53 protein-coding genes and 1 riboswitch (1 of these 54 running past the window's edge) are annotated in these 57671 nt (G+C 32.0%); of the genes, 8 read left to right on the top strand and 45 right to left on the bottom strand.

What is annotated here, in order from left to right:
* The 23 genes from I6U51_RS18940 to I6U51_RS18830 form a co-directional block, all read right to left on the bottom strand.
* On the bottom strand, window positions 1-1097 hold the 5' portion of the coding sequence (locus I6U51_RS18940; RefSeq protein ID WP_211144130.1) for an MFS transporter. 76 nt of this gene lie to the left of the window's left edge; 1097 of the gene's 1173 nt are visible here — the first part of the coding sequence; its start codon is at window positions 1095-1097; its stop codon lies beyond the left edge, outside the window.
* On the bottom strand, window positions 1094-2791 hold the full coding sequence (locus I6U51_RS18935; protein WP_211144129.1) for a GH3 auxin-responsive promoter family protein: 1698 nt from the start codon (window positions 2789-2791) through the stop codon (window positions 1094-1096). Before I6U51_RS18935 ends, I6U51_RS18940 begins: the two co-directional genes overlap by 4 nt.
* A gap of 523 nt (window positions 2792-3314) precedes the next feature.
* Entirely contained in the window at window positions 3315-3620 is a 306-nt protein-coding gene (locus I6U51_RS18930) for a hypothetical protein (RefSeq protein ID WP_211144128.1), read from the bottom strand.
* A 24-nt stretch (window positions 3621-3644) separates the two neighbouring features.
* Window positions 3645-4892, bottom strand: coding sequence for an MFS transporter (locus I6U51_RS18925; protein ID WP_343069730.1), 1248 nt, complete (start codon window positions 4890-4892; stop codon window positions 3645-3647).
* 75 nt (window positions 4893-4967) lie between these two features.
* Window positions 4968-5225, bottom strand: coding sequence for a hypothetical protein (locus I6U51_RS18920; protein ID WP_211144127.1), 258 nt, complete (start codon window positions 5223-5225; stop codon window positions 4968-4970).
* Between the two features lie 57 nt (window positions 5226-5282).
* Window positions 5283-5657 (bottom strand): SHOCT-like domain-containing protein, encoded by a 375-nt coding sequence (locus I6U51_RS18915; RefSeq protein WP_211144126.1) that lies wholly within the window; start codon window positions 5655-5657, stop codon window positions 5283-5285.
* Between the two features lie 26 nt (window positions 5658-5683).
* Entirely contained in the window at window positions 5684-6049 is a 366-nt protein-coding gene (locus I6U51_RS18910) for a DUF2089 domain-containing protein (protein ID WP_211144125.1), read from the bottom strand.
* Window positions 6050-6481: 432 nt separating this feature from the next.
* A complete protein-coding gene (gene kamE, locus I6U51_RS18905) occupies window positions 6482-7270 on the bottom strand; it encodes a lysine 5,6-aminomutase subunit beta (RefSeq protein ID WP_211144124.1) in 789 nt (262 codons plus the stop codon).
* 23 nt (window positions 7271-7293) lie between these two features.
* Window positions 7294-8874: a lysine 5,6-aminomutase subunit alpha gene (kamD, locus tag I6U51_RS18900; RefSeq protein ID WP_211144123.1), complete on the bottom strand. Its 1581-nt coding sequence runs from the start codon at window positions 8872-8874 to the stop codon at window positions 7294-7296.
* 30 nt (window positions 8875-8904) lie between these two features.
* Window positions 8905-10374, bottom strand: coding sequence for a lysine 5,6-aminomutase reactivase ATPase KamC (gene kamC / locus I6U51_RS18895; RefSeq protein WP_246517501.1), 1470 nt, complete (start codon window positions 10372-10374; stop codon window positions 8905-8907).
* Window positions 10375-10384: 10 nt separating this feature from the next.
* Window positions 10385-11416, bottom strand: coding sequence for a lysine 5,6-aminomutase reactivase subunit KamB (gene kamB / locus I6U51_RS18890; RefSeq protein ID WP_211144122.1), 1032 nt, complete (start codon window positions 11414-11416; stop codon window positions 10385-10387).
* Between the two features lie 88 nt (window positions 11417-11504).
* Window positions 11505-12773, bottom strand: a complete 1269-nt coding sequence (kamA, locus tag I6U51_RS18885) for a lysine 2,3-aminomutase (protein WP_211144121.1) — start codon at window positions 12771-12773, stop codon at window positions 11505-11507.
* Window positions 12774-12804: 31 nt separating this feature from the next.
* A complete protein-coding gene (kdd, locus tag I6U51_RS18880; RefSeq protein WP_211144120.1) occupies window positions 12805-13839 on the bottom strand; it encodes an L-erythro-3,5-diaminohexanoate dehydrogenase in 1035 nt (344 codons plus the stop codon).
* 12 nt (window positions 13840-13851) lie between these two features.
* Window positions 13852-14517, bottom strand: a complete 666-nt coding sequence (locus tag I6U51_RS18875) for a CoA transferase subunit B (protein WP_211144119.1) — start codon at window positions 14515-14517, stop codon at window positions 13852-13854.
* Window position 14518: 1 nt separating this feature from the next.
* The gene (atoD, locus tag I6U51_RS18870) at window positions 14519-15172 is read right to left on the bottom strand and encodes an acetate CoA-transferase subunit alpha (RefSeq protein WP_211144118.1); all 654 of its coding nucleotides are present in this window, start codon (window positions 15170-15172) and stop codon (window positions 14519-14521) included.
* 35 nt (window positions 15173-15207) lie between these two features.
* Window positions 15208-16029, bottom strand: coding sequence for a 3-keto-5-aminohexanoate cleavage enzyme (kce, locus tag I6U51_RS18865; protein WP_211144117.1), 822 nt, complete (start codon window positions 16027-16029; stop codon window positions 15208-15210).
* 79 nt (window positions 16030-16108) lie between these two features.
* The gene (kal, locus tag I6U51_RS18860) at window positions 16109-16492 is read right to left on the bottom strand and encodes a 3-aminobutyryl-CoA ammonia lyase (RefSeq protein ID WP_211144116.1); all 384 of its coding nucleotides are present in this window, start codon (window positions 16490-16492) and stop codon (window positions 16109-16111) included.
* Between the two features lie 128 nt (window positions 16493-16620).
* Window positions 16621-16801: riboswitch (Lysine riboswitch) on the bottom strand.
* A gap of 421 nt (window positions 16802-17222) precedes the next feature.
* On the bottom strand, window positions 17223-18296 hold the full coding sequence (locus I6U51_RS18855) for a 2,3-butanediol dehydrogenase (protein WP_211144115.1): 1074 nt from the start codon (window positions 18294-18296) through the stop codon (window positions 17223-17225).
* 173 nt (window positions 18297-18469) lie between these two features.
* Window positions 18470-20425, bottom strand: coding sequence for a sigma-54-dependent Fis family transcriptional regulator (locus tag I6U51_RS18850; RefSeq protein WP_211144114.1), 1956 nt, complete (start codon window positions 20423-20425; stop codon window positions 18470-18472).
* Window positions 20426-20570: 145 nt separating this feature from the next.
* Window positions 20571-20753: a hypothetical protein gene (locus I6U51_RS18845; RefSeq protein ID WP_211144113.1), complete on the bottom strand. Its 183-nt coding sequence runs from the start codon at window positions 20751-20753 to the stop codon at window positions 20571-20573.
* Between the two features lie 36 nt (window positions 20754-20789).
* Window positions 20790-22424: an aspartate 4-decarboxylase gene (aspD, locus tag I6U51_RS18840; protein WP_211144112.1), complete on the bottom strand. Its 1635-nt coding sequence runs from the start codon at window positions 22422-22424 to the stop codon at window positions 20790-20792.
* A gap of 369 nt (window positions 22425-22793) precedes the next feature.
* The gene (locus tag I6U51_RS18835) at window positions 22794-24164 is read right to left on the bottom strand and encodes a sensor domain-containing diguanylate cyclase (protein WP_211144111.1); all 1371 of its coding nucleotides are present in this window, start codon (window positions 24162-24164) and stop codon (window positions 22794-22796) included.
* 385 nt (window positions 24165-24549) lie between these two features.
* The gene (locus tag I6U51_RS18830) at window positions 24550-26739 is read right to left on the bottom strand and encodes a DNA topoisomerase III (protein WP_211144110.1); all 2190 of its coding nucleotides are present in this window, start codon (window positions 26737-26739) and stop codon (window positions 24550-24552) included.
* 213 nt (window positions 26740-26952) lie between these two features.
* Here I6U51_RS18830 and I6U51_RS18825 point away from each other — a divergent pair, with 213 nt between their 5' ends.
* The 4 genes from I6U51_RS18825 to I6U51_RS18810 all read left to right on the top strand — a co-directional run bounded on the left by I6U51_RS18825 (window position 26953) and on the right by I6U51_RS18810 (window position 30237).
* Complete coding sequence (locus tag I6U51_RS18825; RefSeq protein WP_211144109.1) at window positions 26953-28542, top strand: ATP-binding cassette domain-containing protein; 1590 nt, start codon at window positions 26953-26955, stop codon at window positions 28540-28542.
* 109 nt (window positions 28543-28651) lie between these two features.
* Window positions 28652-28921, top strand: coding sequence for a DUF1294 domain-containing protein (locus I6U51_RS18820; protein WP_211144108.1), 270 nt, complete (start codon window positions 28652-28654; stop codon window positions 28919-28921).
* 465 nt (window positions 28922-29386) lie between these two features.
* Window positions 29387-29899 carry a MarR family winged helix-turn-helix transcriptional regulator gene (locus I6U51_RS18815; protein WP_211144107.1) on the top strand — a complete coding sequence of 171 codons (513 nt, stop codon included), beginning with the start codon at window positions 29387-29389 and terminating at the stop codon, window positions 29897-29899.
* A gap of 113 nt (window positions 29900-30012) precedes the next feature.
* Window positions 30013-30237, top strand: a complete 225-nt coding sequence (locus I6U51_RS18810) for a hypothetical protein (RefSeq protein ID WP_211144106.1) — start codon at window positions 30013-30015, stop codon at window positions 30235-30237.
* Window positions 30238-30597: 360 nt separating this feature from the next.
* On the opposite strand, the gene I6U51_RS25355 is transcribed toward I6U51_RS18810, so the two are convergent.
* The 11 genes from I6U51_RS25355 to I6U51_RS18755 all read right to left on the bottom strand — a co-directional run bounded on the left by I6U51_RS25355 (window position 30598) and on the right by I6U51_RS18755 (window position 41084).
* The gene (locus I6U51_RS25355; RefSeq protein ID WP_211144105.1) at window positions 30598-31338 is read right to left on the bottom strand and encodes an NAD(P)H-dependent oxidoreductase; all 741 of its coding nucleotides are present in this window, start codon (window positions 31336-31338) and stop codon (window positions 30598-30600) included.
* Between the two features lie 100 nt (window positions 31339-31438).
* On the bottom strand, window positions 31439-31756 hold the full coding sequence (locus I6U51_RS18800) for a hypothetical protein (RefSeq protein WP_211144104.1): 318 nt from the start codon (window positions 31754-31756) through the stop codon (window positions 31439-31441).
* Between the two features lie 378 nt (window positions 31757-32134).
* Complete coding sequence (locus tag I6U51_RS18795) at window positions 32135-32950, bottom strand: ABC transporter ATP-binding protein (protein ID WP_211144103.1); 816 nt, start codon at window positions 32948-32950, stop codon at window positions 32135-32137.
* Complete coding sequence (locus tag I6U51_RS18790) at window positions 32944-33747, bottom strand: ABC transporter ATP-binding protein (protein ID WP_211144102.1); 804 nt, start codon at window positions 33745-33747, stop codon at window positions 32944-32946. The genes I6U51_RS18795 and I6U51_RS18790 overlap by 7 nt, the downstream gene beginning before the upstream one ends.
* Window positions 33748-33763: 16 nt before the next feature.
* Window positions 33764-35344: an ABC transporter substrate-binding protein gene (locus I6U51_RS18785; RefSeq protein WP_211144101.1), complete on the bottom strand. Its 1581-nt coding sequence runs from the start codon at window positions 35342-35344 to the stop codon at window positions 33764-33766.
* A gap of 54 nt (window positions 35345-35398) precedes the next feature.
* On the bottom strand, window positions 35399-36199 hold the full coding sequence (locus I6U51_RS18780) for an ABC transporter permease (RefSeq protein ID WP_211144100.1): 801 nt from the start codon (window positions 36197-36199) through the stop codon (window positions 35399-35401).
* Window positions 36199-37164: an ABC transporter permease gene (locus tag I6U51_RS18775; RefSeq protein ID WP_211144099.1), complete on the bottom strand. Its 966-nt coding sequence runs from the start codon at window positions 37162-37164 to the stop codon at window positions 36199-36201. The genes I6U51_RS18780 and I6U51_RS18775 overlap by 1 nt, the downstream gene beginning before the upstream one ends.
* Entirely contained in the window at window positions 37161-38747 is a 1587-nt protein-coding gene (locus I6U51_RS18770) for an ABC transporter substrate-binding protein (protein WP_211144098.1), read from the bottom strand. Before I6U51_RS18770 ends, I6U51_RS18775 begins: the two co-directional genes overlap by 4 nt.
* Window positions 38748-39294: 547 nt before the next feature.
* Window positions 39295-39756, bottom strand: coding sequence for a hypothetical protein (locus I6U51_RS18765; RefSeq protein WP_211144097.1), 462 nt, complete (start codon window positions 39754-39756; stop codon window positions 39295-39297).
* 283 nt (window positions 39757-40039) lie between these two features.
* Window positions 40040-40186: a hypothetical protein gene (locus I6U51_RS18760; RefSeq protein WP_178908825.1), complete on the bottom strand. Its 147-nt coding sequence runs from the start codon at window positions 40184-40186 to the stop codon at window positions 40040-40042.
* A 268-nt stretch (window positions 40187-40454) separates the two neighbouring features.
* Window positions 40455-41084, bottom strand: coding sequence for a DUF3793 family protein (locus I6U51_RS18755; protein WP_211144096.1), 630 nt, complete (start codon window positions 41082-41084; stop codon window positions 40455-40457).
* A 391-nt stretch (window positions 41085-41475) separates the two neighbouring features.
* Between I6U51_RS18755 and I6U51_RS18750 the strand changes: the two genes are divergently transcribed.
* Both I6U51_RS18750 and I6U51_RS18745 read left to right on the top strand, forming a co-directional pair.
* Window positions 41476-42363 carry a DegV family protein gene (locus tag I6U51_RS18750; protein ID WP_211144095.1) on the top strand — a complete coding sequence of 296 codons (888 nt, stop codon included), beginning with the start codon at window positions 41476-41478 and terminating at the stop codon, window positions 42361-42363.
* A gap of 839 nt (window positions 42364-43202) precedes the next feature.
* Window positions 43203-43397 (top strand): alpha/beta-type small acid-soluble spore protein, encoded by a 195-nt coding sequence (locus I6U51_RS18745; RefSeq protein WP_211144094.1) that lies wholly within the window; start codon window positions 43203-43205, stop codon window positions 43395-43397.
* 91 nt (window positions 43398-43488) lie between these two features.
* Here I6U51_RS18745 and I6U51_RS18740 read toward each other — a convergent pair whose 3' ends face one another.
* Entirely contained in the window at window positions 43489-45549 is a 2061-nt protein-coding gene (locus I6U51_RS18740; protein WP_211144093.1) for a methyl-accepting chemotaxis protein, read from the bottom strand.
* 48 nt (window positions 45550-45597) lie between these two features.
* Window positions 45598-46170: a TetR/AcrR family transcriptional regulator gene (locus I6U51_RS18735; protein WP_211144092.1), complete on the bottom strand. Its 573-nt coding sequence runs from the start codon at window positions 46168-46170 to the stop codon at window positions 45598-45600.
* Between the two features lie 561 nt (window positions 46171-46731).
* Between I6U51_RS18735 and I6U51_RS18730 the strand changes: the two genes are divergently transcribed.
* Window positions 46732-47166 (top strand): hypothetical protein, encoded by a 435-nt coding sequence (locus tag I6U51_RS18730; RefSeq protein WP_211144091.1) that lies wholly within the window; start codon window positions 46732-46734, stop codon window positions 47164-47166.
* 63 nt (window positions 47167-47229) lie between these two features.
* Here the strand turns inward: I6U51_RS18730 and lpdA are convergent, their stop codons facing one another.
* The 9 genes from lpdA to pdxS form a co-directional block, all read right to left on the bottom strand.
* Window positions 47230-48618, bottom strand: coding sequence for a dihydrolipoyl dehydrogenase (gene lpdA, locus I6U51_RS18725; RefSeq protein WP_211144090.1), 1389 nt, complete (start codon window positions 48616-48618; stop codon window positions 47230-47232).
* Window positions 48619-48631: 13 nt separating this feature from the next.
* Complete coding sequence (locus I6U51_RS18720) at window positions 48632-49939, bottom strand: dihydrolipoamide acetyltransferase family protein (protein WP_211144089.1); 1308 nt, start codon at window positions 49937-49939, stop codon at window positions 48632-48634.
* A 31-nt stretch (window positions 49940-49970) separates the two neighbouring features.
* The gene (locus I6U51_RS18715; RefSeq protein ID WP_211144088.1) at window positions 49971-50180 is read right to left on the bottom strand and encodes a hypothetical protein; all 210 of its coding nucleotides are present in this window, start codon (window positions 50178-50180) and stop codon (window positions 49971-49973) included.
* Window positions 50181-50330: 150 nt separating this feature from the next.
* Window positions 50331-51302, bottom strand: coding sequence for an alpha-ketoacid dehydrogenase subunit beta (locus I6U51_RS18710; RefSeq protein WP_211144087.1), 972 nt, complete (start codon window positions 51300-51302; stop codon window positions 50331-50333).
* A gap of 1 nt (window position 51303) precedes the next feature.
* The gene (pdhA, locus tag I6U51_RS18705; protein ID WP_281396065.1) at window positions 51304-52284 is read right to left on the bottom strand and encodes a pyruvate dehydrogenase (acetyl-transferring) E1 component subunit alpha; all 981 of its coding nucleotides are present in this window, start codon (window positions 52282-52284) and stop codon (window positions 51304-51306) included.
* 15 nt (window positions 52285-52299) lie between these two features.
* Window positions 52300-52446 carry a hypothetical protein gene (locus tag I6U51_RS18700; RefSeq protein ID WP_246517499.1) on the bottom strand — a complete coding sequence of 49 codons (147 nt, stop codon included), beginning with the start codon at window positions 52444-52446 and terminating at the stop codon, window positions 52300-52302.
* A 196-nt stretch (window positions 52447-52642) separates the two neighbouring features.
* Window positions 52643-54598, bottom strand: coding sequence for a sigma-54-dependent Fis family transcriptional regulator (locus I6U51_RS18695; RefSeq protein WP_211144085.1), 1956 nt, complete (start codon window positions 54596-54598; stop codon window positions 52643-52645).
* Window positions 54599-54811: 213 nt separating this feature from the next.
* Entirely contained in the window at window positions 54812-55408 is a 597-nt protein-coding gene (pdxT, locus tag I6U51_RS18690; protein ID WP_211144084.1) for a pyridoxal 5'-phosphate synthase glutaminase subunit PdxT, read from the bottom strand.
* Between the two features lies 1 nt (window position 55409).
* Window positions 55410-56279, bottom strand: a complete 870-nt coding sequence (pdxS, locus tag I6U51_RS18685; protein ID WP_211144083.1) for a pyridoxal 5'-phosphate synthase lyase subunit PdxS — start codon at window positions 56277-56279, stop codon at window positions 55410-55412.
* 264 nt (window positions 56280-56543) lie between these two features.
* Here pdxS and I6U51_RS18680 point away from each other — a divergent pair, with 264 nt between their 5' ends.
* A complete protein-coding gene (locus I6U51_RS18680; protein WP_211144082.1) occupies window positions 56544-57275 on the top strand; it encodes a sulfite exporter TauE/SafE family protein in 732 nt (243 codons plus the stop codon).
* Window positions 57276-57671 lie beyond the last annotated feature (396 nt).

The following is a 57671-nucleotide window of genomic DNA, read 5'->3' as shown; positions in this document are numbered from 1 at the left end:
CCTACAATGTAAGGCAAATTCATGCTAAATCCATACAATACACCACCTGTAATAGGTCCCAATATTCTTCCTAAGCTTCCAAAGGACTGCATGAATCCAAGAGATACTCCTTGCCCTTTTGCTGCATTCTTAGTAGCCAAACTGTTGCTAGTAGGCCCCATCAAGGAATTACCAGCCATAAAAACAGAAGTTGCAAGGAACATAAAAAGTTTATTGTTTGAAAGTATAATCATTAAAAATCCAATGCCACACATCCATGCTCCAGTCTTCATTAATCTAGCATCTCCGAATCTTTTTACTAAACGACCAATTAAACCACCTTGAACTATTACTCCTACTATTCCTAATAATGCAAAGATAGTTCCCATTTGTTGAGGTCCAAAGCCAATTTTATTAGCTACTAATAAAGCAAAGGTACTTTCAAAGATTGCCATAGCAAAATTCATTATAAAAGCAAATACAAACAATATAAATAAAGGATTCTTGATTACATTTAGACTTAATTTCTCTCTCTCAGCTTTTTTATGAGAGTTTGTTTCCTTCAAGGTCTCCGGTAAAAACTTCCAAGCAAATGGGAAAATTAAGAAAGCTAAAATCCCTGAAACAAAGAATGGGAGGGAAAAGCTATAATGTCCTAACCATCCACCTATAGCTGGACCAAATACCATGCCTAGTCCCATGGAAGCACCGACCATACCCATGTTTTTTGAACGTTCGTCCCCTTCAGTTATATCAGCTAAATATGCCATTGCTGTTGGTAAGGTTGCAGAAGATACCATACCTGATAAAGCCCTTACTAATATCAGTATCCATAGGTGTTTAGCTAACCCGAAAAGTATGAAAGTTGCTCCATAACCACTTAAACCTATTAACAAAACTGGTCTTCTCCCAATTTTGTCTGACAGCCTTCCCCAAAAAGGTGCAAAGAAGAACTGCATCACTGAATAAGCAGACATAAAAATTCCTAGTGCAGCAGAACCGCCACCCATACTATTAACGTAAAAAGGTATAATAGGAATAATTATTCCGAATCCTACCATAACTAGAAAAAGAGTTATAAACAATATTATCTTTGACTTACCATAGTCTTTTTTCATATCAATCCCTCCAATATTTCAGTATTTTGATCTAGTAATAAAATCAATTTTTTATCATTAATCACTCTGGGAATCTTCACTTGATTTATTGAAGCTCCCTTTTTTAAAAGTTCTTTTCTAACATTTTCAAAGGTTCCACATTTTACAACCTGTAATTTCAAAGACGCAATTCTATTAGCCTCTAGACCTGCTAAATATCGTGGATTAGCTTCACCTAATGCTTTTTCTAAAATAACCCTATTTTTTTCAATATCATTTATCAATGCTTCAGGATTATTCACTTCCACATAAAATTTATAGTATCCCACAGTAGAACTTAAATCTTGAATAACAGTATAGTCTACAAGTTCAGTTCCCCACTTCTTTACAGCTGTCATTACAGCATGTTGTACTGCTGCTTCTTGTGTTTTTTCCGCAGCAATATTAAGCAGTTGACCTTTTCTATATAAAAATTCAATAACAGGACTTTCATTATAATAATTTACAACTTTAATTACATCTCCAAGTCGATATCGATAAAAACCAGAATAGTTAGTTATTATCACCTCATAGCTTTCTCCCATTTTCAGCTCGTCCAGATTTAAAGCTATTGGGTTTTCTGAATCTTGTTCACTTAAAGGTATAAATTCAAAATAGACGCTTCCAGGAACAACTACATAAGTTGTATCATTTGGTTTAACTGCCATTCCAATAGGAGCCTCTGTTGCTCCATACACTGATGAAAAAACAGGTAATTCACCAATAAAGTATCTAAGTTTATTAATGTAGATACTAAAACTTCCCCCTGCTACGCAACTTGCATAGTGCATATTTGGCCATATCCTTCTGCAAATCCCCGCCATGCCATTAGCAAACTCTTTCTTAAGCTCTTCTGCTCTTTTTGGATTAGGCTTTATTTTCTTCTCAAGTGTAATTTTAATTTTAGGATCAAGCCTCAACTGTTCACTAATAGTTCCCTCTGCTATATCTTTTATTAATTCTCTCCAATTTTCTTCCATAGCACCAAACACTTGAACTATATTTGATGGAAAAGGAGATGCAATATATGATAGATTTTTTTCCTTTAATGCAAAGAGTAAGTGTAAATAATTTGCAATCTGCTGCTCAGGAATTTCAAGCACTTCAATTGGCGAAGTCCAAATATAAGGCAATATACCCTTCATTGCTTTAATTCCTTCTGAGGTACCAGCTCCAGCTGGAATTCCTCCTTCTGTTACTATTGACGGCTTTACCATATTCATCAAAAACATTCCTCTACCGCCTTTTTTCGCTGCTGGAATAGAATTATGCAATAACCCCTGATTTAAAAAGTTCATGTAGCCATTATTTATTTTTCTAGATCTCGCAGTGACTGGAATATACTTTTGTTTACCTGTTGTACCTGAACTCAATCCAAAGTATTCTACCTCTTCACAAGTTAGTATATTTGATTCGCCCTTTGCAATTCTTTCAATAAAGTTTTCATAGTCGCTATAACTTGTTATTGGTACATTTCCCTTATAATCCTTAAGGTCTTTTATATCTTTAAAATTGTGCAAACGACCATATTCACTTTCTGTGTTCATTTCTAAAATTTCCATCAAGACGCTTTTGTTCACTTCAGCAGCTTTTTTTGTATCTCTGTTAAAGTTTTTATAATATCTATTAGCAATTAAGGAAAATGAAAAATTTAGTGCTGATTGAATAATATCCATTTTTCATCAAAACCTCCATATTATCATATGATCTATTCATATAAATGAACAATGTTCATTTACTTTCAAAAAAAATTTATGCTCAATAAAACATATTTTTAATGAACTATGTTCATATTATACTTCATACAAAATTGCTTGTCAATATTTATGAGTTTTATTTGCAGTTCTAAAACAAAAAAGCTTATCTCAAGCTACTCCAATTATATATGAGTGATCTGAGATAAAGTAAAACTTACTTCAGGTTGGGTTTTAGTTTACAACCCTGGGCGATTCCGCCCGTTAAATGCCATTTAGCCATTTAACCCCATCTGAAGTTTAGTTGAACGAATCCATGGACGTAGCCGCTCTTTACTCCCACCTTGGAGAAAAGTAGAGAACCAAAATCTACGATTTTGTGTGAATCACTTTCACAGAGTGTGATGGGAGTATTAGAGCGGGTAGTCATCGGATAAATTTTATATATCTAGCTATTGTAAACTAATAACACATCTTGCTTAAAATGCTAAGGATAAATTTCCTACTATAATCTAGATTTCTTAGCTATACCTTCATACAAATATTTAAGATATTCCGTTTCTACTCCTTCTTTCTCCAGCATCTCGATTCTAATCTTTGCCTTATTTAAAGCTTCCTTTGATTCATCAAAGTCCTTTTGTTTTACACAAGTACTTGCATATTCTAGCAAATAATCAACTCTTAATACTATTTCTGCCAAGTCTTCTCTACCATCATTAACTAGATTTACTAATAAAGAATATATCTTAGGAGAAGTTTTTGCCTTAGCATTATTTAATAACTCATTATTTCTAGCACTTTTTTTCGCCACTTTATAACACCTCTTTATACTGTCTTAATTAGACTCTGAAATCAATTTATCCTTCTCATTAAGAATGGGTATATTGAATAGTTGAGCCGTTAAAAGCACACCTAGAAAGAATAATCCCCCGGCCAACATATACATTGCTACTAAGGAAAATTGAATCTTTAACCAACCTGCCAAACTCATCGTTATTACCATAGCTCCCATGAAAAGCGGATTTAACACTCCATTTACTCTTCCCACAAATTCTTCTTCTGTAAGTTGAAGAATTAATGTATTTATACCAATTTGAATACAAGGCATAAACAATCCATTCAAGAATTGAAATGCAAGAGTAATTGCCCAATTTGTAGATAATCCAACCCCTACAATTGAGATTGCGTTAGCAAGCATTCCAATGGCAAGCAGTTTTTGAGGGCTTATCTTTTTCGAAAGACCGAGAAGCACACCACCACCTATAAGCATAGCCGCACCATTTGCTGCAAGCAACCATTGTAGGTTTTCCTTTGGTAATCCCAATCTTTCCATAATAATAAAAATTCCAAGAGGTTGAATAATACCAACTGCTAAACCAGCTATAGCAAAAACGCCACCAAGTATAGTAAGTACTTTTCTTTCCCAAACATAACGGAAGCCATCACTTAGCTCCTGCCAAAAATTTGCCTGCAACTCCTTATTTTCTTCTTTTTCGTCTGTTGGAAGAAATGTCAATACTGCAGCTGATAACAGAAATGCTACTCCCATTACCCCAATTGCAATATTAATACCAAATCTTTGATATACCAATGTGCCCATCATTGGTCCTATAATCATAAAAATTGCCATTAGTGTTTGAAACATAGCCATACCCATCTGGAGTTTTTCAATAGGAACATGAATTTTAAATAACTTCATTGCAGAAGGCTGAGAAAATTGTGAAAGTATAGATGAAATAAAAGTTACGAAAAATACAGCTTGCCAAGTACTAAAAATTATTGTAAATAATACTATTAATACAGAAATAGCACTTAATAAATCACACCATACCATTGTGCGTTTAGGACGCCAACGATCTGCATAGGTTCCACCTATAAAAGAAAAAATGAAAATTGGTGCAAATTCTGCAACAGAAATCATTGAAACAGCAAAAGGATTATTATGTGTTTTTTCCATTACAAACAAAAGTATTGCAAAATTACGAACCCATATTCCTATTTGCAATAAAATACCTGAAATCATAATAACTTGAACAAAACGATTGCGAAAGATACCCGTCGTATCGGGTGTATTACTTTTCACGCTACCACTCCTTTAACTTAATACAATATATAGTTCTAAATATAAAAAATAAATTTTTACTTATTTTATGGTATATCAAATTATAATAGTAAGCTCTGTACCATCACTACTGTGCACATCTACTAGTTTTAATCCCTTATATTCTTTTAAGATATCTAAACTTTCTATAAGCTTTTTAAAATCGATACAATCAATATATTGAATGGTGTCTTGTGGAATATTCTTTCTTACAATTGAAGTATTTACAAGCCTGCATCCTAATTTTGCAATCCCTATAGGTATAGGAAAGAATAGCCTAATACCTCCATTTATTCTTATATATAACCTCATCATACAATTTCTCCTACAAAAATATTAACCTTTTATAGCCTAGATAACTATTTATGATGTCTATTCTATAACAATTTCTACGATATCTCCCTGCGCACTTTTAACATCTACTAATCTACCTTCAATGTTTGAATTTACAGAATCAAGAATTATCTGTATGATATCTTGAATATCTATATCTAATCCTTCTATTTCTTTTATTGGTGGAAGCTTACTTATAGCCCCTCCTACTGCCTGAACTAATCTAACAGGAATAGTTACATTTACTGAATCATTGTCTTTTGAAAGTACTTTTATCTTAATCATTTTGTCATTTCTTTTAACCATTAGCTCTTCCTTGTTATTTCCCAATACTGCTATAAGTTCTGCTGCTTTTTCTGAACTTATTTTGCCTTCTTCTACCATCTTTAATATTCTTACTACTTCTTCTTTCATTTTAAATTTCCTCCTATATATTTATATTATTCTTCTTTCATCATTTTAATCGCTTCTTCAGGAGTTATATCTCCTTTTTCAAGCATATCTATTATTGTCTTACTTCCTATTGATGGTTTTTTGATTACTGTATAGCCTAGAGCCGATACTACATCATCTAACTTAGCTCTTACAGTGGGATACGAAATACCTAGTTCTTTTTCTACATCCTTTATGTTGCCTCTGCATTTTACAAATACCTCAATAAATTTTATATGTTCATCATCTAAATACTCTAGTTTGGAAAGTTCAAATTCATTTTCAATCACTGTAGAACACTTTTGGCATTTCAATTTTATTACATTTAATTTAGAGTTGCATACAGGACACTTGCTTATTAATTTATATGCCATTTTCTCCACCTCTTTCATTTAATTTCATTATAACATCTTTATTAATTATTTCAATATAAAAATTAATAAAATTAATAAAATTAATTTCATTATTAATTTTATTAATTTCTCATTCAACAAAAATCAAATCTTCCTTGGTAAATTAATTTTAATGAATGTTTTTATTTATTTTATCCGATGACTACCTGCTCTAATACTCCCTGTTCTCAAACAGGGAGTAAAGAGCAGCTATGTCCCTGGATTCGTTCAACTAAGAATCAGGTGGGGTTAAAACCCCATCTGATTCAAGTTTCACTTTATATGTAAGCCAAGTAGGAGCTGAATAAAATAATTATTCAGCTCCTACTTGATTTATAAAATATATCTAAGAATCCCTTTATCATTGATACCAATATTTTATAGATTTCTTAACCATAAAGTTGACTTATTCCTTCATTGTTTATTTCTTTTAACTATCTCAGTTATTGCAAAAGTAGCTACATCATCAGCGTATTTTCCAGGACCAAACCCTGCATCATAACCCAGTTCTTTTGCAAGTTCATGGGTTATTCTTGGTCCTCCACATATTAAAATCACCTTATCTCTTAAACCCTCTGCTTCTAAAAGTTCTACAAGCTCTGTTAAGTTTTGTATATGGATATTCTTTTGAGTAACTGTTTGAGACACTAAAAGTACATCCGCTTTAAATTCTATTGCCTTTTTAATAAACTCTTCATTTGGAACTTGACTGCCCAAATTATGAGCTTCTATCATTTCATATCTCTCTAATCCATAATGTCCAGCAAAGCCCTTCATATTCATAATAGCGTCTATTCCAACTGTATGAGCATCAGTGCCTGTACTTGCCCCTACAACAACGACCTTACGTTTTATATTGTCTTTAATATATTCATTTACTTCACTCATATCCATAGTATGAACATCAACGGTTTGAACCTGAATTGAAGTATAATCAACAGTATGCGTTAAGCTACCATATACTACGCAAAATGTAAATCCCTTGTCTAGAGCACAATGATACGCTACTGAAGGATCTTCTAGCCCCATCTTCTTAGCTAGTATCTTAGCTGCTTCCACTGCCTTATCTCCATCTTCTACCGGAAGGGTAAGGCTAACTTGAACCTTACCATCATTCATTGTATCTCCGTATGGTTTTAGCTTTGTTAAATCTAAATCTTTATCAAATTCCTTTTTATTAGTTGAATATAATCCCCCACCCATTAACATCTACCTCCTTACATTATCTATACTGTACCTGCACGCTGGTTATCTGTTTTATCTTTTAACATCATATCTATAAATGGATTGAAATAATCTTTTCCTTTTTCAACTACTCCATCCAATCCTTTTCCTCCATCTATTGGTCTTTTAACCCCTGCAAACACTCCTCTTTCAAGGGTCTTGAATAATCCTATAGATTCTATCTCTTGTAGAAGTTCACAGGCTTTGTTTAATACTTCTGATGCCCTTTTTTCCATTATGCCGCCTTTTTTAAAACTTATTTCTTCACCTAAATCCTCCATAGTATTAAAAATATATCTAGCATTTTCTATAGATAGTGCTCTATCAGACATAAATGGAGTATGAATAGCTTCTGTAAGCATTCCAAGTAGATGAAGTTTTTGCGAGGTTAATACGGTAATCATATTAAATAATGCATCTTGAACATGACCTTTAAATATGTTTCCTGTCATGAACTTAGTAGGAGGCATATATTTTAGTGGAGCTTTCGGGAATATTTCTCTAACCATTTGAGCCTGAGCTAGCTCATATACAAATCCATTCTTTAATTCAGGGTTAATTTCAAATGCATGTCCTAGTCCCATCTGTTCTTCTGGAAGTCCTGCAAAAAGAGCAAATTGTTCATTAATAAATTGAGAAGCAAGTACTGTATGAGCTTCCTCAACTGCATCTGAAGTAGTTAAGTAGTTATCCTCTCCAGTGTTTATAATTACTCCTGCAAAGCCATTAATTATCCTTGAAAAATATTGATCTACAATAGTTCTTTTCATATTTATATCTCTAAATAATATTCCATAAAGAGCATCATTAAGCATAACATCTAATCTTTCTAAAGCTCCCATAGCTGCAATTTCAGGCATACAAAGCCCTGAACAATAGTTACAAAGTCTTATATATCTTCCTAGTTCTTCTCCAACTTCATCTAGAGCTTTTCTCATAAGTTTAAAGTTCTCTTGAGTAGCAAAAGTTCCCCCAAAGCCTTCTGTTGTTGCACCATAAGGTACATAATCTAGTAAGCTTTGCCCTGTTGTTCTTATTACTGCAATAATATCTGCTCCTTGTTTTGCAGCAGCTTCAGCTTGAACTATATCTTCATATATATTTCCTGTTGCAACAATTACATAAAGATATGGCCCTTTTTTATCTCCAAACTTCTGAAGATATTCTTCTCTTTTATCTCTATTTTTTCTTATTCTTTCAACTGTTTCTTTTGCAATGCTATTAACAGCCATCTTTATTTCGAATAAATCTTTCATTTGAAGCTTAGTTAAATCTAGTTCTCTTTTTCCCACTTTTTCTGCTATCTCCTGTGGAGTTAGATTTGTATTGACTATTGCATTTCCTATAAACAAAGCCGCTCCCATTGAAAGCCCATTTCCCTTTTCTATGTTATCAACTACCACGTTAGGAAGAGGGACTCCATACTCATCTACTCCGTCAATTCCAAGAAGTCTACATATAGTTCTTTCTACAGATACAGTGGTATTTTTGTTAATGAATTCTTGAGTATATATTGCTATATTTTTAGCCGCTTCTCTGCTCTTATCCACTATAGTCCAGTCTAAATTTAATTTACTTTCCATAGCTTTTTCCCCTTCTTTCCCTCTGATATATCATTTAATTTTGTAATCATCGTTATAATATTTTTTTGCTATATTTATAACCTCGTCTTCCAATCCAAGCAGTACACATATATTTAAAGCATCCTTTGGAACTCCGCTTTCTTTTGATACCCTCTCCAAGCGATATTCCATATGATCTTGCATTATTTCTACTGAATATCTTTTATTTAAATCAATCTTGTATTTTAAAGAATTAAAGTCTATATTTTTAAGCCCTATTACTTGGTAGTGCTCCATATCATCGTCAGCTATTCCATCATAATGAGTTGAAATAAGACTTACAGAATCAAAATTTCTTAAATATTTGGATACAGACTTAACTAAATAATAACCTTCCTTGGGATTTGTTCCCCTAGCAAATTCATCTAAGGCAATAAATCCTTTTTTCTTTTTTGCATCCTCAATAACTTCTTTAAGCTTAAGTATTTCTGCTCCAAAGGTACTAAGTCCCTTAGATACTGACTGCATATCATCTGATATAAAATGTATAAAGTCCAATGTTGGCACTACTGCATGCTTTGCAAATACAAAAAATCCACACTGAGCAAGTAGAAGATTTAAAACTATAGTTTTTAAAGCAACGCTTTTTCCTCCCATATTTGCTCCAGTTACAATAGTAATACCTCTAGTAAGCTGTATATTTAAGGCTGTGAAGTTTTTTCCTTTATTCTCTAAAATCTCAGCAATCATAGGGTTAAATACATCTTCAAAAATAATCTCCATCTTGTCTGAAATCTCAGGCTTTACGCCTTTATATCTTAAAGTTGACTTTGCCTTTGCTAATAAAAAATCAAACTTACCAATACTTTCAATGTTCTCTTTTAATATATGACAATACTCCTTTATTTTCTTAGTTAACTTTGTTCTTATAACTAATTCTTCTTCCTCTTCTTCTAATACTGTATTTAATCGCTCTTCTTTAAGAGCTTTAAGCCTCAGCTCATCTTTTTCTATTATTATTTTTCCTTCAAGTCTTTCTTTCTTTGCTCTAATTTTCTTCAACTTTTCAGAATAGCTATTATATATATAAAAGGTAGGAATTCTTTTACCTTCTGGATCTAATATATTAACTAGATTTTCAAGGGGGTGAAATCTAAAATCTACAATATTTAAGTTTAGACTTTCAAAAGCTAATAAAAACTCATTCATCAATAACCCGAAGCACTTTATCTCATATAACTCTATATCATCTAAATTACCTAAGTTCTCGCATCTTTTTATAGAGCTTCTAATATCTTTAATCTTATAAAATATTCTTTCTATATCATTATAAATTGCTTTATTAACCTTTAAGTTTTCACACATAATCTCTAGAATGTTTAGTTCATTACACAACTTGTGAATTTCGTCTCTTTTAAAAGGCCTTATATTCTTCTTTTCTTGAACTCCATATGGCGTTATAACCTCTAGCTTATCTAATATAAATGAAAAACCTATTTGTTCCCTTTGCTCATTATCCAAAAACTTAATACTAATCACCTCCAACTACATCGAAAACTGGCAGGCTAATATTTTTTCTAAGTTCATCTAAAAACTTATGTCTATCAAATTCGTATCCATAAGGTGATTTAGGATTACATGTAATACATACTAAACTTATCTTATTAAGTACCTTTATTATTCCTCCCTGCTTTTGAAACTTATAAAAGGTTTCTCTTTCTGCAAAACATTTAGTTCCATCTTCTATTAAGAATGTGATTCCCTTATATTTTTCTGTAGATTTCATAATATCTCCCAAAAGTCTATCTGATGCTATACCTTTTATAACTACATGACTAACTTCTTCTTTTAAATTCTCACATATTTCTCTAGAAGCTTCTAATGAAGTCAATATATCTAAACACTTTATAGTCTTATCTTTATATATAAATCCAATTTTTGAACTCTTTATTATCTCTCTACATAGTTCTAAAATTTTCTTGTCATTCTCTCTTTCCAATGATAATAATTTGACTATATAACTAGTACTATCTACTACCTTATTAATACTCTTTCCAAGTGATGCTCCAGTGGATAATATTGCAGCTTCAGTTACTACTGGTGAAGCTAATGTCTTTCTGCTAAGAGCTCCATCTACTATAACTAATTCACTGCCACATTCTAAAAGATTATGACATATATTTTTCATAGCAGAATTTATTGAAGGCCCACCTAATTCCACGTATCCATCACTTAAAGCTCTAGTTATAATAACTTCTCCCATAGGAGTGTTAATTCCGGTGGTTTTTATAATTTCCTTAGTAATGTCACTATTAAACAAACTCTGCTTAGAAGTAGCTACATAGGTCCCCTTTTCTATATAAATTTTTGGTTTCTCTGTATAGGTAACTCTATCACTATCTTCTCCATCTCTACCTATGGAGGTAAGACCAAGGGACATTTTTCCCCTGGCCTCATTTAAAATATAGTTCAACACTGTGGTTTTACCTACATTTTTATCCATACCTATTATTGATATTGTTTTATACCCTTTTATTCTTTCTAATATATTTATTTTTCTCATATTTACTTATACCTCATGGGCTATGCTAAAAGTATATTATTACACCGAATAATCATCTAATAAATATCTATTCCTGTGTATTCATACACTAAATTAAATTTTCCTTCTTATGCTTTTCTCTTTGTTTTCTCTCTAAGCCTTCTGGCTCAAGAGCCATTTGTTGATGATTCAATAGTCCAGCAATTCCAACTCTCTTTTCTTTCTTTTCTCCGCGGCATTCCTCACAATGACAACCTGGAACATAGCCTGAAGGCTCTTCATAAGTTGTTATAACTCCTTCAAAGTTTCTAAGAATAACTTTGTTATATCCTTGAGAAACTACATAGTTTGGCATTACAGGAATCTTTCCTCCACCACCAGGGGCATCAACTACAAAGGTTGGAACACAGAAACCTGATGTATGTCCTCTTAGTCCTTCTATAATTTCAATTCCTTTTGATACAGTTGTTCTAAAGTGTTCAAGTCCAACGGAGAGATCACATTGATATATATAGTACGGCCTAACTCTTATTTTGACTAATTCATGTACAAGTTTCTTCATTACATTTACACAATCGTTAACTCCTCTAAGAAGAACTGATTGATTTCCAAGTGGTATACCAGCATTAGCTAAAAGTTCGCAAGCTCTTCTAGAGTCCTCAGTGATTTCATTAGGATGATTAAAATGAGTATTAAGCCATATTGGATGATATTTCTTAAGCATATTTACTAAATTTTCCGTGATTCTTTGAGGCATTACAACAGGAGTTCTTGAGCCTAATCTCACTATTTCAACATGGGGTATTTTTCTTAATCTTTGGATAATGTATTCAAGCCTTTCATCAGAAAGAAGAAGAGGGTCTCCACCTGATATAAGCACATCTCTAATAACAGGAGTCTTTGCTATATAATCTATTGCATTGTCAATTTGAGTTACTGGTAAGGCTGTATCGCTTTGACCAGCAAATCTTCTTCTAGTACAGTGCCTGCAGTACATTGAGCATTGATCTGTTACTAAAAGCAATGCTCTATCCGGATATCTATGAGTTAACCCTGGTACTGGTGAATCTCCATCTTCATGAAGGGGATCCGTTAAATCTGCGTCAGATTTAATTAATTCTGCTGCTGTTGTTATAGCCTGCTTTCTTATAACATCATTGGGATCATTGATATCAATTAGCGATAAATAATATGGAGTTATTGCCATTCTTAAAGATTTAAGGCACTGCTTTACTCCTTCTTCCTCTTCTTTCGTTAAGGGTATATATTTTTTCAACTCGTCTACAGTTTCTATTCTATTTCTTACTTGCCACTTCCAATCATTCCATTGTTCATCTGTAACATCTTTAAAGAGTTCATGTCTTTTATTTATTCCCATATATAGCCCCCCTATGAATTTGGCATCAATATTAAACATACAGTTCTTCAAATAATTTTCTTAATATTTCACTTTCTCTTAATTCAGCAAGCGTTATTTCAGCATGGTCTTTAGTATATCCATTACCTATTATCATAGTGACGTCTTTACCTACACCTTCAGCACCTAATGCAGCCTTTGTAAAGCTTGTTGCCATTGAGAAGAAGTATACTGTACCATTATCTTTAACTGGAAGTATGCAAGCCATTTCAGTATTAGCCACATTTACACAGCTAATTGAAATGTCAACTTCTTTTCCATCGTTAGCTTCTAATGTCTTATTTAATACATCTACAGGTTTTTGAGCATCACTAATTATAGCCTTATGACATAACCCAAGCTCTAATACTTTCTTAGCTTGAGCTTCCTTTCTTACCATTGCTATTACTCTTCCAGTTGGTCCCACTCTTTTCATAGCTTCATAACAGCAAAGTAATCCTGACTTGCCATTTGCACCTAAAATTAAAACACTTTGTCCTGGTTTTACAAGCTTGGCTGTCTGAGCTGGAGCACCTGCTACATCCAATGCTGCTAATGCCAATGTTTCTGACATGTCCTTTGGAAGTTTTGCGTATATAGCACTTTCAAATAATATTGCTTTTGCCTTAACCTCAACTCTATCTATTTCAGGTTTTATATCTATTATTTCTTCAATTTTTAATGGAGTTAGAGAAAGTGATACAAGGGAAGCTATCTTATCTCCAACTTTTAAATCTATACTAGCTAAGTCTTCACCTATTTTAGTTACAGTTCCTATTAACATTCCACCGGATCCGGTTACTGGATTTTGCATTTTCCCTCTTTCATTGACTATTTCAAGAATTCTAGCTTTTATTTTTTCTATATCTCCCTTTGCTTCCTGTTCTATTTGAGTAAAACTAGCTGAATCTATATTTAATGCCTGAACATCAATTAATATCTCATTACTGTAAATTTCCATATCATTATCAACTTTATATGCCGCTTGTGTTAAAACTCCCTTTGGTTCTATTACTCTATGTGTACCGTATTTACATCCTTTTTTCATAATGACTTCCTCCTATACATTCATAACTTTCAAGTTTTCATCTATAATTAAATCAGCCTCTGTCATAGCTCTAATTTCTTCAACGCTTGTATCTTTATGAATTTCTTTAAGTACAAGCCCTTCTTTTGTTACTTCTATAACGCATAGTTCTGTAACTATAAGGTCTACAACTCCTTTCGCCGTTAAAGGTAAACTACATTTTTTAAGTATTTTAGGCTTACCTTTCCCAGTATGCAGCATAGCCACTATTACTTTTTTTGCACCTACAACAAGGTCCATAGCTCCTCCCATTCCTGGAACCATCTTGCCCGGTATTATCCAGTTAGCTAAGTTTCCCTCTTGATCTACCTCTAAAGCACCAAGCACAGTAATATCAACATGACCTCCTCTTATTAGCGCGAAAGACATACTGCTGTCAAAGAAAGCTCCATGAGGAAGTATTGATACATATTGTCCCCCTGCATTAGTTATATCTAAATCTTCTTCTCCTTCTTTCTTTAAAGGTCCCATTCCAACCATGCCATTTTCTGATTGGAATGTAACATTAATTCCTTCTGGCACATAGTTTGCAACTAAGGTCGGAAGTCCTATTCCTAAATTTACGAGCTGTCCATCCTGTAATTCTTGTGCAATTCTTTTAGCTATAATTTGTTTTGCAAGCTTTCCATCTGCAATCATACTACTCAATCCCCTCTATAATATAATCTACTAACACCCCTGGAGTTGTAACATAATCAGGGTCTAATTGCCCTGTCTTAACAATTTTTTCTGCTTCAACTATTACTTTTTCTCCAGCCATAGCAATTATAGGGTTAAAGTTTCTAGTAGTTCCTCTATAGAATGTGTTTCCAGATTCATCTACTATAGTGCCTCTAATAATTGATAAATCCGCTTTTAGTGGTAATTCTAAAAGATAATCTTTATCTTGAATTCTTATCTTTTGTTTACCCTCTTCAATGGTTGTGCCTACACCTGTAGGTGTTAAAACTCCTCCAAGTCCTGATCCTCCAGCTCTGATTCTTTCAATTAGTGTGCCTTGTGGTACAAGTTCTACTTCCATTTCTCCTAAATTCATAAGCCTGCCAGTTTCAGAATTTGTTCCTATATGAGATGCTATAACCTTCTTAACTTGCTTGTTCACAATAAGTCTTCCTATTCCCTTATCTACATAACTGGTATCATTTGCAATTATGGTCAAATTCTTTATATTGAGTTGTATTAGAAGATCTATAATCTTATGCGGAGTTCCACAGCCTAAAAAACCACCAATCATAATAGACATACCTTCCTTAAAGAGAGGCTTTAAATCCTCTGGCTTAACAATCTTATTCATTTTGTCCCTCCCTTGATCTTAAATTATTTGCCAAACTATTTACTAATACCTAAAATTTCTCTTGCTTCCTTCGCACTAGCAATGTCTCTTCCAAGCTCCTTTGCCAGCCTCACTACCTTTTCAACTAATTCACCATTTGACTTAGCAAGTATACCTTTTGATAAATAAACATTATCTTCAAAACCAACTCTAACGTGTCCTCCAGAAATGATGCCCATAACAGCAACTGGGAACTCATTCCTACCTATCCCCGACACAGTAAAGGTGCTTCCTTGCGGTATACTTCCTCTTAGAAATTCAAAGTCTCTTATAGCAGCATCTATTCCTCCATTTACACCCATTACAAAGTTAAAATGCATTGGAGTTTTTATATATCCCTTTTTCTGAAGTCTTATTGCCATATCTATCATGCCTTTGTCAAAGACCTCAAGCTCTGGCTTTATATCTAAATCAATCATTTTTTCCCCAAACTCTTTTATTGTATTTTCAGTGTTAACAAATACTTCATCTCCACCAAAGTTACAAGTTCCACAATCTAGAGTAGCCATTTCTGGTTTAAGATATATGGGCTGGAGTCTTTCCTCATTAGTCATTCCTACCGCACCTCCAGTAGATGGCTGAATAATTACATCTGGGCACCTTCTCTTAATTTCTTCCATGCATAATCTAAATCTTTCCTTATCTTGAGTAGAAGTTCCATCATCATTTCTTACATGTAGGTGTATAATACTTGCACCTGCTTTATAAGCCGCTTCTGCCTCTCTTCCAATCTCCTCTATTGTATAAGGAACGCTAGGATTATGCTTTTTTGTGACTTCAGCACCACAAATTGCTGTTGTAATAATCAACTTATCCATGAAACAACCTCTCCATTTCCTCTTAATATTCGACTTAAAAATTACGTTATAAAAAATATTCGGACTTTTATTGTGGTACTTATTCTTTTCTTTGCTTGTTATTTGGCACAACACAAGTGCCACTTGCTTTACATACTACAATAGGTTCTTCTAATACGTCGCAAGCTGAATCATTGATATCTGGCCTTGGAATAATTACTTTTCTTGCTTCAAATACCATTTTTCTTGAAGAGTTTCCACAGCTTACAATTTCTCCTACTGCTTCAATGTAATCCCCAGCATATACAGGAGCTAGAAACTCTACGCTATCATACGCTCTGAATAATCCTTCATCTCCATCATTTCTAATTAAGAGTTCTGTAGCTACATCCCCAAAAAGGTTTAACATTTTTGCTCCATCTACTAAGTTTCCGCCATAGTGAGCATCATGCATACTCATTCTCATTCTAATCATTACCTTCATTATTCTTCCTCCCTTATACTGTGATATTTTTTTGGACATAAATAAACTTAAAAAAGCATTGAAAAATTTCAATGCTTTAGAGTTATAAGTTATTTACGCCACTCATGCAATGAAAATTTTCTTCTCATCACATAAATAGCGCTCCATGATTATTCACGGCAGTGATAGAACCATTATGCTCTACCCCCAAGGATATACCTAATATCAAATATACCCTTTCGGCAAATAAACCCTTTGCTTTTAATATCGGAGGATGTATTCTCCTTAGCACTTAAAAGCTACCTTTTTACTTGCACCTCTATTTATGTACTAACCTATTTTTTTGTCAAATTGATTTGTTTTTCTTATTGTACTTTTATTTATTCCTATGTTCATTTTTAAGCATCACTTATCTGTCAAAGCTGTTAATTATTTATTTAGCTATACTTAATATTTATAATAGTTTATTGTAAAATATAACTAAATTTTAAATAAATATTTTTATTTTTTTAAATTAGTTTTAATACTAATTAAGAAAATAACGAACCTTAAATGTACTCTCTTCCTTCAAATATATTTAAGGTTCTGTTTTGTAATCATATCATTTATATTTTACTAATTTTGTTTAAAAAGCTAGTATTTGCAATAAAAAACACTAGGTAAGTTACCTAGTGTTTTTATAGCTATTTTCTTATTTTGTTTATTTCATTTTTACAAGTTTTAGCAAATAGTGTTGCATCTACATTTATAACTATAAAAGTGATTTATCTGGAGTTACAAGTATTTTAACATGCTTTTTCTTTTCTGGGCCAGTTAAAGAACCAAATCCTTCTTCAACTATATCATCAAGGTCTATTTTCTTTGTTATATATCCTTCTGCTTTTATTCTTCCATCACTCATTTGTGCAATTGTTGCAGGAAACTCATGTCTATATGCCAATGTCCCAACAATTTTCTTTTCTGAGAATACTAAAATATTAGGGTTAAAGCTTGTCTCATTTTCCCAAATACTTGTTACTACCATAGTTCCTTCAAATTTCAAGCTGTTAAGTCCTGTATCAAATCCTATCTTAGCACCAGTGGTTTCAAATGCAGCATCTACACCTACTCCATCTGTAAGGTTTTTAACTTCCTCCACTATATCAACTTCATTTGGGTCTAATACTACATCTGCACCAGCTCTCTTTGCATATTCCTGCCTTATGGATTTTCTTTGTAAAACTATTACAAGCTTTGCGCCAGCCGCTTTTAAGCATTCTATAGTTGCAAGTCCAATTGGACCTGATCCTAATACTATTGCAGTATCTCCTGTTTTAAAATTAGCTATTCTTATTGAATGAAGTGCAACAGCCATTGGTTCTATTAATGCAGCTTGCTCGTAAGACATATTATCTGGAATTTTATGTACAAACTCTTCTGGAAATACAGTATATTCAGCGAGTCCGCCGCCACTTCCGCAAAGTCCATGGAAACCTAATGAAGAACAAAGATTGTACTTTCCTTCTCTACAGGCAGGGCATTTACCACATGCTACAATAGGCTCTACCGCTACTCTATCACCAACGTTAAACTTTGTTACACCTTCACCTATTTCTACTACTTCACCGGAAAATTCATGACCTAAAACCACTGGAGCTGTAGTACCACTTAATGGATGCGGCTGTCCAACTGGAATAAATATAGGTCCTCCTAAGTACTCATGTAAATCTGAGCCACAAATTCCACACCACTTAACCTTAATTTTTACTGAACCTTTCACTACCTTTGGTTCCTCAACTTTTTCAACTCTTACATCATTTTTTCCATACCATAATGCTGCTTTCATGATTATTCCTCCTAAAGTATATTTTAACTTATGTATGTTAATCAATTCACAGATATATAGAGCAAATATTGTGCCAAAATAAAAAAGGCCTCTTTACAAGCCTTTTCATCAAAATAAGTGTCAATATGACACATTATTATATGTGTCATATTGACACACCTACTTTTTTATTCTCATTTTGACACATTTTTATTCTCTTTATTGTTAATATTATATCTTTTAATTTTCCTATATAAAGTTGATCTGCTCATATTTAACAATCTTGAAGCCTTAATTTTACTTCCACCACAGCCTTTTAAAGCATTTATAATGTTTTCCTTTTCTAATATTTGAATAGGAATAATATTATCTCTATTTTGGTGACATTCAATCACAGTATTATCATCCTCATAGCTTTGAACACTAGCTGCTGATACTAATTCAATGTCACTTAAATAGTAGTCTCTTTCAACTACATTTCTAAGTTCTCTTACGTTGCCAGTCCAATGATGCTCTTTCAGTTTATCTATATAAGACTTATGTACTTTTTTACTTTGCCTGTTATTTTTAATATTTAATCTTTCTACAAAGTGACTGACAAGCACTTCTATGTCTTCTTTTCTTTCTCTTAGAGGTAAAATTTTAATATTCATTACACTTAGCCTATAATAAAGGTCTCCTCTAAAATTTTTCTTGCCTATTTCCTCCTGCAGTGTTCTATTTGTAGCACCAATAACTCTTACATTTAATTGCTTTTCATAAGTTCCACCTACTCTAGTGATCTTATTGTTATCCAATACTCTCAATAGTTTAGATTGTATGTCTAGTGGAAGTTCTCCAATTTCATCTAAGAAAATTGTTCCACCATCAGCAAGCTCAAACTTGCCCGGATGACCTTCCTTAGAAGCCCCAGTAAAAGCTCCTCTCTCATAGCCAAACAATTCGCTTTCTACTAGCTCTCTAGGTATAGAAGCGCAGTTTACTGCAACAAAAGGACCTCTTTCCCTATCACTAAAATTATGTATAGATTGTGCAATAAGCTCCTTACCAGTTCCGCTCTCTCCCTCAATGAGAATATTACAATCACTTTGCGCTGCCTTTTTAGCAAACTCTATAATATCATTCATTCTATTATTTCGAGTAATAATATCTTCAAACCTATAAGTAGCTTTGTATCCAACTACTTTATTTACTAAATTGTGCACATGTTGTACCTCTCTAAAGGTTATAACTACACCTATAGACTTGCTGTTAACTCTCATAGGTACAGCATTTATTGTGCATTTTATTCTTTTAGAATTTATATAAAAATCACATTCTACGTTATTATAGGATATATCTCCCTTACTTATTATTTCATTAAAGCTAACGCTTCTTAGTGAATCTCTTATATTTAATTTTACTGCTTCTTTATGGGTAATCCCTAAAATCTCCAAAGCTCTATCATTAATTCTTTTTATTTCTAATTTTTCATCTAAAACAATCATACCTTCACAAATTGAATCAAAGGTTATATTCATGAGTTTATTTGAAATTGTCAAAGCTAATTGTTTTTGTATAGACTGTGCTGCAGCAGTTACAATTCCTAGTGTATGAGAGTGTGCACTATAGTAATTGCCAGACATATTTATACATCCTATTATATATCCTTCTTCATTATGAATTGGAGCCGCGGAGCATGTCCATGAATGCTGGTTTATTCCAAAGTGTTCTGCCCCAATAGTTTGTATTGGCTTATCTAAATAAAGCGCTGTACCTATTGCATTAGTTCCCACCGCTTCTTCCGTCCACAGTTCGCCCTTTACAAAATTTAATTTATCTGCATTTTGCATAATATCACTATCACCAATTACGTCAATTACATAGCAATCCTTATCGACTAGCATTATAGCAAAGCCTGAACCTGCTACAATACTATAGATACTTTCCATCGTAGGACGGGCTACTGCTATTAACTCTGAATTTTGTTCAATTTTAAGGTCTACAGAGATATTTCGAGTGTTATTTCCTTTTCCGTTCATCGGATCTACACCATATGCCTTACACCTTCTCCATGACTCTGCAATTTCTGGTCTTACCGCATGACTTATATAACCCTTATCAATAAATTCTTTCCATGCATTAGATATAAATTTCATATAGTTCTCCAAAATCCTCACCTCATTTTACATATTAAAGCTTTTAGATTGCTAAGACAAGGAGTAAACTAAAAATTGTATCTCTTTATATCTATAGTAGCTTAGTGTATTACCCCTGTATAGGATTCAAAACTAGAAAATCGACTGACACAAAGGGCTATGTTTCCAAAGCTGAAGGTAGATTTAAAAACTTTGTGTCAGTCTTAGTGAAGGATTTTAAGACAACCTTAGCACCTTCGAGTTGTCTGAACATAGCGAGTTTCTCGAAGGTTCTTAGGTCGTCTAAAACACAAGCTTTAGACTGACTAAAAGTTTTTAACGGACTGAAGCTTGGAAACATAGCCCGGGGTGTGAGTCAATTTTCGGCCTTTGAGCTCTATACTTCCTTTGTCTTCTTCCATGATGAAACATATTCCTCTAATATTTTATGGAGTACTCCTCCAATTTTCGAATAAGATTCATCATTTAGATTAGCAAGAGATATTCTAATTGACCATTCTGGACCATGGAATCCACCACCACTTAGCAATACTATAGAAGATTCTTCAGCTAAGCGAAAAAGAATATCTACAGGTTTATGATTGTTTTGTAAGTAATCAGCAAATTCATTGCCATAATAATGATTTGCCCATTCCAACAAGTCAAACTCTGTATAATAAGCTGCATCATAAGGATCTTTTCTTAAACTTATTCCTAAGCTGTTGAATAGCAGCATCTGGCGGCGACGGCAAATATCCATTGTTAACTTTTTATAGTTATTTTCTTTATCAAGCAGCGCAAAAACTGAAAAGAAAGCCATTTGTACTTGCTGAGGTGTTGATAAGCCTGCTGTATGGTTAAGAGCTACCTGACGGCTATCTGCAACAATTCTATCAATAAAAGGTATTTGTTCCGGATTTGTAGAAAGATCTCCATAGCGTTGCTTCAATTCCTTCTTCTTGTCTTCTGGCAGCTCTTTTAACAATTTATCAAATACATTATGTTCATAGAGTGCAATAGTTCCCAAACGCCATCCTGTTACGCCAAAGTATTTTGAAAATGAGTATACTCCAATTGAATTAAATGGCAAATCTGCTACTATAGAACGAAAATTATTAACAAATGTTCCATATACGTCATCTGATATAATCATCAGGTTAGGATTATTCTTTTCAACTATATCTTTTAGCTGTTCTACTGATTCAGGCTTCATTGCCACTGAAGGTGGATTGCTTGGATTTACTATAAAAAGAGCCTTAATACTTGTATCCTGAAGCTTCTCCAGCTCTGATTTAGGATATTGCCACGTATGTGTGCCATCTTCAGTCATTTCTTTTGCAACAATTTCAACAACTTCTAAACTATACCGTGGTAAGTGAGGAACCTCTAAATATGGCGTAAATATTGGTGCTGCTATTGCAATTTTATCACCTTTAGATAGCAATTCATTAGCAATTAATGAATCAAATATATAACACATTGCTGCAGTGGCACCCTCAACAGCAAATAGATTGAATTTACCTACTGGCGGCTTATTATAACACATTTCCTGAACAAGGTAGTCATGAACGACTTTTTCTATATGTATTAGCATTCTATCTGGCACTGGATAGTTATCACCTATAATTGCATCCGCCAATTCGTATATCCAAGCATCTGGATCAAAACCTTTGTTACTTATTCCATAGTTAACTATACTTTTCAGAAGTTCTATTCCAGGCTCTCCTTGATGCTTATTAATATACACACTGAGACGTTCTGATATTCCTTCTTTTTTAGGCATTCCTGCTAAATCATGATTGTTCCATACTCTTCGAGTTTCTTCAACGGCAAATTGTCCAAAAGCAAAAAAAGCTTCACGAGGTGTTGCCGCAGTCCAGTTAGGATTACCTCTTCCCGCATCTAATAATGCATGGGCACTCTTTTCCTTCTGTCCTTCCGCTAAATTAATTAATCTATCTTTAAGTTCAAAAGGACTAATTTTGCCATAAATAGCTTCTACCTCTTTACGCTGAACATTGTGAGTATCCATATTTGCGCTATTCCTCCTTATAATAGTTATCTGCTATATAAATAGCCATCGTATTAAAAATACTAATGAGTATGATATTTAAACTAGCATACTGTTTTTCTTTTAATAATCAACATAACTTCAAGCCATGAATTTATATTCTCCATTTTTTTGAATATGTATTCTTTATTATTAAACCCTTAAATTACACTACTTAATAATAAGAAAATTAGAAAAATGGTGTATCATTAGGCCTAATAAGTTTAATTCCTATAACAAAAAAACTAAAGAGCACTAGGATACCTAATGCTCTGATGTGGACTTATAGTTGCTTGTACCAAATTCACTGATAAGTCCTCATGATATTTACATTTTTAGAAGGCATATATTTCAAATTACCCTTTTCATAATCCTACGCATTATATTTTCGGTATTATAGTCTTTTCTGCACACTTTATAAGCGTACATATTGTTGTCTGCTTTTTTAAAAAGCTCTGCCATTGATTTAAACTCTTTTCCTCTGTATGCTGTTCCAGTAGAAATACTTAAATATAGGTCTGAATTATCTAAGTTAAATTCATTTATAGCTTCCTGTAGGAGTTTGTTTACTCTCTCCAACTCCTCCTTCAGGCAGCCATTTAAGATTATTGTAAACTCATCTCCTCCAATTCTTGCTGCAATCCCATTGTTTTTTTCACAAATAGCATTAATTATTTTAGATGCTTGAATAATTAACTTGTCTCCAAAATCATGTCCTAAATTATCATTTACAAGCTTTAGTCCATCTACATCACAAACAATAATTCCTATATTATCGTGTTTTTCTTTATCATATTTGTTGAGTAGATTTTCAAAGTATATTCTGTTATACAAACCAGTAAGCCCATCATGGATGCTCATATAAGTTAGTTCTCTCTCTATTTTTTTCCTTTCAGTGATGTCCCTGTATATTCCAAATACACCTAACTGCTTATTTTCAAAGATAATTGGATAACCAAGTATACAAACCTCTATAAGACTTCCATCTTTTTTCATCCTCACTGCCTCATATTCAATTACATTACCACCCATAACTTCTTCAGAGATGTTAGTAGCCTCATGCATAGCTCCGTCTTGGACAATACGATCATTTATATAATGATTTATCAGTTCATCTTTAGAATATCCAAAAAGCTTTTCAAAAGCATAGTTTACATCAATAAATCTATCTTCAGTATCTATTATACATATTGCTTCAGGAGAGCTTTCAAAAAGCTTTCTAAAATAAGTCTTTTGCAATTCTAATGCCTGCTCTGATCTTTTCCTATCACTAATATCCTTATATACTGCATAGATTCCAATTTGATTTATGTTAAGTATAACTGGGAAAGCCAGTACACTTACATCTACTAATCCTCCATCTTTTCTTTTCCTTTTGGTTTCTGCAGTAACTGTCCCCCCTTGCATAACTGTCTCAGATATCTCAAAAGCATCTTTTGTTTCACAACTTGCAATAATATCATCCACAAACAATCCTTTTACTTCATGATCTTTATACTGAAAGAGTTCTTCGAAGGATTTATTAACATTTACTATTCTATTTTTATTATCTAATATAACAATTGCATCTTGGGAATTTTCAAATAGTTCTGTAAAATAAGTCCTCTGTAATTTCAATTCCTCATTTATTTTTTTTAATTTCTTGTTTTCTTTTATGTTGAAATAATTTATCAACAAGGATATGAGTATTATTGATATACCATATAAAATAAAATGTAACATTTTAACACCCCTTAAACTTACTGACAAAGGCATTAAATCTTCAATAAAATTTAACTCTATATTTAAATTTTACCATAAGGATCTTAAATTTTATAGTAAAAAGTAAACTATTCATTATGCTAGTTTAATAATCCTTTTAAAAATATCAATTTAATCACAAAAACTTTAAAAGCATATAGCAATTATAAAAAGCTATATGCTTTTCTATACTTTTATTTTCTACAAGCAAATCAATTCGTGATAAACAGAGCTCTTGGCGAAGCTGCTTTAGAACCCCAACAATCTTAAATAAAACAATTGGTTGGAATGCTGGTAAAACATGTTTATCAACAGACTAAAAAAATAGAAGTAATACCCCATTCATATTTTGAATAGGGTATTACTTCTATTTTAAGTTTAGTTTAGCCAAAGCGTCAGCCAATGCTGAATTCATTGGCGCTTCACTCTCTTTTTTCATCTTCTTCATATAATTTGCTACATCTCTTTTACTGTTCTTGCCTTCCTTATTATCAAATCTCTTATTAAAAGAGGCAGCTTTTTCTCTGAAGGTACAAGTTGTACATACATAGATTTGTCCTTCTCCCTGTCCTCTAAGCTCAAGCTTCTTATGACAGTTCGGGCATCTTGCATTAGTTAATCTAGCTAAATTTTCTCTGTGACCACACTCTCTATCTTGACATACTAACATTCTACCCTGTTTACCTTTAACCTCAAGCATATATTTTCCACACTCAGGACATTTTTTACCAGTAAGGTTATCATGTTTAAACTTATCGCTGCTTCCCTTAACATCCTCAACTAGCTCTGCTGCATAATTTCTCATTCTATCTATGAATGCTCTAGGATCTTTCTTTCCTTTACTAATAAGCTCTAATTCTAATTCCCATTCTGCTGTTAATAATGGAGATTTAAGCTCATCAGGAACTAATTCTATAAGCTGTTTTCCCTTTGATGTTGGGATAATTTCTTTACCGTTTTTTTCTATATAGAACATGTTAAATAACTTTTCTATAATATCAGCTCTTGTAGCTACTGTTCCTATTCCTCCAGTTTCCCCAAGGGTTTTAGCATGTATTTTATCTATAGTTATATACTTTTGTGGTTTTTCCATAGCAGATAACAAAGTACCTTCATTAAATCTTGCTGGTGGTTTAGTTTTTAGCTTTTTGCTTTCTACTGCTGTTATATTTAGTTTGTCACCTTTTTTAATTATAGGTAACTCTTGGCTTTCTTTTTCATCCTCATCTTCAGTTAGATCACTAGATCTGTCATATACCATTTTCCATCCCTTTGATTTTATAACATTTCCTTTTGCTACAAAGGTTTCTCCATTAATATCTGCAATTATAGTAGTTTGTAAATATTCAAAAGGTGGCAGCATAACAGCTAAAAATCTTTTAACTACTAAGTCATAAACATTTTTTTCTTCATTACTTAATAGTGATAACTTCACCATTTCCTCTGTTGGAATAATTGCATGGTGATCACTTACCTTACTGTTATCCACAAAACCTTTATGGGCATTTATTTTACCCCTTAATATTTCAGCCGCACAAGCTCTATAATTACCTATTGAAATTGCTTTTAAACGCTCTGGCAGCGTCGCTACTATATCCGTAGAAATATATCTTGAGTCTGTTCTAGGATAAGTTAAAATCTTATAATTTTCGTATAATCTTTGCATTATAGATAACGTCTGTTTAGCCGAATATCCAAAGATTCTATTAGCATCTCTTTGCAGCTCAGTTAAGTCATAAAGAGCAGGGGCATGTTGCTTCTTATAGCTTTCTGTAACATCAACTACATTACATTCCTTACCTTTAGTTGATGAAAGAATCTTATTTGCTTTTTCTTCATCAAAAACATTGCTATTATTATTATTTTTATCTCTCCATTGAAGAGTAAATCCTTTAGCCTTTGCACTTATTACAAAATAATCCTTTGGCTTAAAATTCTTTATTTCTTCTTCACGATTAACTATCATTGCCAAGGTCGCAGACTGTACGCGTCCTGCTGTAAGTTGTGCATTATGCTTACATGTTAAAGCTCTAGTGATATTTAGGCCAACAACCCAATCAGCCTCAGCCCTACATTGTGCTGCTTTATATAAATTGTCATATTGTGATGAAGGTTTTAAATTTCTGAAGCCTTCAATTATAGCTTTATCTGTTTGTGAAGATATCCAAAGCCTCTTTATCGGCTTATTTACTCTTACTTTTTCAATTATCCATCTTGCTACTAATTCTCCCTCACGACCAGCGTCAGTAGCAATAACAATTTCAGTTACATCTTTTCTATTTAATTGTTCCTTAACTGCATTGAACTGCTTACCACTTTGCTTTATAATTACAAGCTTTAAGTGCTTAGGAAGCATCGGTAAATCTTCTAACTTCCAACTTTTATATTTATCATCATAAGCTTCTGGATCAGCTAATGTAACTAAGTGTCCAAGTGCCCAAGTTACAATATACTTATCCCCTTCTATATATCCATTTCCTTTTTTACTGCATTTTAGAACTCTTGCAATTTCTCTAGCAACAGATGGCTTTTCTGCTAGTACTAATATTTTATTCATATTAACAATCCTTTCAATTAGCCATAAATAACAGCTATTTAGTAACCTTATTAATATTAACATAAACTTTCCTATTATTAAAACATATTGTTTTTATAATAGGAAAATTTTAATTAATATATGTGTTTTTTATTTTTAACGAGTGAAATTTTCGTAAATTTATGATATAATAGCGCGATGGGTGTCAAAATTTAAATAGAGGAAGGTATTAACGTGATTACAGTAACAAATATAAGTTTAAGATATGGCGAAAGAAAACTTTTTGAAGATGTAAATTTAAAATTTACTCCTGGTAACTGCTATGGTGTCATTGGAGCAAATGGTGCGGGAAAAAGTACATTTTTAAAAATTCTATCTGGAGAAATTGAACCTAATACAGGAGAAGTAAACATGGCTCCTGGTATAAGAATGTCAGTGTTAAAGCAGGACCATTACCAATATGATGAATATCAAGTGCTAGATACAGTTATTATGGGTAATGCTAGACTTTATGAAATAATAAAGGAAAAAGAAGCTCTTTATGCAAAACCAGATTTCACTGATGAAGATGGAATTAAAGCTTCTGAACTTGAATGTGAATTTGCTGAATTAGACGGTTGGGAAGCAGAAGCTGAAGCTTCTTCATTACTTCAAGGTCTTGGTATTTCAACAGATCTTCATTATAAAAATATGGCTGATTTATCCGGTTCTGAAAAAGTAAAAGTATTGATTGCACAAGCTTTATTCGGTAAACCAGGAGTTTTAATCCTAGACGAGCCAACCAACAATTTGGATCTAAAATCTATCAATTGGCTAGAAGAGTTTTTAATAAACTTTGAAGGTACGGTTATAGTAGTTTCCCATGACAGACACTTTTTAAATAAGGTTTGTACACATATGGCCGATGTAGATTTTGGGAAAATCAAGTTATATGTTGGAAACTATGACTTTTGGTATGAATCTAGCCAATTAGCTCTTCAACTTATGAAAGACCAGAACAAGAAAAAAGAAGAAAAAATTAAAGACTTACAGGAATTTATAGCTCGTTTTAGTGCTAATGCTTCCAAATCTAAACAAGCTACTTCTCGTAAAAAATTATTAGATAAAATCTCAGTAGATGATATTGAACCTTCTACAAGGAGATATCCTTTTGTAGGTTTTAAACCTGAAAGAGAAGTAGGAAATGACATATTAAGAGTAGATGGACTTACTAAAACTATAGATGGAGAAAAAGTTCTGAACAATGTCAGCTTCATAGTTTCTAAAGAAGATAAAATAGCTTTTGTTGGAGATAATGAAATTGCTAATACAACCTTATTTAAAATTCTAACTGGAGAGCTTGAACCAGACAGTGGAGAATATAGATGGGGTGTTACAATTACAACAGCATATTTCCCAAAAGATAACTCTGAATTCTTTAATGATGTTGACCTTAATTTAGTTGATTGGCTTCGTCAGTTCTCTGAAGAAAAATCCGAAAGCTACTTAAGAGGTTTCCTAGGAAGAATGCTATTCTCTGGTGAAGAAGCTCTAAAAGAAGCTAAGGTATTATCTGGTGGAGAAAAAGTAAGATGTATGCTGTCTAAAATGATGTTAAGTAGTGCAAATGTTCTAATTCTAGATCAACCTACTAACCATCTTGACCTTGAATCTATTACTGCTTTAAATAATGGTTTAAGAGATTACAGCAGCAACATTTTATTTACATCTCATGACCATCAATTTATACAAACTATTGCTAATAGAATTATTGAAATTACACCATCTGGATTAGTTGATAAAAAAGTCACTTATGATGAATATTTAGAAAGCACAAATTCATAAGACTATGAACTAAAACTTAACCCCTTAAAGTAGACATGCAGAGAAACTCTCTGTAAAATCTACTCTAAGGGGTAATTTTACATTTAACTAAATTTATGGAGGTTAACTTATGAAAATATTGTTTTATTATATTTTATTTATTAATTTATACGGAGTAATAGTTATGTATTACGACAAAAGCAAATCAATAAAGCATCAATGGCGCGTACCAGAATCAAGAATCTTTTTAATATCGCTTATTTTAGGCAGCCTAGGAATATTTTTGGGAATGCATCTATTCAGACATAAAACTAAGCATAAAAAGTTTACGATAGGCATACCTCTAATACTTATCATTCAACTATATTTATTAAGTAAATTTATATTTCATCTATTTTAACTTAATAAATATAGTATCCTACATCGAATAACTTATAAAAAGTCATGAACCCTCATGTTCTTTTATCCGATGACTACCCGCTCTAATACACCCATCGTACTCTGTGAAAGCGATTCGCACCAAATCAAAGATTTGGGCTCTCTGCTTTTCTGCAAGTGGGAGTAAAGAGCGGCTATGTCCCTGGATAACGACTTCTAAGCTTCAGATGGAGGTTAAATGCTTAAATGGCATTTAACGGGCAGAATTGCCCAGTGGTCGCAGACAAACTCCACCTGAAGCCAAAAATTCTGTTTATAATAAGAGAAAAATCATAGATGCTTACTTTTATTATTTCTATTAAAACTGAATTACAATATAATTATTATATTATTTATAATATTTTTATAAAACGAATGTATAAACTCTTAATATATTGTATAATTTTAATATGTATAAATAAATTAATAATAATTTAGGAGAATAAAGATGGATAGAACAATGCAGGATTATTATTTTAACATATTCTTAAATCTAATAAGAACTACATATATGAACTTAGAAAAGAATTGGGAAAATGTAGCCAAAGAATCCGGTCTTACTCATGCTCAACAACACGCTTTGTGGATTTTGAAATTTTTAGATGGACTTACTTTAGATCAACTGGGCAATATAGCCCTTTGGAATAAATCAACTACTTCAGCATTAATAAGCCGTTTAGAAAAGAAAGGATATATTAGAAAGGATAAGTATTTAAATAATAGCAGGGTTATTAAAATTTATATTACAGCAGAAGGAAAATCAGTGCTCGAAAATAGCGTTGCTACAAAAACTGCTTATGAATTCATGGGCCTTTTCGGACAGTTCGAGGATAACGAAATAGAATCATTCTTAAGAACATTGCATAAAATTACAGGTATGGTTGGAACATGGGATTTAACAGACTTTGAAAGGTTTTTGGATATATCTTCTGAAAAACTACTTATCAAAGAAACTGAATAATAATCTTAAATGCTCCTCTGTTTTGTTTTTAATTATAATAATTTATCATAATTTTTTATATATATTCATATACTCAATATGTATTTATTTATTGCATAGGAGGTACCGTGAATATGAACAATGAGCAACTATTAGAGATACACAGTAGACCTGTGGAATTTGAAAATATAAAATATATCTATGTTGAAGATGACCGTTCTATTCTAGTTAAATTAAATAACTCTATATTAAAAATATCAAATGTTGATTATCAATATAAAAACAGTGTATGCGAAATTATTGACCCTGACAATTGTGTATTTGTTGATAAGAGTTATTTGGACAACATGTTTAAATAATTATGCCAGAACTTATACTAAATACTGCAATACAATTTGAAGCAAAAAAAGATACTGGAATTTAACCAGTATCTTAATTAGGAGGCTATTATAGACTCATTTATTTAGAGTATTAAATCTTATCGTAATATATAATTATTTAATTTTCAGAAATATTTTGTCAATTTTAGTAGCACTGCAAAATTACAGTGCTACTAAAGGGGACTTTATGAATATTATTTGTATGTTTGGGTTTGTTATTTGGTGTACATCTTTATTATATGATTTAATTATGTAATAACTATTTCTTTTTTGGAAACATTTTGTTAACAACAAAAAGTGCTGATTTGTACTCAGCACCTTGATTTTAAACCCTATAGACTAGTTTAAAATTTTATCAAACATATCACATAATTCTTGCAAGTATTGTTCTCTTACTTTGTTCTCAACATTTGGAACACTGCCTAAAAACTTATGTTGAACTACTTTCATGCCGCAGAAACTAAATATTCCTATATCACAAGTCTGTTGCATTGAATTAGTCATTCCGTAGTTATCGTAAGTTTCACATGAAGTTCCCATAGGGGTTACAATGATTACCTTTTTGTCTTTTAATAAAGCTGATGAACCTTTTTGCTCATTTGTTGAATTATCTTTTCTTTGGTTAGAATTTTCAGATTCCTTGCTATTGCTATCTGGTTTTTCACTAGAATTCTGCCTTGAATTATTTGAACTTTCTTTTGACGTATCCTGTTGTTTCGAACCTCTGCTTTGCTGCTTTTGATCACTGCTTTCCTGCTTAGAAGCCAATCCGTAGGAAAATACTCTATCGATATATCCTTTAAGAATAGCCGGCATACCAGTCCACCATATCGGATATATAAAAGTAATTAAATCAGCCCATTCTATATAATTTTGTTCTCTTTTGATATCTTCTGGAGTATTACCTCCGCATAGCCCTTCAAAATCAGCTGCCCTTAAAATTGGATCAAACCCTATAGAATAAAGGTCTCTTACTTCTGTTTTACATCCCTTTTTCATAGAACATTCTTTAGCCTTTTCTAAAATGGCATTGGAAAAACTAGCTGAACTAGGGTGAGCATAAATAATTAAATGATTCATAAAGATGCCTCCGAATTATAATATTTCAATTTAAAACACCTCTATGTTTATTTTTACACTTATTGTTTTTACTTATCCAAATTAATTTAAATTTTCAAAATTAATTTTTAGGCCAATTGATAATTGATCTATTATTCTGTTTCTTATATGAATATTTGCTTTGATCTTTCTTGCAAAGACTTTTCTCAGTTAGTTTATTATTAAAATAATTCATATATTTACCCATCAAAAATGAATCATCCACAAAATATCTGTCCAGTTGTTTTTTATATGTCTTAGCATAGTTACTATTAACATTAGGAGGGGTATTAGGGGTTTTAGAGGCTTTAGTATCACGTCGCAGAACTGGTTGTTTTTCACTTAAAATTATGGAAATAGCTAACAACGCAAGTGTACTCAATACAAATATTAACATCATATTATTACATTCCTCCTTTTAGTCAGAACACTGGATAATTTTGCTTCTTTCCCTTCGGGTACTGGGTAACTTAAGATTTTCGATTCCGCTCACAAGTTACCTGCAAAAGTCCATTTAGGACTTTAACCTCCTATTATAAATATAATACTCAATAACATTCTGTTACTGTAAGTATATTATAAAACTTGAAAAAATTCACTACTTTTTTATTGAAAATTTCAAATATTCAAATATATTTTTATTTAATTATTATCTTATTTAAATTTCAATAGACAAGTGTTTTCATAATATAAACATAATATTATCCAAATTCTATACTTATATACCTTTATGATTAATATTTCAAAATATAAAAGTTCAGTGATGTGATCACTGAACTTAAATTACTATTTTTTCATTAATTCTTTTATTTGGATTATTAATAGGTACTGAAGATATTAATTGGCTAGTGTAAGGATGCTTTATCTTATATCCAGCATCTTCATTGTCTATAGTCTCTACTATACTGCCCTTATACATTACCATTATTTTAGAACATAAATATTTTACTGCACTTATATCATGAGATATAAATAATACGCCCATGTCATTAAAACTATTTAATTTTTTAATCATGTTCAAAATTGACGCTTGAGTACAAACATCCAAGCTCGATATAATTTCATCGCATATTAGAAATTTAGGCTCTAAAATTAGTGCTCTACATATGTTTATTCTCTGTCTTTCTCCACCACTTATATCTAATGGATATTTGTTTAATATCTCCTCCTTAAGATTAGCAAAACAAATTATATCCTCAATTTTCTTTATTTTTTCTTTTCGCAGTATTTTATAATGATTGTTTAGAGGTTCCATCAAAGAGTCTAATACTTTAATGTTGGGATTAAGTGAAGTCATAGTATCTTGAAATATTACCTGACAGCTTTTTCTAAATCCTTTTATTTCTTCTCTTTTTAACGCCCAAATATCTTTATCGTTATACTTTATATATCCATTTGTAGGCTTTTCTAATCTCATTATTAAGCGAGAAAGAGTACTTTTACCACAGCCACTCTCTCCTACCAGTCCTACTACATCTCCACTATCTATATTAAAGGAAATGTTATCTACAGCTCTTACACTTTCGCCTTGAGATTTAATTAAAGATAACTTTGTTTTATAAATTTTAGACAGATTATCTACTTCTATTAGCATACTTCCAATACCTCTCTATCAAAGGTTGCTTTAATTAATGAAATTGTATAGTTATGCTTTGGGCTATTAAAAATTTCAAATACATTTCCCTTTTCTACTACACAACCATCCTTCATAACAATTACATCATCAGCCATCTCCGCAACCACTCCAAAATCATGGGTTATTATTAGTATAGATGTATTGAATTTCTTTTGTATAGCTTTAAATTGTTTTAGTATCTCCTTTTGCGTAGTAACATCTAAAGCTGTAGTAGGCTCATCGGCAATTATTATTTCAGACTCCATAAATATTGCTGCAGCTATCATCATTCTTTGAAGCATGCCACCACTTAATTGAAAAGGATATTGCTTTAAGATTATTTGTGGATTTTGCAAATTCAAGCTTTCCATTATATCACAGAATTTGACTTCAAACTCTTTTCGATTTACTATCATATTGCTGGATATCAAATCGTAGATTTGTGATCCCAAAGTTAAAGATGGATTAAAACAATTTATAGGATTTTGAAATACAGAAAATATCTTCTTTCCTCTTATATCTCTCATTTCTTTATCAGACATTTTAACTAGGTCTTGGCCCTGAAAAAGTATGCTGCCTTGAGAAATAGATGCATTCTTAGGAAGCATATTTATAATAGACATAGCTGTCATACTTTTGCCACTTCCACTCTGCCCAACTATGCATGTTATCTTCCCCTTCTTAGCTTCAAAGCTTATTCCTTTAACTACTTCCTTAACTTCATTTTCAATTTTAAACTCTGTTTTTAAATTCTTTATTTCTAAAATGGTTTCCAATAGAACACCTCCATTTTTAGTTTATATTCCATTCTTCTACATTCCACAAGAACCCAGCACCATGATGTCCAAGTACCTTTTCCTTTATACCAGAAACTCTTTTATTTACCCCATATAAAGCCTTTAGATAAACTGCAAAATTAAATGCAGGATCTTCTGATAATTCTTTTTGGAATTCTGCATAGTATTTTTTTCTTTCATTCTCATCGGATGTAGTTCTTGCTTTTTGTAGTGCTTCATCTACTTTTGCATTTGAATACGCTCCATAGTTATCCCCACCTTTAATTTCACTTGAGTGGAATAGTTTAAAGGTATGATCGTCTGCATCAAATGGACTTCCCCATCCAAGTACAAAAGCATCACATTGATCTATTTTTATTACACTCCAGTCAAGCGCATCTACTTTTACATCTGCACCTATCTTCTTAAACTGAGAAGCAAAATATTCTGCTATTTTAACTCTAACCTCATCTGTTTTTGGAGCAGTTACAGTAAAGGCTAACTTCTTGCCATCCTTAACTCTTATGCCGTCCTCTCCTTTTTTCCAGCCAGCAGCATCTAAAAGAGAATTAGCTTTATCTAAGCTATAAGTGTATTTTTCCACATCAGCATTGTTAAATTTATTTATTTGTAGAGGTGAATATGCTTCTGAACCATAGCCTAACAATATTCCATCTACCATTCCTTTTCTATCTAAGGCATAGTTAAAGGCTTTTCTTACATTCGCATCTTTCCATATATCTTTTCTCATATTGTACATCAAGCATCTATAATCTGCTGTATCAGCTTTATATACCTTTATATTATCTAACTTTTCAATTTTGCTTACTTGACTTGGCTCAAGATATGCCAAATCTATTTCTCCAGTTTGAAGTTGCATTGCTCTAACATTGTAGTCAGCTATAAACTTAATTACCAGCTTTTCTATATTTCCTGTTTTTCCATAGTAATCTTTAAATTTAGTTAATGTAAGATTATTATCTTTCTCCAATTTTTCAAACTTAAAAGGACCTGCTCCTATTGGTTTTTGGTTAAACTCAGCATTATTTATGTCTTTTCCCTCTAATGCATGCTTTGGAACTATTCCTAAAGTAAGCTTGTCTAGTAGAGGTGGAAATGGTTTTTTCACAGTTATCTTAACTTCGTAATCATTTACAGCTTGTACATCTTTTATCTCATTAAATTCTGGTCTTATTTCTGAATTCACTTTTTCATCTAACACACTTTTTAAAGTGAAAACCACGTCTTCTGCTTTAACTTCTGTACCATCATGAAACTTGATTCCTTTTTTCATTTTAAAGTCATATGTTAGTTTATCATCAGATATAGTATAAGACTCTGCTATTTCAGGCTTTGCTACGTTATTCTCATCAAATCTCATTAAACCTCTAAAAATCAAATCATTTGTAAGTGCATGAGATGATAACAATATTGGGTTTAACTTTTCATCTTCAAACTCTGCACCATATACTAAGGTCTTACCATTCTTTGAAGCTTGTTTTGTAGATGTAGCTTCTGACTTACCACATCCTGTAAACACCGCTGAAACTACTAGCATACAACTTAATACAATACTTGTTACTTTTTTCTTATTCATATGTATCCTCCTTATTGTAACTGTTTAAAATTAAATTTGTTTTTTATTTTTAAGCTATGCATAGGTAACCTTCTTTTTTAGATATTCACCAATAAAGTTAATGCAAAGCATAGAAATTACTATAGTAGAACCTGGAAATACAGCTACCCACCAAGCTCCTGATAAAATATCGTTTTGTGCATTATTAAGCATATTTCCCCAAGATGGTGTACCCTGCGGTACTCCTATTCCAAGGAAGCTCATAGATACCTCCATAAATATAGACTGAGCACAGTTTAATGTGGATATTACCACAATAGCTGGCATACTATTTTTAAGTAAATGATTGATTAATATTTTCCACGTCGGTGTTCCCATTACAATGGCTGCCTTAACAAAGTTCTTATCTCTTAGTTCTGAAAACTGTGATCTTACTATTCTGGCTGTAGAAAGCCATGATGTACAACCAATTACTAATATAATACTTGTAAGCCCCCCTCTAATAATAGCTTGAAGTGCAAGCATTATTATAAGTGTAGGTATAGCGAGAAATGTATCTAAAAGCCTCATCATATAGTTATCTACCCTTCCTCCAAAATATCCGCTTATTCCACCATATATTATTCCTATAGCAGTCGATATCATTACTGAAAAAATTCCAACGCTAAGAGAAACTCTGCCTCCATATAGAATTCTCGCAAATATATCCCTTCCCATTGAATCAGTCCCCATTATGTTAAAACTATTTGGCCTTTGAAGCACCTTTGATAACTCTACATCATAAGGGTTGCTTTGAACTATGATTGGCGCGAAAATCGTTGCTAGAATTATAACTGAAAGTATAGTTATCCATATAACATGTGTTTTCTTTTCCATTATGTCACCTGCTTTCTTAATGAAGGATTTATAGAAAGCTCTAATATATCTGTTATAATTATGCTTATAACTACCAAAACTCCTGTTATAAAAATAGTTCCCATAAGCAAAGGATAGTCTTTAGAGTTTGCCGCTTTAACACTTATCATACCTAAACCTGGCCAGGAAAAAACTGTTTCAATCATAACAGAGCCTCCAAAAAATCCAGGTATAGTTATGCCTAAGTAATTTATAAAAGGTACTAATGCATTTTTTATAATTCCCTTCATGATCTTTTTTTCTTCCATCCCATTTGCTCTACATGCTGTTACATAATGGCTATTACTCTCATCTTTAACTTTTTCCTGAATAAATCTTGCATAAGCGCCAACATGGGAGATAACCATTACAGAAACAGGCATTATAAGATGCTTTATAACGTCAATCATACTTCCATCTCCACTTATGCTTTTGTTTCCCGATGAAGGCAGCAGCCCAAGTTGAACTGAAAAAACTATTATAAATAAAAGAGCTAACCAAAAAGAAGGAATAGAATAAAATATAACACTTAATCCACTTATAAATTTATCCCAAAAGGAACCTTCATTAAAACCTGCTTTTAAACCTAATGTAAGTGAAAGAATAAGTATTAAAGTTATTGAATTTAAAAACAACATTAGAGTATTTGGTATTCTCTCTTTTAGTATGTCTGCAACCTTTCTTCCCTCCAAATAAGATACTCCAAGGTCTCCTTTTAACATATTGGTTGTCCATTTTATATATCTTTCAGCTACAGGCCTATCAACTCCATAATTTTTATTTATTCTTGCTCGCTCTTCTGTAGTAAGTCTATCAGCTAATGGACCATATAAAGCTGTAGCCGGATCGCCAGGGGCAGCATTAATAATAGCAAAACTTAGTATGCTGAGAAAAAATATTACAAACAGCCCTTGAAATATTCTTTTTACTATAAATCTTGAAATCATTGCATATTCCACTCCTCAGCATTCCATAGGAAACCTTCTCCATGATGACCTAAGACTCTTTTAGTACTATATCCTGAAATTTTTTTGTTTACCCCATAAATTGCTGTTAAATATACATCCATACTAAATGATGGGTCACCTGCTAACTCTTTTTGAAATTCTGCATAATACCTTTTTCTTTCATTCTCATCCGTCGTAGTTCTTGCTTTTTCTAAAAGTTCATCCACTTTAGGATTTGCATAGTGCCCAAAGTTATATCCACTTCCATGTTCTGCTTGACTGGAGTGAAATATCTTGTAGGTATTGTCATCTGCATCAAAAGGACTTCCCCATCCAACTACAAAAGCTTCTGTATCTTTGATTTTCATTGCTTTAGGGTCTCTCGCATCTACTTTTATATCAAAGCCAACTTTTTTACCTTGAGCTGCCACATATTCTGCAATTTTAACTCTAACTTCATCATTATTTCTTGCAAATAGTGAAAATTGAAGCTTTTTACCATCTTTTTCTCTTATTCCATCTGCACCTTTTTTCCATCCTGATTGTTCTAATAGTGCATTAGCTTTGTCAATATTATATTCATATTTTTCTACATCCGGATTGTTAAACTTATTAAGCTGAATTGGAGAATAAGCTACTTCACCATATCCAAGTAGTATTCCATTTACAATTCCCTTCTTATCTGTAGCATAATTCAAAGCTTTTCTAACATTCACATCTTTAAATAATTCTTTTGTTTTAAAGTTAAACATTATACCTCTATAATCAGCTGTAGGTATTTTATTTAGAACAATTTTGCTTTCTTTTTCTAAGTTAGCAACCTGATTTGGTTCAATTAAAGTTGCATCAATTTCTCCTGTTTTTAATTGCATAGCTCTAACATTAAAATCTGGTATAAATTTAAATATAAATTTATCTATATTACCTGTTTTTCCGTAATAATCCTTAGATTTTATTAATGTTAAACTATTACCCTTATCCCATTTTTCAACTTTAAATGGACCTGCTCCTATAGGTTTTTGATTAAACTCCGCCGTATTTATATCTTTTCCTTCAAGTGCATGCTTTGGAACTATTCCAATAGTAAGCTTATCTAGCAGCGGTGGAAAAGTTTTTTTCAAAGTAATCTTAACTTCGTAATCGTTAACAGCCTGTACATCTTTCACTTCCTCAAACTCTGGCTTAACTTCTGAGTTTATCTTGTCATCTAATACGCTTTTTATAGTAAATACTACATCTTCTGCTTTAACTTCTGTACCATCATGGAATTTTACACCTTTTTTTATTTTAAAATCATATGTGAGCTTATCTTCTGATATAGTATAAGATTCCGCTATTTCTGGCTTTGGAACATTATTTTCATCAAACTTCATAAGCCCTCTAAAGATTAAATCACTAGCAAAAGCATGAGATTGTATTAATATAGGATTTAGTTTTTCATCTTCAAGCTCTGCTCCATAAACTAAAGTTTTTCCCTTATTTGCATCAGCGTTAGTTGCTACATCTTGTTGTTTGCCGCATCCAGTAAATATTGCTGAAATTACAAACAAAAGACTTAGTAAAATGCTGGTGACCTTTTTCATTGTAGTACCTCCTTAGATTTTGCCATTTAATTTTGTTAATTATATACTTAATTATTTAGCAATTTTTATGCCAACATGACAAACCTAGTGGAACTAATATTTCATCAAGTAATTTTATCTAAATGATACAATTTTAGTTTCAAAATGATAATAAAGGTTTAATTTTATCATTTTGAAACCAAATGCACGTGATTCAAAATTGTTCATTTAAAACAAAAGTACTTAAGTGCAGGAGGGCTGCTCTTAAGTACTTTTGTTTTAGGGTTTTAGGCTTTTAGGGTTAAAAATTTATTTCAAACTACACTTATTATATAAGCAATTTTGATGCCAATAAGAAATTCTCTAATTTACATGACATATAGTTTATATTTTATCATTTTGAAAATATTCTTTGTTTCAAAACGATAAAATCTTTGAAATGAGTTTCATTTCGAAACAATGTTTGTAAATCTAATTTATTAAATACTAACTTAGTTTTATATATGAATTTTCTAAACTCAGCAAAAAAGCTTTCCAATTCTATAGTTTGAAAAGCTTTTCATTTAATCTATTTTGCTATTGTTAATTTTTTATCTCCAGAGCGTATTTCTACATTGTTTAATCCATTTTCCTCTAATTCTCTTTCATATTTTTCTTCTAATTTACAAACTAACTTTAAAAAATCATTAAAATTTTCCTCATTTATATCTTCTTTAAGCTTTTTAGCAGCATCTCTTCTAGCCAGTTCAATTGGGAGCTTGGACCAAAATACATAGTCATCATATTCATAAATTTTTTCTCTCATATGCTCATCAAACTTTTTAGTTGGAAAGTATTCCTTAAATTCTTCATCATATTCTACATAATCTTGCCATCCATATTCTTTCGCAAGAGAATATATATAGTACTCAAGTCCTTCATACTCCTTATTTATCTCCTCTTGATCCCTAAAACCATTGATTAAGATATTTCCAGCATAAACTAAATCCATTAAGAGCTTATACTGCTTTTTAGTAAATTCTATTTTCATAACACATATCCCCTTTATATTATATTATGTAAATATGCAGAATATTTATAAATTTAACTTATTTCTATAATACTATACTAACTTATTTCTATTAATTTTTCCATAAATTTCACAGTTTATTAACCTATTATTTAAAATTTTTATTAAATTAATTTACTTATAAACCTTATAATTTATTATGATTATGATGTAAACCTTATTTTTCATTAAATTAAAACGGTAAATAGAGCTATTTGGTTAAATTATGATTTATTTACACATTGTAACCAAACAGCTCAATGTTTTACCTAAATATTCTAAATTTAGCTCTTGTCCCATCTTTTTGGTTGTTAAACATAGCCATTATATCTTCTTTATCTATAATACGTATATCGTCATTTATATTTCCAATTATCATATCTTTAGATGGATTGCTGCGCCTTCTTATCATTTTACAACACTCCTTTCTAAAAATATAATATCCTTCTAGAAAGCTTTTATCCTAGTATTTAATATCCTAATTAGCTGTTATTCTGCTATTTTTGGAAACAAAAATAAATTATTAAATTAATTTTATATAACTTAAAATTTATACATATTATAAATTCTTTTACCTCTTGTAGCATCTCTTAAAACTTTAATTATTTCTTTTATCAAGGAGTTTAATGGTGCACAATCACTTCTTAGGTCTCCATAAATATCTATGTTATTTCTTTAAACTATCCTGCTAATATTTTATACGAACTTATAATTTCTATAGGTTTTACGCCTTGAGCAATAAGCTTTATAATATCTGACTTTATGCTATCATACCTTTTGAAAATGTTTTTAGCTTTTTCAACATTGTCATTATGATAAACTTTCCAATAACCTACAAGTAAACATTCTCTATTAGGACAGCTTGAAAATATAGCTACATCTTCTACAGGGTATCCTAAAAAAATTCCTATTTCATGAGGACAAATTTTTTTGAACCGCTGGCTTAAAAGAGTTAAATATTCCTGTAAACTCATATTTTCTCTATATCCAAATTTCTTTAGAAAATATATATTTCTTTTCTTCTTTAATATCTCTAATAACATATTTTCATCGTAAAATAGTACAACTGAGCTTTCCTCACTAGTGTTTAATTCAAAAAATTTTATTTTTAATTTACCTTTTAATTCATGTTTAACTTCTCCCCATACTTTCTTTTGATTTCGATTGTATTTATTAAATATTAACAAAGAAGAAGGTTTTTCACCTACTAACGTCGGTCCAATACTATGGGCTATTGTTGAAAATAAATAATCCTTTTCATTGAAGTTTTTTACAATATTTATATAATCATTTAATTTCTCTTTCACCATAATCCTATTCTCCTTTAAGTTACTTTAAAATATCTTGCTACTACTACGCTATTACTAATTTATTTCTTTCTAATTATCATTTGTAAATTCATAATATATTTTATATAATTTATCCTTAGAAATATTTAACAATGCTTTTATATAATTGATAACGATTCTCATTATCATATTAATTTTAATATCTTCTCTGATTTCTGTCAATAAACACTATGCACTTTTAACCAAAACTTTTAACTGATATATAAAATGATTTTCCCAAACAATACAGGATTAACCATTAAAGACTCTGTGTACATTTTAGAATTTTTGATTGTGTTTTGTAGAATTTCATTATAAAATAAAGTAAAAGCAATAAATTTGTCAAAATATCAATATAATTAAGAGGTAAAAAATGAAAAAATTTAAAATAATTACTGATAGTTGTTGTGATTTACCCACGGCATATATTAAAGAGCTCAATATCCCTTTTGTTAGCTTAACCTATCATTATAATAATATTGAAAGACTTGATGATTTTGGTACAAGCTATTCATTAGAAAACTTTTATGGGGATATAAGAAATGGCGAAATGCCAAAAACCTCACAACCTAGTACTCAATCATTTTATGACCAGTTTAAAAAAGTACTTGATGAAGGAAATGATATATTATATATAGGTGCTTCCAGTGGTTTAAGTGGTACTGTAAATAGTGCAAATATAGCAAAAAACATGCTGCAAGAAGAGTATCCTAACTTAAAAATTTGTATAATTGATATTTTAACAGCATCTTTAGGGCAAGGTTTAATGGTTTTAAAGTCGCTGGAAATGCAGAAACAAGGAGCTTCTATTGATGATATAATGAACTACTTAGAGGGAATTAGACAAAATCTAAATACTTTTATGATAGTAAATGATATCAATTATTTAAGAAAAGGCGGAAGAATATCTGCAACTGCTGCATTTGCTGGCATGCTATTAAATATAAAACCTTTCTTAACAATAAGTAATATTGGCAAAGTGCTTCCTTTGAACAAACTTAGAGGAAGAAAAAAAGCTTTAAATGCCCTTTTTGAAAAGGTTTTAGAAAAAATAGAAAACCCCGAAGAACAGACAATAGGTATATCTCATGGAGATTGTATAGAAGATGCCTTAACATTAAAAAATCTTATATCAAGTAAAATAAAGGTTAAGGATATTATAATGAGCTACGTTGGACCTGTTGTAGGTGCTTATGGTGGACCAGGTTCACTTGCTGTATTCTTTTTAGGTAAAGAACGAGAGATTCATATTGAGGCTTAAATATAACTAATGACATTTAAAGTAAGAAAATCAGCTCAAAATTCACGTGTAAATTTTGAGCTGATTTATTATTTTTTATTTAACATTTTTTTATAATTCCAAGCAAATTAGTATTGCTTCCCTCTAACTAGCTTGATTTATTATCTAGAACTCTATAAACAGAATTCTAAGCTTCAGATGGAGTTTTGACTCCATCTGAAGCTTAGAATTCGTTATCCAGGGACATAGCCACTCTTTACTCCCACTTGCAGAAAAGCAGAGAGCCCAAATCTTTGATTTGGTGCGAATCGCTTTCACAGAGTGCAAGCAGAGAGCCCAAATCTTTGATTTGGTGCGAATCGCTTTCACAGAGTTCGATGGTAGTATTAGAGCGGGTAGTCATCGGATAAATAAATTGTCCAGTTTCTGGTGACTGTATAACATTATTTAAATTTTAATTTTTTATATAATTTTACACCACTTTATATCATAATTTTTATTACTTTTCATTCTAAGTATTACATCTTATGGATAGCTTTCCTTTAATTTTATAGTTTAATAATTTTAAAACTGTACAAACTGTAATTATAAAACATATAAAAATTTTATAAATTTAAGGAGGTTAAAGTCCTAAATGGACTTTAACGGGTAATTTTGCTAGGTAAAAGTTCTAAATAAACTTTTATGGGTAACTTGTGAGGTCAAAGTTCTAAATGAACTTTGACGGATAACTTGTGAGCTGGGGCGAACGTGTTAAGTTATCCAGTGCCCGAAGGGAAGCGAAAATCTTAAGTTACCCAGTGCCCAAAGGGAAATAAGTAAAATTACCCCGTGTTCCGACTAAAAGGAGGAAGTAACTTATGGCAAGCAGAAATAGAGTATTAGTTCCACAAGCAAAAGAAGGTCTAAACAGATTTAAAATGGAATCCGCTAGAGAAGTAGGCGTAGATTTAAAAGAAGGCTATAATGGAGATCTTACTTCCAGAGAAGCAGGTTCAGTAGGCGGAAACATGGTTAAGAAAATGGTAGAAGCTTACGAACAAGGTTTAAAATAATATAGGCAAAATAATAACTCTATATGTTTATAAAAGCATATAGAGTTACCCTGAATTTGAGTTAGGTAATTTTTAAATTACCTAACTTTATTTATATTTTAAATTGTTGTATTAAATCATTTAATCGCTCAGCAAGTTCCGTTTGGCTCTGCGATGCTTTTGCTACTTCTTCAATTGCAAAAGTATTTTCGTCCACACTTCCCATTATTTCCTGAGAACTTGCAGCAGATTCTTCTGCAATTGCTGATACATTTTCAATAGAACTACTTATATTACTTATAGATTCTGCTACTAAACCAACAGCATTATTTATTTCTCCTGCTATATTATTAATAAATTCAGCGTCTTTTTCATATTGTAATCCTGTATCAACTAACAACTGATAATCTGACTTTACATTGTTTTCAACAAAATTTAAAATTTCTTCAGCATTCTGTGAAAGGTTATTAAATACTTCTCTTACTTCAACAACCATGCTTTGTATACTCATAACAGTTTGAGCTGATTGTTCAGCAAGTTTTCTAACTTCTTCAGCAACTACAGCGAATCCTTTTCCATGTTCTCCAGATCTAGCAGCTTCTATTGCAGCATTTAATGCTAGTAAATTGGTCTGCTCTGCTATACTTGCGATAGACTCAGCCATAATCTTTACATCATCAACTATTTTACCACTTTCAATAGCTTTGGCTATTTTTAAATGTTTTTCTTCATAAATTCCTATTGCTACTTTCATGGAATTTTGTCCTCTATCTTTTATTTGTGATGCACGACTTTGAATTTCCTGCGAAGAATTATTTACTTCTGCCGATTTATTTGTAAGATTACTTACAATAGAATTTATATCATCAACTGAAGTATTAACCTCCTCTGTGGATGAGCTCAGCTCCTCGGTGCCTTTTGATACATTCTTTGTAGCTTCATTGATAGAATCCATCTTTGATGATATTTCCTCTATGGTAGCTGATAATTCTTCACTGGAAGAACTGATTTCCCCAGAACTGTCAGCTATTTGTGTTATTAATTTACTCATATTTTCATTAGCTTTTGAAAGTTCCTTGGAAAGGGATCCGAATTCATCTTCTGAATTGACTTCTATGGTTTTAGTTAAATCTCCATTTCCAAGAGCTGTACCAAAATCAAGAATTTTCTTTATTGATGATGCAATATAATTGCTAAACAATAATATTGCTAATATTATAACTGCTATTGTAGCTAAAATTACAGGAATAAGCTTATATATAAGAACATTAAGTGGTGAATACAATTCTTTATCTGGCATTGTAAGCACAAGAACCCATCCAGTTTCAGCTATTGGAGCAGAATAAATTATATTTTTCCCATTGTTATCAGTAAAACTTCCTGTAGATTTCTTCCCTGACATTATGTTTTTTGATAGATCGGCAAGACTTTTATTATTATCGTCCTGTAATTTCGTCTTCATAATTTTTGAAGAATCACTCCCTGCTATATAAGTTCCATCCTTATCCACAAGAAATGCTTTACCAGTTTGTCCAATTTTTATTTCCTTAATCATCTTTTGAATTCTAGTTAAGTCTATATCTGCAGTTGTTACACCTAAAAGTTTTTTATCCTTATCATAAAATGGTACTGCTAAAGTTACCATTGATATCTTCGTCACATTATCTAAATATGGAGGTGTCCAAACTGCTTTTCCCCCAGAATTTGCTCCTGCCTTATACCAACTCTGCTCTGTATAGTTGTAGCTTTCTGCATTATAGTCATCTGTATAAACTAAATCTCCATCACTTTTATATGCATATGGCCCAAAGTGTTTAATATCAGATTTATATTTATATGGCTCAAACCATACCCCTGCACCAAGAGTTTCATCGTTAGAATTTACATAAGATTTTAGCATTGATACATACTGCTCTTTATCCATAGTGTTCCCTACTACTTCTACTGTTCTTGCTAAAGTTACAGGAATTTTGCTATGATTAGTAAGAGACTTTTCTATCGAAGAAACAGTACTATCTAACTTTTCATTCATTTGTTTATCAATTTCATTATTTATAAGGTTTTTTGAGGTTTGATAACTTATTGCAGATAAACTTAACATAGATAGTATAATTAATGGTAAGAGTAATGTTAATATTCTTGTTTTTATTCTTTTAAATTTAATTACTTTCATTAAAATCACCTCAGATAAAAAATTTTGTCTTATCTTATTAGTATATTTTTATGCTTTTATGTACTGCCAATAGCATTGCCAATGTTTATTTAACTCTTCATCTGTAATAGCTTTATTAAGTGCAGTTATTTCGAATATAAAACTATCGATAAGTCTATAAAACGTGTACACATAATTTTCAATTGGTATATTCCTTACTATACCTTTAGCAACCATATCTTTAAAAATATTTCCTATAAACTCATGAGTATCATTTAATTCCCTATAAAAAATTTTAATTACTTTTTCTTTTAATTCACTTGCTGGAAACATAGTACTCCTAAAAAGAAAAATAGTTTTTTCTTTTTCCTTCAAATAATAGTTAACATGATATTTATATATCTTAAAAAGAAGTTCAGAAGTTAAATCCTTTTCTTTATTTTTAATGATATTTACCTCTTCTGCCACTGCTCTCCATCCCTCAGCAAACACCTCGAGAAAAAGTTCTTCTTTTGATTTAAAATGTGAATATACAGCTGCTGCAGTTATTCCAACAGAATCAGAAATGTTTCTTATTGATGTACCTGAAAATCCCCTTTCACAAAATAGCCGTACCGCATTTTCTTTAATTTTCTTCTTCATGAAATCCCCCCTTAATTAACGTTCGTTAACTAAATAATAATATGAAATTATTTCTAATGCAACAGTTACTTTATAGGTTTAATAAAAATTTATCCGATCGCTACCATTGCTAACACCACCATCTTTGTATGAAACTCCTTCTCCTATTGTCGAAGGAGTAAGCGATTCGCACTAAATCAGCACTCTGTGTAAGTGACTATCACCAAATCACAGATTTGGGATATCTACTTAAGATTTAGGCTCTCTGCTTAACTGGGGGATAAGCACTGCTACGCGCCTGGATAAGTTCTTCTAAGGTTCAGATGGAGAAAGTCATACTTATAAGCAAACTCCATCTGAACCTAAGAATCACTTGATAAGACACAGGCATATTAAAAGAACTACTTTTAATATGCCTGTGTCTTATTATTAAATTCATTTCTACCCCCTTATATTTATATACACCTTCGTATATTTCTCATGAAAGGTTAATATTTAATTATTTTACATAAGTTAAAGTTAATACATAAAACTGTATTAACTTTAGAATTAATATAAAATTTAAAAAGGAGCATAGACCTTATGAAAAAAGATCAATTGTTTATGGTATCATCTACAGATATTGATATGACTTTAGAGATAGACTCTGTGTGTTTGCAGCAGATAATTGCAAAAAGCAAATTAACTCAATTTATATATAGCTACAGTGAAATTTCCTCTGAACTTATTAACTTAAATAATAGAAAAGATATTATTGAATACATTGAAACTGTACTAAATAATAACCTAAAGAGGAAAATTATTAACACCTCTCTTTCTAAAACAAGATTAGGAGAAAAAGCGCCTAAAAAAACTTTAGACTTCGAGACTTCTAAAAATTTTTCTAGCTTTGATACAATGTTAGCGGTAAGAAATTTCCAAAAGAAAAATCACATGTCTTCATGTGGCAAAATGGACATGCAAATATTTAACAAACTAAATTCATCTGAATTGAATCATGTAGAAGAAACTAGATAGGTTTAGAATAAGTTATATATAGGGGTACTAGACGGTCAGTTAGTGCCCCTATATGTTGAATAATTACTCATTTAATATGTGAATAGCCTCTTTGTTAACTGCAAGTACAGCTTCTTTCATTGCTTCTCCAACAGTTGGATGGGCATGTACCGTAGTTATTATTTCTTCTGTAGTAGCTTCTAGCCTCAGCGCTAATGCAGCTTCAGCTATTAAATCTGTTGCTCTTGGTCCAAGTATATGGACTCCAAGTATTTCATCATACTTTTTATCTGAAATAACTTTTATTATACCTGTAGTTTCATTCATTATAAGGGATTTTCCATTGGCTATTAGCGGAAACTTACCTACTTTGTAATCTATACCTTTCTCCTTTGCCTGCTCTTCAGTTAATCCAACGGTCGCTAATTCAGGTTTGGTGTATACGCAAGCGGGTACAGTTTTATAATCCATTTCTTTGTTTTTCCCCATTATATTTTCTACAGCTACTATACCTTGATCTGAAGCCACATGTGCCAGCATATTTTTGCCTGTACAATCACCAATTGCATATATGTTTTTAATATTTGTTTCCATTTTGTCATTAACTACAATGTAATTTCTTTCTGTCTTTATGCCTACAGCTTCTAAATTTAAATCCTTAATATTTGCTGCTCTTCCTACAGCAATTAAAACTTTTTCTGCGTTAACGACTAAATCTTTTTCACCAGAAAAGCTAACTTGAAGGTCTTCAGCACACTCTTCAATTTTTGTGACCCTGTGGTTTGTGTGTATTTCAATGCCATCTTTTATCAATTTATTTTTAAGCATTTCTGAAATTTCTCTATCTATTGGCGGCAAAATGTGCTGCATCATTTCAATAACAGTTACTTTACAGCCCATACTATTGAAAATATTAGCCAATTCTATACCTATTACTCCTCCACCAATAACAACAAGACTACTAGGTACTTTCTCCAAATTTAATGCACCTGTGCTATCAATTACTCCTGTAAGCTCTTTTCCCTCTATAGCTGGTATAAATGCCCTAGATCCGGATGCTATTACTAATTTATCGTATTTAATTTCTTCTACAGTTCCATCCTCTTTTGCAACAAAAACCACATTGCCTGCTTGAAGTTTTCCAGTTCCGTTAATTACCTTTACTTTATTAGCAGTGAGTAAACCTGAAACTCCTGATACAAGTCTTTTTATTATATATTTTTTTCTATTTTGAAGCTTACTCCAATTAACTTTTGCGCTACCTTCAATATCTATTCCTATCTTTTTAGCTTCTTTAAGCTCTTCTAATAAATCAGATGTATGTGCTAATACCTTGGTAGGTATGCATCCAACATTCAAACAAGTTCCCCCAAGCTTTTCTTTTTCAATTAATGTTACTTCAGCACCTAATTGCGCTGCTCGAATTGCAGCTACATATCCACCTGGTCCTCCACCTACAATAACTAACTTCATACTCATCATCTCCCTACAATATTAACATCTCTGGTTTCTCAATAAAGCCTTTAAGCTTTGACAAGAATTGAGCTGCTACTGACCCATCTACTGCTCTATGATCAGCAGTAAGGGATAAATTCATAAGAGGTTTTATAACTATTTCACCATTTTTAGCTATTGGAGTTTCCGTAATTTTATTTACTCCTAGTATAGCAACTTCCGGTTGATTTATAATTGGAGAGAAATATTCTATGCCATACATTCCAAGATTAGTTATTGTAAATGTTCCACCAGTAATTTCATCAGGTTTAAGTGCATTCTTCTTTGCCTTATCAGCTAATTCTTTTATTGTTGTTGAAATTTCTTCTAATCCTTTTTGATCCGCACATTTGATTACTGGCACTACAAGTCCCTCATCTAAAGCCACTGCTATACCCATGTTTACAAAGTTTCTTAAGATTAATTCATTTCCATCAACAGAACAATTAAGTAAAGGATACTGCAATAATACCTTTGAAACTATTTTTACTAACAAATCTGTATAAGTTACTTTACATACATCTTTAAGAGCATCCTTAAATCTCTTTAAGTTAGTCATATCAACTTTTATGTCATATGTTACTGTTGGAGAAGTAACCCAGCTTTCATGCATTCTCGAAGCAATTACCTTCCTCATTTGAGACATTGGAACTCTCTTTTCAACATAGGTATCCTCCGAAGTCTTATTACACTTACATAAGGATACAATATCCTCTTTCATTATCCTTCCATCTTTTTCTATTTCTGATAAATCAACATTTAATTCCTTTGCTATTTTACTTGCCATTGGGGATGCTTTTACTTTGTTTTTACTACTTTCAATATACTTTTCTACATCTTCAATTGTTATTCTCCCCTGTGGGCCTGTACCTTCAACTAATGTGATATCTATATTATTTTCTAAAGCCACCTTCTTAGCCGCTGGAGAGGCTTTTATTCTTCCTTGTTTTCTCCCTTCACCATTCACTTCTTCTAATTCTTTTTCTGGTAATTTACTACCGCTTTGCTCCACTGATTCACTATTTGATAAGGAATCATTTAATAAAGAAGATATATCTTCATCAGCACTACCAATAATTGCAACTGGCTTTAAGCATTCAACTACATCTCCTTCATTTACGAGTAATTTTCTCACTATTCCTTCATCACTTGATTCAAAATCATTGCTCAACTTATCTGTCGATATCTCAAATAAAACCTCTCCTACTTTGATTTCATCCCCCTCTTTTTTATTCCAAGTTACTAACGTGCCTTCTTTCATTGTAAGTCCTAGTTTTGGCATAACTACAACCTTTGCCATAAATATTCCCCCTTTTCTAATATCTTCAAAACTAATCTATTTTAAAAAAACCACTTTTTTGAGCTAGTTCTAATGTATTTATAATATCAACTCGCAGTGGGCCATTCCTCGTTATTTTAAAAGTAAATCTTTCTCCAGACTTAAAGGTAATTTCCCGTTCTCCGTCTAAAGCAATGGTTCCGGCTTCTTTGCTAGTAAATTCATACTGACTATTAAGATTGATTATATCAACATCTCCCATATAAATAGTGCTTATTCGTTATTATCAACTGTTGTAACGTGGGATACAAGTCGCCTAATATCTTTACCAGAGGATGGATTGGCTATAATTCCAATTTTATTCATACATAACCTCACCTAATTGTGTGGGGGGAAGCCCCCCCAATTAAAATTAAAATAATTTTTTAACGCCATTAACTATATCATTGGAATCAGGAAGTACAAAGTTTTCAAGGACTGGTGAAAATGGTATTGGAGTGTTAAGTGCTCCAATTCTAACTACAGGTGCATCAAGATAATCAAAAATTTCTTCACATATGATAGCAGAAATTTCACCACCATATCCCCCTCTTTTATTTTCTTCTGTAACAACTAAGGCTTTATTAGTCTTCTTTACAGAATTAAATATAGTTTCTTTATCTAATGGGAATAATGTTCTTGGATCTACTACCTCTGCTTCAACACCTTCCTTAGAAAGCTTTTCTGCAGCTTTTAAGGCTTCATGAACCATTTTACCTGTAGCTATAATAGTAATATCTTTTCCCTCTTTCTTTATATCAGCTACTCCAAATGGTATTGGTTTGATATCATCTGGAACTTCACCTTTTAAACTATATATTCCTTTATGTTCTATAAATGCAACAGGATTGTCATCATCTATAGCTGTAAGCAGTAATCCTGCTGCATCAGCTGGGGTTGACGGATAAACAACCTTAAGTCCTGGTACATGTGTAAGCCAAGCTTCTAAGGATTGTGAGTGTTGAGCTGCAGCTGATAGCCCGCCGCCACCTGGCAGTCTAACAACCATTGGAAGACTTATTTTTCCTCCAAACATATATCTAAGCTTTGCAGCTTGATTAACTAACATATCCATTGCAACTGTAACAAAATCTGCCATCATTATTTCTGCAATTGGCTTTAATCCTGTAGCAGCCGCTCCAATAGCACATCCAACTATTGCTCCTTCAGATATTGGAGTATCTCTTACTCTTTTATCACCAAACTCTGAATGAAGTGTTCCTGTTAACCCGAAACAGCCTCCAAATGCTCCTACATCTTCTCCAAGTATTAAAACCTTTTCATCTTCTTTCATTTTAATTCTCATCGCTTCTCTTATAGCTTCCATATAAGTCATAGTTTTCATATTATCTTACCTCCTCTTTTATGTCACTATAGACATCTTCTAGTGCTACCTTTAATTCTGGCTGAGGACTGTTATCTGCAAATTCTACAGCTTCTTTAATTTGGTTATCAATATCAGCTTGTACTTCCTTTATTCCTTCTTCACTTAATACTCCATTTTCAAGTATATATTTTTCAAACCTTGGTATAGGATCTTTTTTTACCCATTCTTCCTGTTCTTCCTTTGGTTTATATGTGCAAGGATCTCCTTCAAAGTGCCCTCTTTGTCTATAAGTCTTACACTCTACTATTGTTGGTCCCTTACCTTCTCTTGCTCTTTTTATAGCCTCATCTGCTGCCTCATAAACTGCAAAAACATCGTTTCCATCAACTACAACTCCAGGAACATTATAGGCTGCCCCTCTATCTGCTACATCCTTGATTGCCTGATGTCTCTTCTGACTTGTGGATATTCCATATCCATTATTTTCACATACAAATACAATTGGTAGCTTCCATACGCTTGCCATGTTCAATGCTTCATGGAATGTGCCTTGATTTGTTGATGCATCTCCAAAGAAACATATACAAACTTGATCAGTTCCTCTGTATTGTGCACTTAAACCTGCTCCTAGGGCTAAATCATGGCCAGCACCTACTATACCATTTGCTCCTAGAATACCTTTTGTGGCATCTGCTATATGCATTGAGCCACCTCTTCCTTTACAATAGCCTGTTGCTTTTCCAAAAAGCTCTGCCATCATAAATTTTAAGTTTCCACCCTTTGCCACTATGTGACCATGACCTCTATGAGTACTTGTTATATAATCGTTATCATTTAAATTAGCGCAAACACCTGTTGCCACCGCTTCTTCCCCTATATAAAGATGAATAAATCCAGGTATTCTTCCTTCTGCGGAAGCATTCACAGCAACTTCCTCAAATTTTCTTATTTTTAACATAGTTTTGTACATATCAATTACTTTACTATTTGATATATTCAATGTTATTCCCCCCATTCAATTTTTTTCAATACCTACTTCAATACAGGCTATTGCAACTTCTATGCTGTCATCAATGTCTCCAAAATCCGGATAATTTTGAGCCGCAAAGACAGCTTCTTGATACAGCATCTGTAACAGCTTTTTCTGCTGCCCTTTTGACATCCTATCCGTGAAAATCAGCTCCTAACCCAAATTCTATTACAAATCTCTTAATAGAACACACCCCCTCTTCTGCTATTATTTAAAAAGCAAAAGACATGCCAATACTCAATTCACTGAAAATTCTTATATTGCTAAATAGAGCTTTTACTTAAGATTCATTTTGGGAAAAACACAGTGCCAAAGTGGGAATTTTCAGTTATTTTTCCCACTTTGGCACTGTGCTTAATTCATACTTTTTTATTTTCCTGTAAAGTGTAGACTTTCCAATACCGATTAGTTTACTTGCCTTAACAACATTTCCATCACAATATTCTAATGCTTTAACAATTGAACTTTTTTCTATTTCTTCTAGCTTGTCAGGTCTAAATTCATTATTATTAGAAAAACCTATAACTTCCTTGTTATTTTCATTAATATATTCAGGTATAACTAAATGAGATATAGTATCGCTTTTCGATAGATAGTATGCCCTTTGAATAACATTTTCTAATTCTCTAACGTTTCCTGGCCAATTGTGTTTTTTAATGGAATCAATAAAATCTTTATCAAACAACTTCTTTGTCCCAGAATTTTTATCATTTAGTCTCTGCAAAAAAAATTCTGTACAAAGTTCAACATCTTCTGGCCGTTCTCTAAGCGGAATCAATTTTATATTAAACACATTTATTCTATAATACAGATCCCCTCTGAAATTATTTGCCTGAATTTCATTATATAAATTTCTATTTGTTGCAGCTATAACTCTTACATCTAATTTTCTTTCATACTTTCCGCCAATCCTTGTTATAGTGTGATTATCTAAAACTCTAAGAAGCTTAGATTGAATTTCTAGTGGCAGCTCTCCAATTTCATCCAAAAAAATTGTTCCTGTATTCGCTAGTTCGAACTTTCCAGGGCAGCCTTCCTTAGAAGCCCCAGTGAATGATCCTTTTTCATATCCAAAAAGCTCGCTTTCCACTAAATCCTTTGGTAATGCAGCACAATTTATTGCTACAAATGGTCCATTACGTCTATTACTTGCATTATGAATAGAGTGTGCAAACAATTCTTTACCAGTTCCACTTTCTCCGTTAATTAATACAGTGCAATCATTAGCTGCAATACTTTTAGCTTCTTGAACAACAGATATCATTTTAGAATTATTAGTTATTATGTTATCAAAGGAATATTTTGAGGAAAACCCTGCTATTTTGCTAACTACATGCCGCAAACTATCAACTTTCTTAGCAAGAATTACAAAGCCTATATGTTTTTCCTCTTTTTGTACTAGTGTAACACTTATATTACATTCTACTCTACGATTATCTATGTATAAGCTGACTTCTCTATAATTTATTTTATTGCTTTGATTAAAGTTATTCATATCTTTAATTATATCTTTTAATAACATTTTTATATCAATTTTATAGAATTCTTGCTGAGGTATATTTAATAATTCACACATCTTTAAATTAAAATCTCTTACCGTAAAATCAGTATCTATAACTAAAATTCCATCATCAATAGAGTTAAACGCTGTTTCTGCCCACTTTCTATGCTCAATTATTGAAAACTGTTTTTGTATAGCATTTGCAGCTTCAACGACTATTCCAAGAGTATGTGAGTGAAAATCATAAAAGTTACCGGATAAATCAATAATGCCTATAATCTTTCCTTTATTATCATGTATTGGCGCAGCAGAACATGTCCATCCATGCTGATTTTTGCAATAGTGCTCTGCACCTAAAGTTTGAATTGGTTTGTTCAGATGAAGGCATGTACCAATGGCATTTGTACCTACATTTTCTTCAGTCCATTTACATCCTTTCAAAAAATTCAGCCTTGTATTCTTGTCCATTATTTTTTCATTTCCAATGACTTCAAGAACTACCGCATTCTCATCCGTTAAAATAATGGAATAATTTGACTCCTTCAAAAGATTAAATATATCCAGCATAACAGGTATTGCTATTTCAATAAGTTCTTTATGCTTATCTAATATTTTATTAAATTCACTTTTAGATAACTCCTTACCTCTTCCGTCACTTGGATCAACCTTGTATTTTTTACACCTAATCCAAGAATTTAAAATATCTTGCCTTATATCCTTAGGTATCTCATTATGCTCTACAAATCTCCTCCACTGACTTTCAACTTTCAAGACATCAATCATAATTATCACCTTCTCCAGTTATAATTAAGTACCAATAATTTTTATTATTGGTAGTCATGGTAATTTATACTATAATCACTTTAATTATAGTACTTTAGAGAAAGAAGAATCAATGCTTTATTGCATATGGATCGATAAAGGCTATATCTTCTTTGGCATTATAAGTAAAAAAGCAGGAAAGACTCTTATCTTCCCTGCTCTTCTATTCTTTTTCTAACAAATATTTGTACAACTTATATTTGGCTTATTACACAATTCTAAAAAATATTTGTGAAATTTAAGGTCTTTAGTTAATTCTGGGTGAAATGATGTTACTAATATGTTATCTTGTACTGCTGCCACAATATTTCCATTTAGCTTATGTAAAATCTTCACCTTATCTCCTACACCTACTATATAAGGCGCGCGTATGAATACAAGTGGTATAGGCTCCTGTGTAATCCCCTCAATAGCAGCTTCTGTTTCAAAACTATCTATTTGGCGGCCATAAGCATTTCTTCTAACTTTTATATCCATAACTGAAAGATGTGTAATATCTTCACTATCAATTTCTTTTGCCAATAATATCATTCCTGCGCAAGTTCCCCAAACTGGTAATCCTAATATTATTTTTTCTTTAAGAGGATTAAGTAAATTTCTTTCTCTCAAAATCTTGCCTATTGCAGTACTTTCTCCTCCAGGAAGGATTAATCCGTCAATCCCTTGTAAGTCCTCCAACTTTTTTATTTCAACAGCATCAGCTCCCAGAGCCTTTACATGATTAATATGTTCTCTAACTCCGCCTTGGATGGATAGGACTCCTATCTTCATCCTACCAGCCCCTTTCAGCGTATCTGTTACTTAAATCCCTTAAGTCTAATCCACTCATTGGCTCACCTAAATCCTCTGATACCTCTGCCAAAACCTTAGGATCATTATAATAAGTTGTTGCAAGCACTATAGCCTTTGCTCTTTTTTCTGGATCTGAGGATTTAAATATTCCTGAACCTACAAAAACACCTTCTGAGCCAAGCTGCATCATAAGTGCTGCATCTGCTGGAGTTGCTACACCACCGGCAGCAAAATTTACTACAGGTAATTTTCCTTCTTTCCAAACATATTTTACAAGATCATAAGGCGCACACATTTCTTTAGCAATAGTCATTAGCTCTTGTTCTGATGCATTTCTTACTTTTCTAATATCATCCATCATGGTTCTCATATGACGAACAGCTTCAACAACATTACCAGTACCTGCTTCGCCTTTAGTTCTTATCATTGAAGCACCTTCACCTATTCTTCTAAGAGCTTCTCCTAGATTTTTAGCTCCACATACAAAAGGTACCTTAAAATCCCACTTATTAATATGGAAAGCTTCGTCAGCAGGTGTTAAAACTTCACTTTCATCAATATAATCTATTCCTAGACTCTCTAGTATTTGAGCTTCTACAAAATGTCCTATTCTAACCTTAGCCATAACTGGTATTGAAACCGCTGCTTGAATTTCCTTAATCATTTTTGGATCAGACATTCTTGCTACTCCACCTTGTTTTCTTATATCAGATGGAACTCTTTCCAAAGCCATAACAGCGCAAGCTCCAGCTTTTTGAGCTATTTCAGCCTCTCTTGGATTTACAACATCCATTATTACTCCGCCTCTAAGCATCTGAGCAAGATTTTTGTTTAATTCATATTTTTCCATTTGAATACCCCCAATAATGTTTTTTTGCAAAATTATTTGCTTCCTTTGAAACTATAATATATTAAATTTACGTTTACTCAAAATGTATCGATACATTGTATCGTAAGAAGAGATTTTTTATTTATATCAGAAATATACTAAAAAGAAGGTTATGAAATAATACAAAATGCTTATTTATATGCTCCTGATAGAATAAACATCTAAAAATATGCTATTATGTAATTGGCTTGTTTTATTTATTTTTTATTTTAAATAGGGGGTATCATGAGTATTATAACAATAATTCTTTTTGGACTAACTGTACTTATAACACATTTTTTAGAGGGTATAACAGGATTCGGTTGCACAGTACTTGCTATGCCCTTTTGTATAATGCTTGTTGGAATTAAAGTCTCAAAACCAATTTTGGCAATTTGCAGCCTTCTTTTGTCTATCTTTATAATAATAAATTCTTATAAACATATTCTTTGGAACCACTATATAAGAATATTATGTTATGTTAGCTTAGGTCTTCCTCTTGGTTTTTGGGCTTTTGACAAATTACCAGAAAGCACTTTGAAAAGAATATTAGCATTGTTTATGATCGCAGTTGCCATTAGAGGCCTCTTGTTAAGTTATGGTAAATACAAGGCTACAAAACCAATAAACAATCATGTATTAAGCTTCATTTTATTTTTAGGGGGATGCATCCATGGTGCTTTTGCCTCTGGCGGCCCTCTTGTAATTTTATATGCTTCAGAAAAAATTAAAAACAAAACTAATTTTAGGGCAACCTTATGCTTGCTCTGGATTACTTTGAATACTATAGTCATTTTGCAAAGTTTTATTAAAGGTTCGCTGACCTCTGATACTTTAAGACTTTTATTATTTACACTGCCTTTTCTATTTATAGGCGCAGTATTAGGTAACTGGGCTCATTATAGAATTAAGGATTCTATATTTAGTAAAATGGTATATATAGTATTATTTATCTCTGCTATATTCACCTTTTTCTAAGCTTAAATTTATATTAGTTAGTTAGATTAATATATTAGGAATTCATTTTAATTTATTATGAAAAACCCTTATCAAAATAATTTACTTTGATAAGGGTTTTCTTATTGAATAGAAAATATTAAATTTTTACACGAGAGTCGTATAACAGATTCTAAGCCTCAGATGAAATTTTAAGATAAATAAAAAGTGTGATTTAAGCTACCTACTAGCATAAATCACACATAAATTCTATAAAAAACAATATTGCTTTACATCCAGCTAAATTGCCCGTTGAAAGCCATTTAGGCTTTTGCCTAAAGGCCCGGAGTAATTTTAAACGACATTTCCGTGTCTAAATTACTCATCAAATGTCATTTAGACATTTAATCCCTCAAAATTAAACAGAGTGTAAACAAA

This window comes from Clostridium aciditolerans (assembly GCF_016316925.1).
In the GTDB taxonomy this organism is placed as follows: Bacteria; Bacillota; Clostridia; order Clostridiales; family Clostridiaceae; genus Clostridium_AM; species Clostridium_AM aciditolerans.
Note: the sequence above shows the minus strand (reverse complement) of the source record. Positions and strands in the feature narration are given on the sequence as shown.

Coding starts and splice junctions, on each gene's coding strand:
- I6U51_RS18810 (WP_211144106.1), top strand. CDS start 30,013: ATGAACAATGAGCAACTATTAGAGATACACAGTAGACCTGTGGAATTT.
- I6U51_RS18910 (WP_211144125.1), bottom strand. CDS start 6,049: ATGGCATATAAATTAATAAGCAAGTGTCCTGTATGCAACTCTAAATTA.
- I6U51_RS18745 (WP_211144094.1), top strand. CDS start 43,203: ATGGCAAGCAGAAATAGAGTATTAGTTCCACAAGCAAAAGAAGGTCTA.
- I6U51_RS18820 (WP_211144108.1), top strand. CDS start 28,652: ATGAAAATATTGTTTTATTATATTTTATTTATTAATTTATACGGAGTA.
- I6U51_RS18785 (WP_211144101.1), bottom strand. CDS start 35,344: ATGAATAAGAAAAAAGTAACAAGTATTGTATTAAGTTGTATGCTAGTA.
- lpdA (WP_211144090.1), bottom strand. CDS start 48,618: ATGAAGTTAGTTATTGTAGGTGGAGGACCAGGTGGATATGTAGCTGCA.
- aspD (WP_211144112.1), bottom strand. CDS start 22,424: ATGGATACTCACAATGTTCAGCGTAAAGAGGTAGAAGCTATTTATGGC.
- I6U51_RS18935 (WP_211144129.1), bottom strand. CDS start 2,791: ATGGATATTATTCAATCAGCACTAAATTTTTCATTTTCCTTAATTGCT.
- I6U51_RS18920 (WP_211144127.1), bottom strand. CDS start 5,225: ATGATGAGGTTATATATAAGAATAAATGGAGGTATTAGGCTATTCTTT.
- I6U51_RS18775 (WP_211144099.1), bottom strand. CDS start 37,164: ATGATTTCAAGATTTATAGTAAAAAGAATATTTCAAGGGCTGTTTGTA.
- I6U51_RS18780 (WP_211144100.1), bottom strand. CDS start 36,199: ATGGAAAAGAAAACACATGTTATATGGATAACTATACTTTCAGTTATA.
- I6U51_RS18915 (WP_211144126.1), bottom strand. CDS start 5,657: ATGAAAGAAGAAGTAGTAAGAATATTAAAGATGGTAGAAGAAGGCAAA.
- I6U51_RS18695 (WP_211144085.1), bottom strand. CDS start 54,598: ATGATTGATGTCTTGAAAGTTGAAAGTCAGTGGAGGAGATTTGTAGAG.
- kamB (WP_211144122.1), bottom strand. CDS start 11,416: ATGAGAAAAATAAATATATTAGAAAGAATAAAAGGGTATAAAACAATA.
- I6U51_RS18765 (WP_211144097.1), bottom strand. CDS start 39,756: ATGAAAATAGAATTTACTAAAAAGCAGTATAAGCTCTTAATGGATTTA.
- I6U51_RS18845 (WP_211144113.1), bottom strand. CDS start 20,753: ATGTTTCCAAGCTTCAGTCCGTTAAAAACTTTTAGTCAGTCTAAAGCT.
- I6U51_RS18800 (WP_211144104.1), bottom strand. CDS start 31,756: ATGATGTTAATATTTGTATTGAGTACACTTGCGTTGTTAGCTATTTCC.
- kdd (WP_211144120.1), bottom strand. CDS start 13,839: ATGAAAAAAGGATGTAAATACGGTACACATAGAGTAATAGAACCAAAG.
- I6U51_RS18770 (WP_211144098.1), bottom strand. CDS start 38,747: ATGAAAAAGGTCACCAGCATTTTACTAAGTCTTTTGTTTGTAATTTCA.
- I6U51_RS18830 (WP_211144110.1), bottom strand. CDS start 26,739: ATGAATAAAATATTAGTACTAGCAGAAAAGCCATCTGTTGCTAGAGAA.
- I6U51_RS18735 (WP_211144092.1), bottom strand. CDS start 46,170: ATGAAGAAGAAAATTAAAGAAAATGCGGTACGGCTATTTTGTGAAAGG.
- I6U51_RS18715 (WP_211144088.1), bottom strand. CDS start 50,180: ATGGGAGATGTTGATATAATCAATCTTAATAGTCAGTATGAATTTACT.
- I6U51_RS18875 (WP_211144119.1), bottom strand. CDS start 14,517: ATGATTGCAGATGGAAAGCTTGCAAAACAAATTATAGCTAAAAGAATT.
- I6U51_RS18755 (WP_211144096.1), bottom strand. CDS start 41,084: ATGGTGAAAGAGAAATTAAATGATTATATAAATATTGTAAAAAACTTC.
- I6U51_RS25355 (WP_211144105.1), bottom strand. CDS start 31,338: ATGAATCATTTAATTATTTATGCTCACCCTAGTTCAGCTAGTTTTTCC.
- I6U51_RS18720 (WP_211144089.1), bottom strand. CDS start 49,939: ATGGCAAAGGTTGTAGTTATGCCAAAACTAGGACTTACAATGAAAGAA.
- pdxS (WP_211144083.1), bottom strand. CDS start 56,279: ATGGAAAAATATGAATTAAACAAAAATCTTGCTCAGATGCTTAGAGGC.
- I6U51_RS18730 (WP_211144091.1), top strand. CDS start 46,732: ATGAAAAAAGATCAATTGTTTATGGTATCATCTACAGATATTGATATG.
- I6U51_RS18710 (WP_211144087.1), bottom strand. CDS start 51,302: ATGAAAACTATGACTTATATGGAAGCTATAAGAGAAGCGATGAGAATT.
- I6U51_RS18750 (WP_211144095.1), top strand. CDS start 41,476: ATGAAAAAATTTAAAATAATTACTGATAGTTGTTGTGATTTACCCACG.
- kamD (WP_211144123.1), bottom strand. CDS start 8,874: ATGGAAAGTAAATTAAATTTAGACTGGACTATAGTGGATAAGAGCAGA.
- kce (WP_211144117.1), bottom strand. CDS start 16,029: ATGGATAAGTTGATTATTACAACAGCAATTTGTGGTGCTGAAGTCACA.
- atoD (WP_211144118.1), bottom strand. CDS start 15,172: ATGAATAAGATTGTTAAGCCAGAGGATTTAAAGCCTCTCTTTAAGGAA.
- kamA (WP_211144121.1), bottom strand. CDS start 12,773: ATGGGAATAAATAAAAGACATGAACTCTTTAAAGATGTTACAGATGAA.
- I6U51_RS18760 (WP_178908825.1), bottom strand. CDS start 40,186: ATGATAAGAAGGCGCAGCAATCCATCTAAAGATATGATAATTGGAAAT.
- I6U51_RS18740 (WP_211144093.1), bottom strand. CDS start 45,549: ATGAAAGTAATTAAATTTAAAAGAATAAAAACAAGAATATTAACATTA.
- I6U51_RS18700 (WP_246517499.1), bottom strand. CDS start 52,446: ATGTCAAAAGGGCAGCAGAAAAAGCTGTTACAGATGCTGTATCAAGAA.
- I6U51_RS18815 (WP_211144107.1), top strand. CDS start 29,387: ATGGATAGAACAATGCAGGATTATTATTTTAACATATTCTTAAATCTA.
- I6U51_RS18680 (WP_211144082.1), top strand. CDS start 56,544: ATGAGTATTATAACAATAATTCTTTTTGGACTAACTGTACTTATAACA.
- I6U51_RS18855 (WP_211144115.1), bottom strand. CDS start 18,296: ATGAAAGCAGCATTATGGTATGGAAAAAATGATGTAAGAGTTGAAAAA.
- kal (WP_211144116.1), bottom strand. CDS start 16,492: ATGAAGGTAATGATTAGAATGAGAATGAGTATGCATGATGCTCACTAT.
- I6U51_RS18795 (WP_211144103.1), bottom strand. CDS start 32,950: ATGCTAATAGAAGTAGATAATCTGTCTAAAATTTATAAAACAAAGTTA.
- kamE (WP_211144124.1), bottom strand. CDS start 7,270: ATGGGTGGGGGATTATATTCAACTAATAAAAAGGAATTTGATAAAGAT.
- I6U51_RS18835 (WP_211144111.1), bottom strand. CDS start 24,164: ATGTTACATTTTATTTTATATGGTATATCAATAATACTCATATCCTTG.
- pdxT (WP_211144084.1), bottom strand. CDS start 55,408: ATGAAGATAGGAGTCCTATCCATCCAAGGCGGAGTTAGAGAACATATT.